Source organism: Echinicola salinicaeni (assembly GCF_014280965.1).
GTDB lineage: Bacteria > Bacteroidota > Bacteroidia > Cytophagales > Cyclobacteriaceae > Echinicola > Echinicola salinicaeni.
In genome coordinates, this window is the sequence record NZ_JACODZ010000012.1 from 1 (window position 1) to 57671 (window position 57671).

Consider the following 57671-nt stretch of genomic DNA (forward strand, 5'->3'; position numbering starts at 1 on the left):
ATCAAAATATTTTTAAGCCCTGGAAACCAAAACCTTATTCCAAATCAAGCACCTCGAAAACTCTTCCCAAATGCCCCTGTCCGTCCAACAGGATGACAAAGGTAAGAAAGGTTTTCCCCGCTGCAAGGGATTTTACCAAAAATAAAACCCGATTTAGGCTAAAACACTGAAAAGCAACATTAAAAAAATAGAACCAAAAAATAAGCCCCGTTTCCGGGGCTTAAATGATATTATAGTTTTCTCAATTTAATATTTCTCCAGGCAACTTTGATACCGCCACCATCATGAATCTGCAAACAAATTCCTCCTTCTCCTTCTCCAATCTTGGCATCAGAGAAATCAACCATTTCAGTTCCATTCAACCAGCTAATCACTCTATCTCCTTCAACACGGATTTTCATTTTATTCCATTCACCAAATTTCAAGGCTTTATCTTTTTCCGGATCTGGCTTGATTAACCAGCCTCTACCATATGACTCATAGATTCCGCCAGTTGCATGGCCTGGAGGAGCTACCTCAACCTGCCAGCCTTGCACCTTAGTTCCGTCTACTGTAGAACGGATAAAAACACCACTGTTTCCATCAGCACCTTGCTTAAATTCCAATTCCAATTCAAAATCTTTGAAATCTTCATTCGTACCCAAATAGCCATATCCTTTATCCGGGCCACTTTCACAGATCAAAAGACCATCCTCTACATACCACTTCTCCGTGCCATAAACAGTCCATCCAGATAAATCCTTACCATTGAATAATTTAATTTTCTTAGCTACCACACCAGCAGCTGTTAAAGCCACGATAATTGGTATAATCAATAAATAACGCTGAATTCTTTTCATTTTTATAGTTTTCTAATTTTAATGTTCTTATACCATGTTTTAGCACCGTGATCCTGCAAGCCAATAAAACCTGACTTTGCTTCACCATAATCAGGGTAATCTTTCCACTTACCTTCAGACTTTCTTTGCTTCCAGTCATCAGACCAAGGATCAAAAGAAACGGTTTTCTTACCATTCAAGAAATACTCAGCCTTATCTTCTGTAAAGACAATTCTAGTTGTATTCCATTCTCCAGCTGGCTTCACCGCACCTTCAAAATCCGGGGTGTACATACCGTAATCAGCACCTATTGATTGCCACATCTCTAACTTTTGAGGAAATCCAATTTGATCTATCACTTGGTATTCAGGAGCTGTGTAATAAGGTGCGTCATGCTTTTCTTCATCCACAATATGATAGAAGATCCCACTATTACCACCCTCGGCAATTTTCCATTCTAATTTTAATTCAAATTCACCAAATTCTTCAGCACCATACACCACATCTCCTCCAATATCTCCACCTTTTCCAAGCGCAACGAATAATTCGTCTTCAATTATCCAACCAGCAGGCAGCTCTTCAGCAGCATAGCCTCTCCAGCCCTCAGCGCTTTTTCCATCAAACAATAACTGCCATCCCTCAGATTTTTCTTCATCCGTAAGGGAATTTACTGCAGCAACTTCTTCAGTCGCCGCCACTTCTACAACTTCGGTTTCTGTGGAACCTTCTTTTCCACCACCACAAGCAGACATCATCGCTGCTAAGGCAAAAATACTTAGTGTTTTCTTTTTCATATTTATTGTGTTTAAACCAATTTCATATTAACGGGATCCCATTTAATAAATTTATCTTCAAAGAAACTATCATTACAAAGCAGCGCTGGAGCTGCTGCCCTGAAACCAAAAATCGGATCCTCTACTACCGTGCCACCATTTCTAATTGCTCCAAAGAAATTAGAAAAATGATCATAATGAGCTCCTTTATATCCCTTTTCCGCTTTATAAACCATTTCTCTTGGCGGAACTATTTCAGCCCTTTTCTCATCTACATCTCCGTTAAGCTTTGCCTGGGCTGCCAAAAAAGGATCATCCCCCATGTCATTACTGTTAAGCTTAACCACTACTTCCTCCCATTTTACATCCATGGAACCTTTGGTTCCTACTATTCTAAGATAGGTAGTACCACTCGTACCATCCTTGAAGTTACACCTTAATGAAAGATTAAAACCAGGATGTTGCTCTGACTCCGGATAATCGAAAGTCCCCAATAATACATCTGGCACTTCACGACCATCCTTCCAATACCTTAATCCTCCCATTGATGAAATCTTGGTTGGACCGAGGGAGTTGGTTATAAAATGTAAACTTGAGAAGAGGTGAACAAACAAATCTCCTGACATACCCGTACCATAATCCCTATAGTTTCTCCATCTAAAGAATCTTAACGGATCCCAATCTCTCTTTTTGGTATTGGAAACAAACTTGTCCCAATCTACAGTTGATTCATCTCCATCTTTAGGTACATTATACTGCCAAGCTCCAGCAGCTGAATTTCTAGCCCAGAAGCCTTCTGCATATATTAAATCACCAATAACACCAGCAGCCAACAATTCACGGGCCTTTTCATTACCTAAAGATGATAATCCTTGGCTACCAACCATGAATACTTTGCCTGACTTTTTCCATGCATCAATTACCTCGTGGCCTTCCTCAACAGAATGAACCATAGGTTTTTCACAATATACATGTTTCCCTGCTTTTAGGGCATCCACGCTGATCTGCTTATGCCAATGATCTGGAGTTCCGATAATAACAGCCTCCACATCTTCTCTCTTTAAAATATCCTTATAATCCATGGTGGTGAAAAGATGATCACCCCATTTCTTTTTTGCACTGTCCAACCTGCCTTGATAAAGGTCACAAACTGCAACCATTTTTACATTTGGAGTTTCAAGGGCAGTATTCATATCTTGAGTCCCCATACCACCTGCACCAATCAACGCAACATTAATTGTTTTTCCTGCAATATCCTCTCCTAGCCTCTTAATCGTATCAAAATTTTTACTTTCCTCGGCAAAAACCATAGGTGCCACCGCTGCAGAAGCCCCTGCCAATCCCAGCTTTTTTAGAAAAAACCTTCTATTATTCTTCATGAAACATATTATTTAAAATCTTGAAGCATAAATATAATATTTTCACATATATAATCGAAGTTTTATTATTTTTTTTATTAATATATCTTTCCAATGGTTACATTCAGTGATAACCATAGGTGTTTTTTTAAAGAAGTGCTTAGAATTTATGTGGAATTAGCTTCTTATTAAATTAACCGCTGTGTCATTTAATCAAGAATTAATATTTTTTGAAAAATAGCTATAAAATAAGTTTAATCGCTTAAATGCCTAACATTAAATAATCTGTATATCCGCTATTGCACCAATATCTTTTACTCTTCATAATATTCTCTCAAAAAACAGCAGATCCCACAGAAATGATTAATTAAACCTGTCTACCGCCAGCTAGGGCCGTGGAATCTCCGCCGATGGCGAATAGGCTGTGGGAAATAAAGTTAATGGAGTGAAAACGGTCCACATTAATGAATGTAACATTTTTAACCTTCCTCCTTTAACCCGTATTTAACCCCTGGTTAAGCCGTGTTTATCCCGTGTTTTAGCTGTGTTTCTTTTATCAGAAACTTAGGCTAGTCTACACCTTAAGTTCTCAAAAAGAAAGGGAACATACCTTTCAATTTATTATTTACAAGGATCATCAAAATCCATATTTCCACCATCGCGATAAGTCAATTTTTCCTCAAATATTAAGGAGTCAAATGGATGATCTGATTATTTGAATTATTAGGATTCAGATAAGATATTCTTTCTAGTAACAGATTTCAATTAACAAAAAGGTTTCGACCCTAACCTGTTCAAATAGTACTGATGGGCTATAATAGATGCATTCTGAAGAAACAGTTAGATTGTAAATGCTTGAATTAATCCATTCAAAAGTTAATTTATTTGGCTAACGATACAATTACAGATTTACATATTTGATAATCTGTATATCCGCAAAGACACCAGTAGCTTTTTGTAATTAAGATATTCTTTCAGCAAGAACACAAAAGTCCATAAAAACGATTTTTTATTCCGTGCAAACCTGTCTTCCACCAGGTAGATCTGTGGAATCTCCCGATAAATCTGGACAGGCTGTGAGAAACAAGTTTACTCGTGAAATAACGGATAATCATATTAGATAATCTGAAAAATCCTCCCAACAATACCTCAACACAATTAATTTTAAAAAAACAAAAAGATCCTAACAGCTCAAACCTGAGATCCTTTTATAATCATAAACTTACAACTAGCTTTTGAAATATCAAATGGCTTTATTTACTTGGTAAAATAGTCTGTTTCAAATCAGCAATCATGGCAGCTATATCTTCCAGTGAAGTTGCTTTGGACTTGTCCTTCGGATTAGGAAAATCAGTGCTAATAAATGCCTTAGCCTCCCAAACTTCTTTCACATCCTCCCCTAGAATCTCATAGGGTTTATAAAAATCGTTATCAGAAACCAAGAATAGCTTACCATTCTCTTCTAAATAGTTAAAAACTCTTTTATAAACAACTCCTTCCGTGTCAGTGACCAATATATAAGTATTACCACTCTTAATATGTGTAAGTTGTTCTACATATGCTCCGATAACCACTGTTCCAGAAGGCAAGGGAAGCATACTATCTCCCTTTATCTCAAAAGCCCTATAAGTAATATTCTTGCTCAAATTAGGTAAATGGAACTGTGGTAATTGTTGCATATACTCAGGATCGGCATATCCATTTAAATAACCGGCAGATGCCTTTTGAGGAACCATGGTAATATTCTCATTTTCCTCTTGGTCTAGAGATACAGTCAGAATCTTTATTTCCCTTTTCTGGGTGGCCTTCCTGCCTTTCTCCTCAATATCATGGTATAATAATTCATCCAGGGAAACAGAAAAAATATCACCTATTAGTTTTAAAGTAGCCAGCTTAGGTTCAGACCTTCCATCCTCATAGGCTGAAATCATTGTCCGTTTAATACCCAATTGATCAGAAAGATTTTCTTGAGTCATCTGCTTTGACTTCCTAAGGTATTTTAAATTTTTCCCTAAAATCATTGTCTAATATATTATGCGCTGTAAAGATAAAAATTATGATCATCCCTCCAGTTACTTTTGAAGGAAAAACGATTCAGGTCCATCCTTGATCTTTCCATCATCTCAATCCTTTCTCTGATCTCCTGGACCACATCAGCTACTGCCCTATCACCGCTAACCAACAAATAACCGTATTTTGGATGTACCTCATCATCTACATAAAATTTCACTTGATGATTTCCTGAAGCCAATTGTTTGCTTACAATCCTGATTTTTGCTGAAGTTGTCATATCCTATTGCTTTAATTTACTTTCACTAAAGTAGTATATGTTTATTAAACAAACAACATACAGTTATTAATAACAACCTTTTCACGACACTAAATGTCGTGAAAATGAGATTTTCATTTATTCACAGTATTTATGAATGATCCAATGCTTTACACTCTTCCTCCCCCTACAATATTTAGCCGAAAATCAGTTTATTCTTCCATTAATCTAAAATCCCGATTTAAACCCAACACTATTAGGTCTATATCAGTTGATATACTATAAACCAAAGAACCTAATGAACCTATCTAAATCAATTTTTACAATTTTACTTTTTGCAATTACTTTGGCCACACAGGCGCAAGTGAGCCTTAAAGGAAGAATTGTGGATCAAAACAGCGAAGAACCATTGCTCTTTGCTCAAGTGGCGCTATTTGAAGCAGGCACGGATAATAACATTACCCATACCCAATCTGATGAAAATGGCCACTTCCAGCTGGCAACCGAAAAGGGGAATTATGATGTTAAGATATTCCTAATTGGTTTTGAAGATAAAATTCTGGATGGCTTAGATCTCCAATCAAACAAGGATTTGGGAGAAATAACGCTTGTATCTGAAAACCAGCAATTAAATGAGGTGGTCGTTAAATCGAGCTCAATCCCCATGCGAACTGATGTAGAAGGAATCGTCATTACGCCCGAAAACAACTTGGCGAATATTGGTGGCACCTTATTGGACCTTCTTAGAAATACACCTTCGGTAAGTGTATCTGAAGATGGATCAATTTCACTCAGGGGAAGCTCCGCCACCAATGTACTCATCAATGGCAGAAACTCCTCTCTGACCAAAAACTTGGACCAAATTCCCGCTAGCGCCATAGATCAAGTGAAAATCATCAATAACCCCAACGCAAGATATGATGCAGAAGCAGAGGGCGGTGTGATCAATATCATCCTGAAAAAGGGAGAAAGCATGGGAACACACGGAGGAGCTGAAATCACCTATGGAACCAGAAATCGCTTCAATACAGGCGCTAGAATCAACCATACAACTGCCAAACTTAATGTTTACGCAGGCTATAATTATCGAAACTGGAAAGGCGTAAGTAACCGGTCTGTTTTCAGGGAAATCTATGAAGACAATGAATTGCTTAATCAAAATACACAATCCAGTAATAAGCGTATAAACCACAATCTTAATTACGGGGCTGATTATTATTTTGGCAAAAATTCCTTAAGCTATCAAGGGGTTTATTTCACTGGTGATGATTATGATAAAAGAACCTTATACTCTGAATTGACTGATAAGCTTTCAGGAGATCCAATATTGGAATACATTAGAAAAAACAATGAATCGGAAGCAGATGATGGCTATGACAATGCTTTAATCTATGAAAGGACTTTTGAGGATAAAAATAGAGAATTCAAGGTCAGTGTAAATAATTCTTACCAAAACCAGTATAAAACTCAAAATATAGACATCTACAGAGACGCTTCAGAAGCCATTCCTGAAAATCTCAATGGGAGACAAATGGCCCTAACAGATGAAAAACGATATACAACAGTGGCTCAAGCTGATTATGTTCATCCAATCAACGATAAGGTGAAACTGGAAATGGGACTTAAATCAACTTTTAGAAAATTTGACAATGACTATAAGTTTTATGAGTTCTCAGAAAGTGAAAATGACTTTGTGGAAAATCCTGATGTGAGTAATCACTTCCTCTACAAGGATAGAATACAGGCAGCCTATTTTATATATGCAAGAAGCTCAGAGAAATTTGACTATACCCTAGGCACTAGGGCTGAGCATACACATGTAGAGGGATTATTATATAATACAAACGAACTGAATAAGCAGGACTACCTCAACCTCTTTCCTAGTATTCAAACCTTATATAAACTGGATGATAAAAACTCTTTTAAATTCACCTATAGTCGCCGAATTGATCGACCAACAGCTTGGAGATTAAACCCTTTCCCAGATATCACCGACTCCCTCAGCGTCCGAAGAGGAAATCCTGACTTAGAACCTGAAATGATTGATTCGTTTGAAATTGGACATATGGTCAATTTCGAAAACTCCAGTCTTACTACCAATATGTTCTATAGACACACCAATGGTGTCTTGGATTATATCACTGTCATTGAAGATGGTATTTCATATATGCAGCCTGAGAACTTAAATTCTGGAGAAGCTTACGGAATCGAATTTATAGGTATAGCTGATATCACAGAATGGTGGAATGTCAATGGAAGTGTTTCAGCATATTACAGCAAAGTCGACGGTTCCAATATCGGGGAAGAATTTGTTAGTGATGGTTTTATGCTTGTATCCAAAATCACTACTAGTTTTAAATTGCCCTATGGTTTAAACCTTCAACTGGTAGGAGACTATGAATCACCTGAAGTTGAAGCTCAAGGAAGGGATTATGCCCGCTATAGTGTAGATGCCACACTGCTAAAAAATTTCTTTGAGGAAAAAGGCAGTCTTTCTATGAGTGTTAGGGATATTTTCAACACCTCTAATTTTGGAGGCTACAATCGATCAAATCAGTTTTACCAAGAATTTAGAAACAATTGGGAAAGTAGGATCTTATTAATCAGTGCCAGGTATAATTTTTAAATATAAAAGCCGGTCATTTTTGACCGGCTTTTATTTGTTTTACTTTCCGAATTTACCTTTGAGCATAGCCAATTTAGCTGCCAAATCCCCTTCCGGCTCTTTTTCACGCTCCCTTCTTCTCTCTCTGTTTCCTCCGCCAGATTTACTTTTTCCTCTTTCGGCAAAAGGATCAGATTTCATACTCAAACCAATACGTTTTCTGTTCAGGTCAATCTCCACTACAGTTACTTCCACTTTCTGGTTTACTGTAACCACCTCATTGGGATCAGAAACATAACGGTCAGCCAAATGACTCAAATGCACCAATCCATCCTGATGGACTCCAACATCCACAAAAGCACCAAAATTGGTGATATTGGTAATAATACCAGGAAGCTTCATACCAACCTTAAGGTCCTTCATCTCATTTACCCCCTCTTGGAAACTAAATACCTCAAAAGTTTCCCTTGGATCCCTTCCTGGCTTAGCCAATTCATCAATAATATCCTGAAGCGTTGGTAAACCAACCGTATCAGTTACATAATTTTTTAAGTTTACTTTTGAACGTAAGTCGCCGTTATTGATCAAGTCACTCAGATTAGCACCTATATCTGCAGCCATTTTACTGACCAATTCATATCTCTCTGGGTGAACGGCGCTTCTGTCCAAAGGATTTTCTGCATTACGGATTCTCAAGAAACCAGCTGCCTGCTCATAAGCTTTATCCCCTAACCTAGGTACCTTTTTGATCTCCTCTCGGCTCTTGAAAGGTCCATTTTCATTCCTATAATTCACAATATTTTGGGCCAATGAAGGACCAAGGCCCGACACATAAGTCAATAACTGCTTTGATGCTGTGTTGACCTCCACACCTACGCCATTTACACAACTCATCACGGTATCATCTAGTGAATTCTTCAAGGCGTTTTGATCTACATCATGTTGATATTGCCCAACACCTATAGACTTTGGATCAATTTTCACCAACTCAGCCAATGGATCCATTAACCTTCTACCAATAGAAACCGCTCCTCTTACAGTTAGATCATGATCTGGGAATTCATCCCTCGCCACTTCTGAGGCAGAATAAATAGAAGCACCGCTTTCATTTACCATTACCACTAACACATGATTTGGAAGTCCTAAAGACTTGATAAACTGCTCGGTCTCTCTTCCTGCAGTGCCATTTCCAATAGCAATAGCTTGGACTTGATGCTTTTCAACCAAATGCTTTACCAATGCCCCAGATTCAGCCACTTTTCTTTGTGGCTCATGAGGGAAAATAGCATCATAATGCAACAACTGCCCTTGGGGACCTAAACACACTAATTTACATCCAGTTCTAAAACCAGGATCAATCGCCATCACTGACTTCTCTCCCAAAGGAGCCCCTAGCAGTAACTGACGAAGGTTCTCAGTGAATACCTTGATCGCCTCTTCATCTGCTTTTTTCTTTGTAAACAGGCGAACCTCAGTTTCCATGGAAGGCTTCATCAAACGCTTATAGCAGTCTTTAATGGCCAACTTCACTTGCTCAGCACTGGTGTTATTAGCTGTAACCACCATTTTCTCCATTAACGCCAATGCATCGAATTCTTCAGGAGAAGAATCCAACATTAAGAATAATTCCTTTTCACCTCTTCTCATGGCCAGCACCCTATGGGAAGGAGCTGTTTTGATCGGTTCTGCCCAATCAAAATAATCTTTATACTTGATCGCTTCGTTTTCCTTTCCGGGGATCACTTTGGAAACAAATTGCCCTTCATTGATGAAAAGATCACGCATTTTCTTTCTCAACTCTGCATTCTCATTCACCCATTCGGCAATGATATCACGGGCTCCCTGCAAGGCTTCCTCCACATTGGCCACCTCTTTTTCTTCATCTATATAGGCACTGGCCTCACCTTCCAAATCAATTGACTCCTGTTCGAAAACCTTTGTCGCCAATGGCTCCAATCCCTTTTCCTTGGCAATGGTAGCTTTGGTTCTTCTCTTTGGCTTATATGGAAGGTAAAGATCTTCCAAGGCTGACATGGTTTCTGCTGCATTGATCTTTTCCTCCAATTCAGGAGTTAGTTTTTCCTGCTCCTTGATGGATTTCAGGATAGCCTCTCTCCTTTTATCTAAGTCACGAAGTTGTTGTACCCTATCCCTGATGGCTGCTACCTGCACCTCATCCAAGGAACCGGTTACTTCCTTTCGGTACCTGGAAATAAACGGTACCGTAGCCCCCTCGTCCAACAATTCAATGGTATCAGACACTTGCTTGTGTTTGATATTAAGCTCTTCGGCTATCTTTAGATAATGATTGATATTCATATATAATTGGATAAATAAATGTCCTGTTTAATGCCTGCAATTTAAAGTTTATCGTACAGTTTTCTGAACGGAAATTGGTTTTATTGTGATGCTTATCACTAAGGGATTGTAAATCAAAATATAACTTTACCACTGAAATCGAGAAAGAGGATTTTCAACTATTTAAAACTATCAATTTCTTTAAGCTTACCTTTGCTGCTTAAGGACATTGGAATTATGATCGATTATTTATGAATTGGAAAAAAGAAATAAAAAGCTGGGCCATCATTCTAGGAGTATTTGGATTTCTTTACTTGATGAACTGGCATACTCCTGTAATAGGAAAAATTCAGTCTGTAGTGCTGTCCACCGGCTTGTTCACCCCAAATGTGGACAAGGAGGAAAAACTGATCCAGGATTTTAACTATGCCGCCCAATTCAAAGATCTAAATGGTAATCCTGTAAATATGGAATCTCTTCGCGGCAAAACAGTATTTATCAACCTTTGGGCTACCTGGTGCCCTCCCTGTAGGGCAGAAATGCCACATATAGCCTCCCTTCATGAAAAATTAAAAGATGAAAAAAATATTGCCTTTTTAATGGTTAGTCTTGACCAAGAAATAGAAAAAGCAAAAAAATTCATTGAGGACAAGTCTTTCAATTTTCCTGTGGTACATGCCAGTTATGGTCTCAATAGTTCCTTTAAACACGAGTCAATTCCAACTACCATGGTGATAAGCCCAGAAGGAAAAATGGTTTTCCGTCACGAAGGCATGAGCAATTTTGATAACGAAGAATTCAGAAACTTTCTTTTAAGTCTATAAACAACTTGGTAGATTTTAATCCAAGCTACTCATATAATCATATATCATTTTGGAAACTTCGGCCATGGCTGCAACGCCTTGGTCCGGATTTTCCATATTTTTTGATAATAACACTAAAATATATTCTCTTCCATCAGGTAACATAACAATTCCAGAATCATGCCTTACCCCTGTAATGGAACCCGTTTTATGAGCTACTATCACATCTTTAGGTAATTTGGCAGGAATTAGCTCCTTGAAATGCTGATCTTCCAACACCTTTATCATTTCCAAACTGGCTTCTTGACTCACTGCCTCCCCTTTTGCAATGGCCTCCATGATCAACATTAAATCATAAGCAGTGGTTGTATTGCTCATCCCCTGCTCATAGGCTTTCAAATCCTCTACCCCCCTCAGCACCTGAATATCCATTGCTCCCAAATCACGCATGGATTGATTGACTTTTTTTGCATCCAAATGATCAATCAAAATATTTGTCGCCAAATTGCTGCTCTTGGTAATCATCTCATAATTGAGATTCCTATAAGTGGTTCTTTGACCAATTTGCCCATAAAGCCCCTCCTGACTATCTACAGAGATATCCATACTGAAAGGACTTCCGTCCACAATACTTTTAAATTCATTGATCACCATTACTGAATCATCCAAACTTATAGCTCCACTTTCTACCTGCTTATAAAGCTCAATCATAACTGGAGTTTTCATAGTACTTGCAGCATGAAAGTCAGTCTTTTCATTGATGAACAAGCTTATAGAATCATTTCCTACCATCCTAAAGGCTACTGCAAAATCCCCTTGAACAGCATTCAAAGAATCTTGAACACTCCTTTTTAGCATTTTCAAATCCTCTATATCACTTTTCTCTTCTTTTGGGCCATTGCAGGAAATGATGGTCAATAAAAAGATGAAAATTAAGGGTAACAATTTTGTCATGATCTTTGAAATTTGGCAGTTGAAATTAAATGATTAATTGTGATATTAATATTTCGAATGTATATGATACAGGATCTTTTCCATTTCTTTTTTAAGCTCACTGGAACTGATCAGGTAATTATTGTGCATAAAGCTAAAATAAAGCGTCTTACCACTTTTGGTCAGTAAATAGCCACTAAGACAATGTACCCCGCTCAATGTTCCCGTCTTAGCATAAACATAGGGATTTTCATCATCAGACTTATACCAAGACCTTATCGTACCTGACTCTCCTCCTGACGGAAAATAGGCATATATTTTATCCTCTGGAATCTCTGCCCTGATCTTTTCCAAAAGTTTGATAATGCTCCTAGGTGTAAACTTATTATGACTGGAAAGCCCAGAACCATCCACCCACTGGGGTGCATCAGGCAAATCCATCAAATATTCCTTTTTCACATAATCAATAGCCTCTCCCATATCCAATGAATCAAAAAGTTCATCAGAGACCAAGACCATCAATTGTTCGGCCAGGAAATTATCACTGATCTTCAGCATCTGCTTATATAGGGAATCGACTGCAATCCCCTTTAACTTTTCATGTGGCCGATCCTTAAATGGAGAATAGTCAATTAAGTGAATATTTTTATTCAGCGTATCCCCCAACATTTCAGCAGCTAGCTCAGGGGAAGTCATAAACGGCTTATCAGTTTCAAATTCCGCCATCCTGTTTTTCAAGTTAAAGCTGAATTCATTTCTGTACCTATCCCGAACAATACTATAATCCCGGGCCGGCAAGGCTCCGTTCTCTATGATATGCGGGGTAAAAAAACCAGGAGTATAAGCCATTTCTTTTTCCTCAGTGGCTTTCATAAAACGAATGATATTCCCATATATGGGCATTGCAGACCTTTCTGGACCATAATAATAGTTGTACCAATTCCATGACCACCCAGAACCGTAAGCGGTTACCTCATCAAAATTATTGGCCATGAACAGCTTTTTATCAGTCCCACCTAAAAGACTTAGTACTGAATTATCTTTAAAATCAGGATGCAATAAAGAAGGATCTCCCGTACCCCAAAACACCAAAGAATCCCCGCTGGTCAAATAATTCAAACTATTCACTTGCTCTCCCAAAATCTTATAGGCAGCATAGAAAGTAAACATTTTGGTATTTGATGCTGGCGTAAAATACTTGTCCTCATTCATTGCATAAAGCACCTTATCCTTAGCAGGATCATATAGCATAAATCCAGTATACCCCTGATCAAAGACTTCCGAATCCCTTACAGATTTCTTGACTTGGTGCACTGTACATGAAGTACAAAAAATAATAACCGCAATAAGTATATTCCTCATAGAAACTAAATTATGGTATAAATAAAAATCTCCTGCATGCCACAGGAGATTTTTTATCAATGGATTAATAAATAATTAATTAGCGTCCCAGAAAATTCTATCCAGCAGACTTACATCAGGCACATTATTTCCATTTCTACTTTTTTCACTGTCAGGATAAGCCAATCTTCGGATAAACTGTCCATTCAAATCAGGATTCAAATTTTCAGGCACGCTCATATTCCGATAGGCATAATCAAATCTTCTGGCATCATTCCAGGTTTCAGGATGGAGAAATAAGGCCACATATTTTTCCTTGAAAATATCTGCCATGGTAAATGCTCCTACTCCCATACTAACACTTGGATCAGCCATATAAGCGTCCATTTCGACCTGCGGAACACTCAGCATGGTCATATGAGCTGTAATTCCGTCCAAATATGCCTGATAGGCCCTTCCCTTATCTGTATCAAAAGCTGCCTCTGCCTCAATAAACTTTTGCTCAGCAAATGTACCTATCAGCAAAGGAGAAGTAATCGTGGTATAGTACTGGTCTTCCACTAATGTAGATCTTGCTCCCTGCTCAGGCGCATTCCCCCTACCTGCTCCATTTACCGTACCTATAAACTCGCCATCATCTGTTGTTCCCACCATCAATTTTAACCTAGGGTCAACGGTTGGGTAAGAAGTTCCATCCAAAGCCTGAATAAACTGCTCGGAAATCCAGCCTCCCAAAAACAGATTGGCATTATCTATGGCTACATCAGCCCAGGGGTTAAAGCTTTGTTCAAAAAAGAAAACCTGCGCATTATCAGCATTTGACTGAAAAGCATTGTCCACAGCTGTTAATACCTCACTTGCATTATAACCAGCACCTCCTTTCATATGAATCATATACCTTGACTTCAGCATATATGCGAAGGCCATCCATTTATCTATATCCCCATTATAGATAAAATCATCTGCGCCAATAGAAATAGTAGTTTCGCCCTGAAGATTTTGAATTCCTTCATCCAGATAATCTATCACGCTACCATATAATTGCTCATCACTGTCATAAACAGGTGTCACCGTTTCAAAACTAAAACTTTCTGAAAATGGAATATCACCAAAAATATCAACAGCCATCCCTAAATTCAAGGCCATCAAAATTTGCGAAGCGCCTAAATAATGCCCTGCTCCAGACTCCTCTGCCTTGCCTATCATCACATATAAATCCGTCATCACATTATAGAGATCAAACCAAGTTCCACTATAACTTACGGGTTCCATAGTATCAGATGAACTTGCTGGATTGGGAGAAGCCAAATATTGAACATAATTCGATGTAATATCACCTACTGCAAATACATTCAGGGCAGATTGATAGGTCACATTTGTCATCAGTCCTGATATAGGAGCATCCTGGGGATTATTTGGATTTTCATTTACATCTAAATAATCCTCGCATGAGCTGGCAAGAAGTACTAAAACAGCTCCAAGTATAGATTTTAATTTATAGCTAAATTTCATAATTCCTGTCATTTCTTTAGAATCCTAAATTCAATGTAAAATAGAAGCTTTGTACACCCGGATATCCTAAACCGGTGAAACCAATGGCATTACCACCTGCTCCTGCAGAAAATGACTCAGGGTCAAAACCATCCCATGGGGTATAGAGGATAATATTATTAGCCGCTATAGACGCCCTTATTGAAGACAATGGTATATTCTCCAATAACCTTGGACTCACATTATAACCCAAGGTGACATTTCGAAGCTTAATAAAGCTGGCATCTTGGACGAAGTTTTCACTTATGGTCCTATAGCTGTTCCTCCAATATCCGGCTCCATAATCCCTGCCATCTGGCCCTTCTCCCTGCCCCAACCATACCTCTTGGGTATTGGGTGAACCATCCGAGAGAACACCATCAAAAACAATAACATCATTCCTCGCTTCGGTATACTCGTTTTTACCAAAGGCCGCCAAAAAGTTATCAAACTGATTATACTGTTCTACATCAGCCCTAAAATCAATCAAAAAGCTTAAATCAAAGTTTTTATAATTAAACTCATTACGCAAGCCTCCTATCCATTTTGGAACTGCATTTCCCAAAATAAGCTGATTAGCATTCCTGGCTGGAAAACCATTGTCTCCAATGATCATGGGCAGGTCCTTTTGGGCAAATTGACTTTCTGGATCAGCACCAAACCTCTGGTAGCTGGTACCATAAATATTGCCATAAGCCTCCCCTACAATTAATTTCATGGTAACAGAGCTTCCGCCATATCCAAACTGACTCCCTACAATAATTTCCTCTATCCCTTCTCTAATACTTTTAATCTCATTATTGTTCAAAGCCGCATTTGCTGATGCCCGCCATGTAAAATTATCAGACTTAATTATATCAGCGCCAATCACAAACTCCACACCTGAATTTTGGATCTCACCAGCATTGGTGATATAAGAACTAAAGCCCGTGGCATCGGAAATAGGAACTGGAATAATCTGATCCTTGGCATTGGATTTATAATAAGTAACATCCAAATCTAACCTGCCATCAATAAAAGCTAGTTGTGTTCCAAACTCAATGGAAGAGGTCAATTCCGGCTTTAACAGAGGATCTCCGAAGGTACTGTTCCTGCTAAACCCAACCTGCCCGTTAAGTGGGAAAACACTTGGAGATACAAATGTCGCTCCTAGGATATGTGGATTCGTATCTTTTCCCACCTCAGCCCAGGAAGCGCGTATTTTACCAAAGGTAAACCAGGTAGGAAGCGACATGGTCTCACTAAATACATAACTCAGATTAACAGAAGGATAGAAAAAGGAATTATTATCCTTGGGCAAAGTGGAAGAAATATCATTTCTTCCTGTTACATTAAGAAACAAGAAATTTTTATAGTCAAGGGTTAAATCACCATAAAAACCCACCAATCTTCTGACGCTACTTGACTGATTGGCAAAAACTTGCGAAGTATTATTGACATTATAAAAGCCAGGAATAACAAAATCAGAACCACTCAAGGCTACTCTATCAAATTTTCTTTCAAAAACATCATTTCCCAGCCTTAAATTCACATTCCAATCTGCGGAAAACTGCCTTTTCAGTGTCACATAGAAATTGGAAGTAAGATCTCGGCTGTTGATCCTGGTTTCTTCCATAAATCCTAAGGAACTCAATGGATTCTCTCCATCAATTCCCATGGGGCCAGGTGTTATTTCTGTCCTGCTGTCACTATAAAAATCTGTACCCAACCGGTAAGAAAAACTCAACCATTCCAATGGACTATAGTTAAGATTAATATTTCCTATTACCCTATTTACATTATCTTCATAGGTAGCGAAGCGGGCATCATAAATTGGATTGGTATTACCATAGGTCTTCATGGTTCCGTCCGGATTGATATAATCCCTGACATCCTGGGTTTCTGCCCAATACATCATCCTTTCCATAAACCGGTCATGAGGCACTCTATCCCCTCCTGAGTTGGTATAGTTTATAGATCCGCCAAAATTAAACTTCTCACTGGCTGTAACGGTACCGGAAAGTTTTGCTGTAGTCCTCTCCCATCCGCTGAAAGGAATAATCCCATCCTGATCCAAGCGGCCAAAAGAACCATAAAAAGTAGCTTTTTCACTGCCTCCAGAAATACTTAAACTATTGTCTATTTGTACCCCTGTATCAAAAGCCCTGTTCCAGTTGTCCTGATATTTATGCCCCGGGACAGTTTGTGCCACTTCGGCAATAGGAGCTCCCCAAGAAGGCCAAAAACTGCTTGGATCATACTCTCCACTAAATCCCTGACCATACAAATCTTGTAACTTAGGCAACCTATTAAGCTCTTCAAAACCCACAGAGCTATTGATATTTACCTTGATTTCTCCTGCTTTCCCTCTTTTAGTACGGATGATTACAGCCCCATTGGCTGCTCTTACACCATACAATGCCGTTGCTGCTGCCCCTTTCAACACTGACATGGATTCAATATCATTGGGGTTTATATCTGACGCCCTATTGGACATTCCCCTGGGTGTACCGGTTGATTCCACTGTTGAATTATCAATAGGAACCCCGTCCACCACAAATAAAGGTTGATTATTGGCCCCCGGATTAAGAGAATTGACACCACGAATTACAATCCGGGCACTCTGTCCTGGCGCTCCCCCTGAGCTGGTGATCTGAACGCCTGCCACCTGACCTTGAAGTGAGTTGACCAGATTGGGCTGCCTGGTTTTGGTAATTTCATCTGCATCTACCACTTGGGCAGCATAACCTAAACTTTTGGCACTTTGATCAATATCAAATGCTGTTACTACCACCTCACCCAATTCGGAAACATCCTCCTCCATGGATATATCTATACTCGATCTACCATTGATCTCAACTAACTGAGTAACAAAGCCTAAATAGGAAAAGACCAAAGTTCCCTCTCCACTTGGAACATCTATGGAATACATTCCATCTAAATTGGTTACTGAACCAAGGTTAGTTCCCTGCAAAAGTACACTCACCCCAGGTAAAGGAGTCGAGTCATCTGCTGTAGTTACTTTACCAGTTATAGTTGTTTCCTGTGCATAAACTTGCAGCACTAAGAAGAAAACGAAAACTGTAAGCAACAATTTCGTAAACATTTTTTCCATTTGAATAACGCTTATTGATAATTAAAACCTCGTAAAAACAATATTTTTAATTAAAATAAAAAAACAGAATATTATTACAAACCACCCTGTTACCGTAAACCATTCAAAACATAATACTTCAATTTTATAAATAAATAGTTAATAAGCAAACCATTAAAATAATTGTCTTTCAAAGAAAAAACTGTAACGATCCAATACTCCCCCAAAAGCAAAAAAGCCTCGAAAGTGTTTCGAGGCTTTTCAAATACTTTTATAAACTTATTTTTTTCAGTTATACTCAGATTAGATCATTTCATTGAATTTTGATTATCCTTATTTTCCATCAAAGCAGTCATTTCAGATTTCACTTCATCCACCTGAATCACTTTTTCCTCTTGCTCAATATTTCCCATACTATGATGATCGACCTCAGAAATATGTGGCGCAATAATCAATGATACAATAGAAGTTAACTTGATCAAAATATTCATGGATGGCCCTGATGTATCTTTGAATGGATCCCCAACTGTATCTCCTGTCACTGATGCCTTATGCGGTTCTGATCCTTTATATTCCATTTGTCCATTTATTTCAACTCCTTTTTCAAATGATTTCTTGGCATTGTCCCATGCTCCACCTGCATTATTTTGGAAAATCCCCATCAGAACACCAGACACTGTTACTCCAGCCAAAACACCACCCAATACTTCTGGGCCAAAACTGAAGCCTACGATAATAGGTGCAAGCAAGGCAATTGCCCCAGGTGCAATCATTTCCCGGATAGAGGCTTTGGTGGAAATTTCCACGCATTTATCATATTCGGGTTTAGCCTTATATTCCATAATACCTGGAATCTCCCTGAACTGTCTTCTTACCTCATTGACCATATCCATTGCTGCACGCCCTACGGCAGCAATGGCCAATGAAGAAAATATAAAGGGTATCATAGCGCCCACAAAAAGTCCCGAGAGCACATCAGCTTTATAAATATCAATAGAATTGATCCCGGCCAGTCCTACATAGGCTGCAAATAAAGCTAGCGCTGTCAGTGCAGCTGAGGCAATGGCAAAGCCCTTACCGGCAGCAGCAGTAGTGTTACCTACAGCATCCAAAATATCTGTTCTTTCCCTTACTTTCTTATCACAACCTGACATTTCTGCTATTCCACCAGCATTATCTGCAATAGGCCCAAAAGCATCGATAGCCAACTGCATGGCCGTAGTGGCCATCATACCTGCAGCTGCAATGGCCACACCATATAAACCTGCACTCAAAAAGGAAGCATAAATTCCCGATGCCAATACCAAAATAGGCAGCACTGTGGACTCCATACCTACAGATAAGCCTGCTATAATATTGGTAGCATGACCTGTCGAGGACTGTTTAATGATACTATTAACAGGTCTGCGTCCCATAGCTGTATAATATTCCGTAATCATACTCATTAATGCTCCTACGATCAAGCCAATAAAAACGGCACCGAAAACACCCATTTTGGTGAAAGTCGGAGAACCTTCTCTCATCATTCTAAGATCACCTTCAGGCAATAAAAAATCTATAAGAAAATAGGAAGCAGCTACAGTCAGGATAATGGAAATCCAGTTTCCTTTATTAAGGGCAGCTTGTACACTATCATTTTCACTTTTTATTTTGACAAACAAAGTACCTATTATCGAAAATGCCAATCCAATTCCTGCAATCATCAACGGCAATAATATTGGGGCAATCCCCCCTACATTGTCATTGGATATTATCTCTCTTCCCAAGACCATGGAAGCCAATATAGTGGCCACATAGGAACCAAAAAGATCAGCACCCATACCCGCTACATCGCCAACATTATCTCCCACATTATCGGCAATAGTTGCAGGGTTTCTCACATCATCTTCTGGAATACCCGCTTCCACCTTTCCTACCAAATCAGCACCCACATCGGCCGCTTTGGTATAAATACCTCCTCCTACTCTAGCAAAAAGGGCTATCGATTCTGCTCCCAAAGAGAAACCGGCAAGCACCTCCAATGCTTTTTCCATTTCCAGGCCATTCACATCACCTCCAGTACTAACCACATATACATTATAAAAAACAATAAACAATGATCCCATTCCCAAAACTGCTAAGCCTGCTACACCCAAGCCCATTACTGAACCGCCAGTAAAGGACACTTTTAAGGCTTTTTTCAAGCTGCTCTTGGCGGCCTCGGTAGTTCTCACATTGGCCTTTGTGGCAATTTTCATTCCTATATAACCTGCAAAAGCAGATAAAAAAGCACCCAACACAAAGGAAACAGCTATTATTGGGGTAGAATTATCTACCAAGGTGCCCGACCAGGCCAAGATAATCCCAGCAATAATTACAAAGTAGAACAAAACCTTCCACTCTGCCTTTAAAAATGCCATGGCTCCCTTGGCGATATGCCCTGCTAATTCCAACATATTATCATCCCCTTTGGCCTGTTTGTTAACCCAGGAAGATTTGATGGCCATGACTATTAAACCCAAAATCCCCAATGCGGGGACTACATAGATAACTTGTTCCATATGAATTCAGTGGTTTTTTAATAAAATACAACTGAACAAAGATATTATTATTCATCAATCAAACAACTAACATTTTATCTCGTAAAAACACAGTTACTACAACATAAATAGCAAATAAATACCTCATCAATCAAAATATTATTTAATATTAAATTTTAAACAATATTTATTAATAAAAAGAAAATAATTTCCTCATTTCCTTAATAATCAAGCTTATGAATATTTTTTATGGGAACAGGCGCTTATAGCGCAATCTTCCTAACTATTCTTTTAGCCTCTATGCTTAATCACTTATATTTAATTATAGATTTAATAATCCAATATGAAAGCAGTCATCATAAGCAAACCGGGCAAACCTGAAGTACTAAAGGTACAGGAAAGAGATATTCCAAAACCAAAGGCCCATGAAGTATTGATAAAAGTCAAAGCTGCGGGAATCAACCGACCAGATATTATCCAACGAAAAGGTTTTTACCCCGCTCCACCTGATGCTCCAGCAGATATACCCGGTTTGGAAGTTTCTGGAACCATTACTGCGAAAGGTCCTGATGTGGAACATTGGCAAATTGGGGATGAGGTATGCGCGCTAATTGCTGGTGGTGGATATGCAGAGTTTGTTTGTGCACCTGCTGCTCAATGCTTACCCATCCCTGAAGGTGTATCCCTGATCGATGCGGCTTCACTTCCTGAAACATTTTTCACAGTCTGGAACAATGTTTTCGATATAGCCAACTTTGAACATGGAGAATCTGTACTGATTCATGGAGGAAGCAGTGGGATTGGTGTCGCTGCCATCCAAATGGTCAATGCACTGAAAGGAAAGGTCATCGTCACAGCTGGATCAGCAGAAAAATGCAGTATCTGTGAGTCTCTTGGGGCAACTAAAGCCATCAACTATAACGAGGAAGACTTTGAGGAAAAAGTGATGGAACTTACAGACGGAAAGGGTGTCGATATCATCTTGGATATGATCGGTGGAGACTATGGATCCAAGAACATCAATATCCTTAAAGCCAAAGGAAGACTAGTCATGATTAATGCCATGAAAGGAAAAATTGCAGAAATTGACTTGATTAAGATCATGAAAAACCAATTAACTATCACGGGCTCAACACTCCGTCCAAAATCCATTGACTATAAAGGAGAAATAGCCCAAAAGCTACTTAAACACATCTGGCCTTTATTCGGTAAAAAAATAAAACCCGTCATTTATAAAACTTTCCCACTGGAAAAAGCTGCTGAAGCACATCAACTAATGGAAAGCTCCAAACATATTGGAAAAATCTTGCTTCAGACCTCAGAAAACACTTAAAGACCCTTATTCAAAAACATTAAACAAAGTTCAAAAATTATATAACCATACTGTTTTTCAATAAGATAAAATGAAGTAGCTTTATTAGGAACAACTCAAAATCCTATGAAATGCTTTTTAAGATTATTTATGCTCCTGTTGACCTTACAAAGTCTTTCAGCCTGCCAAGGTCAAGATAAGGAACAATCTGAAACCAATAAAAATATTCAGGTAATCACCAATGTAAACCTTATAGATATCCGAACTGGGGATATTCAAAAAGCTCAAGTTATTGTAGAAAACCAAAAAATAAAAAGCATCTTAGAACCGAGTACCGAAACAGTAAAGAATGCTGTTTTGATTAATGGAGAAGGTAAATACCTAGTTCCAGGGCTTGCAGAGATGCACGCACATATTCCCTCAGTAATTTGGAATGATCCCCAAATGGAAGAAACATTATTCTTATATCTTTCAAACGGTGTCACTACTATTAGAGGCATGCTAGGCCATCCTCTTCACTTGACACTAAGGGAAAAGGCAGATAGCATGGCCATTTTAAGCCCGAGAATTTATACCTCCAGTCCCTCCCTAAACGGCAATAGCGTCACCACAGTGGAACAGGCCCAAACAATGATCACAAACTTCCAAAAAGAAGGCTATGATTTCCTTAAGCTTCATCCAGGAATCCGATTACATGTATTTGACCAGATCGTAAAAACGGCAAATGAAGTAGGAATTCCCTATGCTGGACACGTTTCTACTTTGGTAGGCATCAGGCATGCTTTGCAAAGTAAGTATGCCAGCATAGACCATGTAGATGGGTTCTTGGAAGGTTTGGTTCCAGAATCATTGGAGGTTAATCCTAGTGAAAACGGACTTTTCGGATACAATTTCACTTCTTTGGCAGATACCAGCCTTATACCAGAACTTGTCCAAATGTCCTCAGAAAATAAAGTGTGGGTAGTGCCTACCCAAAGCCTTTTCACCCGCTGGTTCTCCCCCATTCCTGCTGATTCTTTGGCTAATCAAGCAGAAATGCAGTATATGGCTCCTGAAGTGATTGAAAACTGGACCAACAGCAAAGTTAACCTTACGGAGGGCGAAGGCTATGATCCGGGACAATGGGAAGATTTCATGCACATCAGAAAGCTATTGATCAAATCCTTACATGATAATGGACATGGCTTATTATTGGGATCAGATGCTCCACAAGTATTCAACGTTCCTGGCTTTTCCATCCAACATGAACTCCAAGCCATGGTTGATGCTGGCTTAAGCCCCTTGGAAGCATTACAGATTGGTACAATCAACCCGGCACAATATTTTAACCAAGTAGGGAAATTTGGAGAAATCAAAGAAGACGCAAGTGCTGATTTGATATTATTGGACAAAAATCCCTTAGAAGATATCAAAAATATGGAACACCCCGCTGGGGTAATGGTCAGGGGACGATGGATAAACAGAGACGAAATTGACCAAAAGTTAAAATTCATATCTGATAAATTCAAAGCAGAAAAATAACTTCACAAATCACTGATTATAAAGACATAAAAAACTTAATAAAGCATCAATGAAACCTTTTTATTAAAATAAATGTATATACATTAAATTCAACTACATTAATTAATCCAGGAGGATATCATGAAGGATACAGCAATAAAAAAAATCAGACAATTAGGTTTCCAGTGGCAGACCCAAGATCCTTTCTTGTTTTGTGCCTATCATTTGGATGATTACCCTGAAGGCAACGAAAACCTAGGCCCAAAAGCTTCTTTGGAAGGAAGAAACATAGGTCAGGATTTCACTATTAAAGATGGCTGGAGAATGTACCATGGTTCTAAAGTTCCTGGATTTCCAGCGCATCCCCATAAAGGCTTTGAAACAGTTACGCTCGTAGAAAGAGGTTTGGCTGACCACTCCGACTCCTTGGGCGCTGCCGGTAGATTTGGAGAAGGAGATGTACAATGGATGACAGCTGGTAAAGGGGTAATGCACAGTGAAATGTTTCCATTGCTCAACCAAGACAAAAAGAATCCTTTGTTACTTTTCCAATTATGGTTAAATCTTCCCAAAGCCAGTAAAAATGTGCCTCCACATTTTAAAATGCTATGGGCAGACACTATTCCTTATCATAATGAAGTAGACAAAAATGGCTACAAAACAGAAATCAAAGTAATTGCTGGGCAAATTGGTAAAACCAAAGCACCTGCTCCAAACCCTGATTCTTGGGCTGCTAATCCTAAAAATCACGTAGCTATATGGACCATTAAAATGGATGCCCATGCTACTTGGACCCTTCCTGCAACAGAAGAAGGCATCAACAGGAGCTTGTTTTTCTATAAAGGAAGTCAATTGGAAACAGAGGGTTTCGAACTCCCTGAGGGACATTCTATGGATTTGTATTCTGAAAAGGAAATTACCTTTGTTAACGGAGATCAGCCAGCTGAATTACTCTTTTTACAGGGTAAGCCTATCAATGAACCTGTCGTACAACATGGTCCATTCGTAATGAACAGCAATCAGGAAATTCATCAGGCCATAAAGGATTTCCAGACTACCCAATTTGGAGGTTGGCCATGGCCGAATCATGAGCCTACCCATCCAAAAGAAAGGGGGAGATTTGCTATACATGCAGATGGCAGAGAGGAAATAAAAGATTAATGCTCAAGAGGCTGTTTCTTTAGGAAGCAGCCTCTTATTTTTTATTTTCAAATAAGGTATCCCAAGAAAATTCTTGTATTGATTTTTTTAGACTTTCTATGGCTTTATCCTCATAGTTGTCTTGATTAAAATCCAGTTCTGGTAATAACACGACCTCATCAAAACCACTTTCTACGGCCTCATCTTTTTCTCCGGAAGTAATGATTAGACATTTTTTTCCCAAAGACTTAGCCAGCTGAAGTAATTCATAGCTCCCCTTCCCTCCTGCCGATTGGCTATCATAGCGACCTTCTCCAGTGATTATCCAATCAGCAGCTTTAACCTTCTCCTCCATTTTAACCTGATCAAAAAAATATTGAGCTCCAGATTTTATCTCCACCGGAAAAAAGGCACTCAAGCCCAGTGCAATCCCACCTGCAGCTCCAAATCCCTCCCTATCCATTAAAACTCCTTTAGACTTCTTCTGTAAAAGTTGAAAAAGGCTTTTGGCTGAATCCTCAAATGCTGAAATATCATCAGAGGCGATCCCTTTCTGTGGCCCAAAAACAGGAACTGCCCCATTTAGCCCGAAAAAGGTGTTGTCCACATCACAAAGACAGGTAAAGCGAATAGATCGTCTTTTCGCTGGTCTTTGGATATGTGCTATTTGGGAAATAAAACCATGGCCAAACATGGAAATCTCCCTACCATTTTGATCAAGAAAAATAAAACCCAAGGCCCTCAAAATACCCGTTCCCATATCCACGGTGGCACTGCCTCCAAGTCCAAGAATTATTTCATCAACTCCTTCCTTAATAGCATCAATAATAAGCTCCCCAGTACCATAAGTACTGCTCAGCTGGGCATCCACTTGAAAAGGCTTCAAGCCATTCAAACCACTCACTGTGGAAACATCCATCATGGCCTTCCCTTGACTTTCATTCAAATAAAAAACGCCTTTCTTAGGTCTTCCAATAGCATTTAAAGCAGTTGATTCCCTAGCTTCCCAACCCAGCTCATTGGCCAATAAAAAGCAAGTCCCATCACCTCCATCGGCAATGGGACTTGTTTGTATATCAAGATTGGAATCAATGGCTAGAAGGCCATTTTTTATAATTTTGGCAGCCTGGTCCGCCTTAATGGTTCCTTTGAAGGCATTTGGAGCTATTAGGATGTTCATATATCCTTTTCCTTCATTCTTTTGAAATAATCCTTGGTTGCGGCAATGACCTTAGGTGAAAGATAAATTGCCGAAATCATGGTTGGAAAAGCCATGATAGCATACATCCCATCCACAAAACTCATCACCACTTTCAAGGATACCACTGCCCCGCCTACTATAGTAACCAAATAGAAATAATTATAATAATCTGCCTTGTCTGCACCAAAAAGGTAATTGAAGCACTTGTGACCATAATAGCTATAGGTAAACATCGTAGATAATGCAAATACCAACACTGCAGCCATTAAGAAGTATTTGCCTAGACCCGGAATACCACTTTCAAACGCAGAAAGGGTCATCAACACACCGTCCTTTTCTCCAGATTCCCAAACGCCTGTAACCATAATGGTCAGGGCAGTCAAAGTACATACTATTATCGTATCAATAAATGGACCCAACATGGCAATCAAGCCCTCTCTCACTGGTTCCTCATTTTTGGAGGCTCCATGCACCATCGGTGCCGTACCAATTCCTGCTTCATTGGAAAAAGCAGCTCTTCTAGCCCCTGTAATAATCACAGCCCCTACTGATCCTCCTAGAACAGCCTTACCGGAGAAGGCATCCTCCACAATAAACAATAATGAAGATATAATCTGGTCATTGAACCGCACCAAGATCAGCACAACGCTGATAAAATACAGACTGACCATAAAAGGGACAAGTTTTGAGGCCACATTGGCTATCCTTTTAATTCCTCCTAAAATAACCGTAGCAACCAAAATCATCATTGAAATACCCAAGATCCATCGTGTGATAGCACCATGGTCAAGTCCAAAGGGCTTTAACATCACTACTCTCAAAACATCCGTCAACTGGTTTGCCTGAAATATGGCCAACAGCCCCATAATCCCAGCGACACAAAATATAATAGACATAGGCTTCCATTTCTTGCCCATCCCCTCTTCTATTACGTACATTGGACCACCTTGAATATGTCCTGCACTGTCTTTTCCTCGGTACATGATCGCCAAAGTACAGGTAAAATATTTGGTAGCCATTCCCACGAAAGCAGATACCCACATCCAGAATATGGCTCCCGGTCCACCGGTACTAATAGCCAATGCTACTCCACTGATATTGCCCAAGCCTACAGTAGCAGCGATGGCGGAGCTCAAGGCTTGGAAGGAAGTGATATCCCCTTTTGCATTTGGATCATCATATTTGCCACCTACCACTTTCATGGCATGCGCAAATCCCCTGAAAGGGATCAAGCCTGAATAAAGAAATAAGAGGGTTCCCCCGCCCAATAAAAGGTAAAGCAACGGCCATCCCCAAATCCAATTACTAAAATCAATAATTAATTGCCCCATAAGATTAGGTGGTTCTTTAACGATTTAAATGACCCTATTGGCCTCCTGATAATAAAAACAAAATGAATATTAGCACCAATTTCCTATTAATCCAAACCTTGATCAAATTCTGAACTTTGGTCAAAACGTATGAATGAATGGCTTTCAATACTTAATATCTGATATGCTTTGATTTAGTATAGTAGATTTATGCTTCACACTTATTAAATCTTTCTTAGAGTCCAATAAATTGTTAGTGAATTTAATGCTCATTGATTTATCTGATTTACGGGGATTTTTTTTTGTAGGGTAATCATTAGAAAACTTTAAGTAGGTTTGTAAATAACACCTAACAGCACTTTTTACGTGATAATCCATGGAATCCGTGGGAGACATTTTTTTTCTATCTCGAAAAGTAGATTCTTTGTTTAAAATTAAGGGCTCACGAATTTCTCCGATTTACACGGACCTTTTGTAGGGTAATCATTAGAAAACCTTAATTAGGTTTATAAATAATACCTAACAGCACTTTTTCCGTGATAATCCGTGGAATCCGTGAGAGACATTTTTTTTCTTTCTCGAAAAGTAGATTCTTTCTTAGAAATTAAGGCTCACGGATTTCTCTGATTTACACGGACCTTTTGTAGGGTAATCATTAGAAAACCTTAAGTAGGTTTGTAAATAACACCTAACAGCACTTTTTCCGTGATAATCCGTGCAATCCGTGAGAGACATTTTTTTTCTTTCTCGAAAAGTAGATTCTTTCTTAGAAATTAAGGGCTCACGAATTTCTCCGATTTACACGGACCTTTTGTAGGGTAATCATTAGAAAACCTTAAGTAGGTTTGTAAATAATACCTAACAGCACTTTTTCCGTGATAATCCGTGCAATCCGTGAGAGACATTTTTTTTCTTTCTCGAAAAGTAGATTCTTTCTTAGAAATTAAGGGCTCACGAATTTCTCCGATTTACACGGATATATTTTATCTATAAAGAAAATACATTGATTTTTCTAATCGCCTAAAGCTATTTTAACCTTTCATATCAACAATTTCTCAGCAAAAATCAGTGCCATTCGTGTGGACTTCCCTCTGTCTTCATAAAGTATATACTTTTATAAAATACCACATTTCAATAATAAAAAACATAGCACTATCTGATAATCCTTATTATTTTTGGTTTCAGTTTGATAATCAGTATATGGTACAGCACAAGGGAAAAACAGTCGTTATTAAAATAGGTTCCAATGTCCTAACTCGTGCAGACGGATCCCCGGACAAATCAAGAATGGAAGCCCTTGTCCATCAAATGGTTTACCTACGCGAACAAGGAATCAAAATTGTATTGATCTCTTCTGGTGCAGTAGCCTTTGGACGAAAGTCAACGGTTTTTGAGGAAAAAACTGATCAGGTCGTTCAAAAGCAAATTCTTGCTGCTATCGGTCAGATAGAGCTGATCAATTCCTATAAATCCCTTTTTGGCAATAAAAAAACTCCCATTGCACAGATAATGGTCACCAAAAGTGATTTCAGGGATAGAAAGCATTACCTGAATATGAAAAACTGCCTGGAAGGATTAGTAAAAAACAATATCATTCCAGTTATCAATGAAAACGATACTGTAGCAGTCACTGAGCTGATGTTTACGGACAATGATGAATTAGCAGGATTAGTAGCAGCCATGATGGATGCTCAGGAAATGATCATTTTAAGTAATGTGGATGGTATTTTCAAAGGCCATCCCAATGATCCTGACTCGGAGTTAATCGAACTTGTAGACGCCAAGTCTCCATCTATGAACAGCTATATCTCCTCTAGCAAATCCTCATTTGGAAGGGGTGGGATGCTAACCAAAATGAATATGGCCAAAAAATCCGCCGATTTAGGGATTGGAGTGATAATAGCCAATGGCAAAAGAGAAAATGTATTGATTGACTATTATCATCAGACGCTTCGTTGTACCTACTTTGAGCCTTCCAAGGCCAAGCTTAACCCCAAAAAGTGGATTGCCCATAGTGAACATTATTCAAAGGGTGAATTGATCATTAGCAGTGGAGCAGAAAGTGCCCTAAAATCCAGTAAGATTACCAGCTTACTCCCTATCGGAGTTGTAAAGGTGAAAGGAGACTTTATAAAAGGTGAAATTATAAGAATAATCAGTGAAGATGGCAGGAAAATTGGTTTAGGTAAGGCCGCTTATGGCGCTAAAGTAGCTGTCGAAAAAATAGGTTTAAGTAATCAGAAACCCATAATCCATTATGATTACCTCTACCTCCACCACAACAATCAATAATTATGAATTTACAAGATACATTCGCTAAGGTAAACAAAGCCAGTAGGTCTCTGGCATTGCTCACAGAAGATAAAATCAATAAGACATTAGATGATCTTGCCCAATTAACTTGGGAAAACATTCCTGAAATATTAGTAGCCAATGAAAAGGATCTGGCAAGAATGGATCCGGAAGATCCAAAATATGACCGACTCAAACTTACCAAGCCAAGGATAGAAGCGATTGCCGAAGATATCTTAAATGTGGTCAAACTCCCTTCTCCCCTAAACAGGACCTTATCAGAAAAATCCTTAGAAAACGGGCTAAGATTAACAAAGTTATCCGTTCCCCTAGGTGTAATTGGTATTATATATGAAGCTAGGCCAAATGTAACCTTTGATGTGTTCAGCCTTTGTTTGAAATCAGGAAATGCCTTGGTGCTAAAAGGAGGTAGTGACGCCCATGATTCCAATACAGCCATTGTCAAACTGATCCACCAAGTACTGGAGAAAAACGGTATTGATCCTGATATAGTAGCCCTGCTACCACCTGACAGAGAGGCCACCGCCGAGATGCTGCAAGCGGTAGAATATATTGACATCATCATCCCAAGGGGAAGCCAGGGACTAATCAATTTTGTAAGGAATAATTCAAAAGTTCCAGTCATTGAAACTGGGGCGGGTATAGTTCATACCTATCTGGACAAATCCGGTGACATTGGAAAAGCAGCAAAAATCGTTACCAATGCCAAAACCCGAAGAGTAAGTGTCTGCAACGCATTGGACTGTTTGGTGATCCATCAGGATAAGCTAAAAGATTTACCAAAAATCGCCCAACCATTGGGAGAAAAGAAGGTAAAAATCTTTGCAGACAAAGCCGCATATGAGATTCTAAAAGAAAACTATCCTAAAGCACTATTATTTGAAGCCGAGGATGAACATTTTGGAACTGAGTTTCTGGCCATGACTATGTCCATTAAAACTGTTCCCTCAATGGAATCTGCTTTGGAACACATTGCCAAACACAGCTCCAAACACAGTGAAGCGATCGTAGCTGAAGATCAGGCTGCTTTAGATCTATTCCTTAAATCTGTCGATGCAGCAGCGGTTTACGCCAATACCTCCACGGCCTTTACAGATGGTGCCCAATTTGGACTTGGAGCTGAAATAGGTATCTCCACCCAAAAGCTACACGCCAGAGGCCCTATGGCCTTGGAAGAACTTACTTCTTATAAGTGGATCATTCGTGGAGATGGCCATATTAGGGATTAAGCTAAATTCGCCCTTAACATCCAAGATTATATTTTAAAAGCCGGGTTTCGAACCCGGCTTTACTTTTTTCTAAATCCCCCATCACCGTCTTAATTTCAAAAAAGTTGCATGGATCTATTTTATTAATTATGAGTACTCACCTAGCCTTGAAACCAAAAATATCCCATAACAGATTTAATAAAATCAATATGCTCTATTGGCTTAACCAGAAACATGGGCTTTCTTGTAACTTTATAAGCCATTAACTAGAAAAGCTTTGAAAGCAATTACCCGAAACCAATATGGAGACAGCAAAGTCCTCCAAATAAGCAAGCTTGAAAAACCTGTCCCCTCCTCTAAGGAGTTATTGATAAGTGTTCATTTCACCACTGTTAACAGGACGGATTGTGGAATTTTAACAGGAAAGCCCTTTGCCATTCGATTTTTTACGGACCTATTAAAACCCACTTCAAAGGTCACAGGGACTGATTTTGCGGGTGAGGTGGTGGGCATTGGTCAAAACGTAAAAAACTTTAAAGTTGGAGATCGGGTTTGGGGATTGAATGATGAAGGGCTAGCTTCACAGGCTGAGTTTATGACAATAAATGAAAACAAAGCAATTTGTTTAATACCAGAAAATATAAGCTATCAAGAAGCTGTTGCTTCTGCAGAAGGAGCTCATTATGCCTATAATTTTGTGAATAAAGTTCATCTAGAAAAGGGAAATAAAGTCTTAGTAAATGGCGCTACAGGAGCCATTGGTTCTGCGGCTCTCCAGATTCTAAAAAGTCAAGGACTCTATGTTACTGCAGTGGGAAACGGCAAAAATATAGATTTGCTAAAGTCCCTTGGTGCGGACAAAATCTATAATTTTGAAAAAGAGGATTTCACAGAAATAGATAAGGAAAAATACGACTTTATTTTTGACGCTGTTGGGAAGAGTTCTTTCGGGAAATGCAAAAAGCTGCTTGTGGAAAATGGTATATATATTTCCTCAGAACTTGGTCCAAATGCAGAAAACCTCTACCTGCCTTTGATCACAAAGTTTAAAAATGGAAAAAGAGTGATCTTTCCGTTTCCACAAAATTGTAAAAGAAGCTTATTATTTATCAAACAACTTATGGAGAAAGGCAAGTTCAAAGCAATCATAGACAGGTATTATCAGCCTGGGGAAATTAAAGAGGCTTATAATTATGTTATGAGTGGGCAAAAGACCGGAAATGTGCTTATCAATTTCTCATCAGATCAAAATCCATTATCCTAATTTACAGCTTTTCCATCAATTGATAGATCAACTAATTATTACCATTAAATCGAAAACAATTTGAAACTTATAACTAAGCCTGAAGTCGCTGCAGTATTTGCTGAATACCCTGACTTTGTTAGGCATAAAATGCAGGATTTGAGAGAACTGGTCATCAAAACTGCCAAAGAAATAGAAGGAATTGATGAACTGGAAGAAACCCTGAGATGGGGAGAGCCCAGCTATATCTGTAAAAAGGGTAGCACACTTAGGATGGACTGGAAAGCCAAATCCCCTGACCAATATGCCATGTATTTTAAATGCACCAGTAGATTAGTTGAAACTTTTAAGTTGGTTTTCGAAGACAAATTTCAATTTGAGGGTAAAAGGGCCATAGTTTTTCAATTAGACCAAAAAATCCCAGAAAAAGAACTGCAAGCATGTATCAGGGCTGCCCTTTCTTATCACAAGGTAAAGCAATTGGACGATTTAGGAATTCAGTATTAAGAACAACCTTTAATACATTGAACAAAAGTCAATACTTTAAGTAGATTAAAATAGAACATTTCACAAAAATGTTAAACTACTTATAAACAACAAGGTATCTTATTGAACTTAATTCAATAATAACTCTTTCATTCATACTTCAAAAAAGGTCCAACCAATAGGTCGGACCTTCTTCTTATTCTCAAGTTATTAACCATTGTAATGGCTATAACTGTGTCATTTTACTTTCTCAAAGCTTTGTAGGCATTGATCAGGCCATTGGTAGAAGCATCATGAGTGCTTACTTTTTCATCCCCCTCCAATTCTGGAAGGATATTCTTGGCCAATACCTTACCCAATTCCACACCCCACTGGTCAAAGCTGAAAATGTTCCAGATAGCACCTTGAACAAAGATCTTATGTTCATACATCGCTACCAAAGCTCCCAAAGTATAAGGGTCAACCCGTTTCACCAAAATGGAATTTGTAGGTCTGTTACCTTCAAATACTTTATGAGGTGCCAATTTTGCAATCTCCTCCTCAGATTTTCCAGCTGCTTTAAGCTCTGCCTTCACCTCTTCCAAAGACTTGCCATTCATCAAGGCCTCAGTTTGGGCAAAGAAATTGGACAATAACTTCACGTGATGGTCTCCAACTGGGTTATGAGAAATGGCTGGCGCAATAAAGTCACAAGGAATCAAATGTGTGCCTTGGTGGATCAACTGATAGAAAGCATGCTGGCCATTGGTACCTGGCTCTCCCCAGATGATCGGACCAGTAGTATAATCCACTTTCTCTCCACTTCTGGAAACATATTTACCATTACTTTCCATATTTCCCTGTTGGAAATATGCCGCAAATCTGTGTAAATACTGGTCATAAGGAAGGATAGCCTCAGAAGATGCTCCAAGGAAATTGGTATTCCAAATACCAATCAAAGCCAATATTACAGGGATATTTGACTTCAATTCAGTTCCCTTAAAGTGATTATCCATGGCATGAGCTCCCTCCAATAATTTCTCAAAGTTGTCAAAGCCAATCGCACAGGCAATTGGCAGTCCAATAGCCGACCATAGAGAGTATCTTCCTCCTACCCAGTCCCAAAAAGCAAACATGTTTTTGGTATCTATTCCAAAGGCAGCCACAGCATCAGCATTGGTAGACAAAGCCACAAAATGCTTGGCAATAGCTGATTCATCCTTTGCAGCCTCCAAGAACCAAGATCTGGCAGAATGCGCATTGGTCATGGTCTCCTGAGTGGTGAAAGTCTTAGAAGCAATGAAGAAAAGGGTAGTTTCAGGATCCACCTTTTTCAAAGTTTCTGCGATATGCGTACCATCCACATTGGAAACAAAATGGATATCCAAGTTTTCATTTTGGTAAGGTTTCAATGCTTCTGTCACCATTACTGGCCCCAAATCACTACCGCCAATACCAATATTGACCAAAGATTTGATCGGTTTACCCGTGAAGCCTTTCCATTCTCCTGCATTGATTTTATCGGCAAATTCCTTCATTTGCGCCAATACCCCATTAACATCAGGCATAACGTCCTTGCCATCCACTTTAATAGGACTGTTCGAACGGTTTCTCAAAGCAGTATGTAATACCGCACGGTCTTCTGTTTGGTTGATATGCTCACCGGCAAACATGGCCTCAATGGCAGATGGTAAGTCCGTCTCCTTGGCCAATTCAAAAAGTGCAGACATCACTTGATCGTCTACCCTGTTCTTAGAGTAATCAAGTAAAATATCCTCAAATTTGGTTGAATATTGATCAAATCGTGATGCATCTGCAAAAAGTGATTTGATGCTTTGCCCTTTTTGTACTTCAGAAAGGCTGCTGAGTTTCTTCCAGGCTCCTGTTTGGGTTGGATTGATGTTTTTCATGTGTTGGTTTATGATTTAATTGGTCACATGGAACCCCTGCCAATGATGGACAGGTTTACTGAATAAAAAATCACAAGTCGGATTAATTACCCATTTTGGTTTCATTAATTAAGGTCTAGGGAGCAAAAATAAGATTTATATTGGACCAATAAAATTATCATTCAATTAACCAAAATTTAAGAAAATCCCGATTGACTTATACCCCCTCCTACATTTCTGATAATGCTGGTCAATTTTTTCTGACTATCCATCACTTTGCAAGTAGAACAAGAAAGGCATAATATTATCCATAACTCTGTTAGTCGGCTTTTGGAGCATTCGGTTTTGGGACAGTTGATGGTGGCGTTAAGAAAATGAGTTAGCTCGCGTAGTGAACAAGCGAGATCCACTTATTTTTAGCCAGTAGCGACTGGCACAAAATCAAATTGAGGAGCGATAATCGTATTCGAATCTTTATTTGATCAATTTGAAGAATACTACACAGCCTAGATTTTTTGCCTGCTGGCAGGCAAGGTTTGCCTACTTTTTCATCAATGGAAATGCGGAGCATTCATGATGACCATTAAGAATAAAACATTACCTGAATAAAAAGTAGGAAAGATCATTTAAGTAAAAAAACAGTATTAAATTTCCCTACGTGTAAAATTGCATATACACATATAATATTTATCCAAACAGGATTTTTTGCATGTGCTGGTAATTGTTCAGGAAATCCTTGGTCACCCTAAAAGTATCTGTTTCTTCATAGTTGATTTTTCGAATTCCCTTATTAGAAAACTCATAAATATCCGCATGAGGATAAGACAAAAGAATGGGAGAATGCGTCGAAATGATAAATTGGGAATTGTTTTTCACTAATCTATGAATATGGACCAATGCCTCCATTTGTTTGGATGGACTAATTCCAGATTCAATTTCATCAAAAAGGTAGAAGCCCTTTCCCAGTAGTCTTTTTTCTAATAAGGTCATGAAGGATTCACCATGAGACCTCGTATGCAGAGATCGATTTCCGTAAGCCAAGTGAATATCATCCCCTATCCGGTCTATCTCAGAAGCTACATTGTAAAAAGATTCGGCCCGTAAAAAGTAACTATCCTTGGGCCTTGTAATCCCTCTTATCATTTTTAAATCCTCAAAAAGGAGGCTATGCGTCTCTTCGGTGGCAAAGTGAAAGTGCCTGCTTCCGCCTTCCGGTTAAGCCCCATCCCAATAGCGATCGCTTCCAATAAAGTGGATTTTCCGCTACCGTTTTCTCCAACAAAGAAAGTTACAGGACAATCAAAAGACAGTTCCTTTAATGAGGACAAAGAAGGAATATCATTAGGATATCCCCTCTTATTGGTCTTTTTCTTTCGAATTGACTGCAAATAGTTCGGATTGTCATACATTATATTAGCCCCTTTCCAATAAGTAATTCATTAGGGTTACCATAGTAGATATAGTACTTTAATAACTATTCTCCTCTTTCATAAATTCTATATAGCTCTAATACAGCTTCAGTAACCTTGATACTTTCAGGAAGTTGTACTTCCATTTCATGTGCTATATTCTCAATAAGTCCTTTATACTTGTCCAGCCCTTCTTCATCCTCCTCTGCTAAGATCTTCAGTAAATATAGTGTACCTGACCATTCGATTTGGTATTTGTCCAAAGTGCTCCGAGCAATACTAACAGCTTCTTGATTTCTTTCGGTCAAATCCAGGTATTTAGCTAGGGTAAATGAAGTCCCAGAAGCTTGGACTAAATCAGTAGTAGAGGAATGTAAAAGTTCATATAATAAGTCTATTGCTTCCTCTTCCCTTTGGGTTTCAAACATAAAAGTGGCCATAAAATTCTGGCATGTTTGCTGAATAGCAGCGTAATCTACTTTTTCAATATTGGCCTCATGGAACGCTGTAAATAATTTCAGGTTTTCTTCATCAGTTCTTTTTGTTATAGAAATCAATAAATCACGAAAACTACTTTGTACAGGACTTCTTTGTTTCATTTTTTTAATTCTATTTAATTTCCATCATGTCAAAATTTACTTTGCTATATTTTTCAAAATGAAAAGCTAACTAAGATGGATACTTAAAAAACTGTTCATAAAAATTGAAATCAGGATAAAATATTCCTAGAATAAATTTAGCTACCCAATAATGTCTTACAAAAACTCATAGGATAATTATTCATTTAGCCTAAAGCTCCCTATTTATCCAATTGGCTACTTCCAAAAATGATTCCCTTGAATAAGACCTTTCTTTAATTTTTGGCTTTTTATCATTTTTTCCCATCAGGAATTTCAAACTATCCGAAGGCTGAGCCTGCTTATATGAATGGTTGATGCTGTCCAACAATATCACTTGGTAATTGCTTTTTGAACTCCTTTTAAACAAATTTTCAATGCCAGTTATATTCTCCTCCCACTCTAGCTTCTCATCCATCTTTCCATAGACCACCAATGCGGGACAGCTTATTTTTGGATAATATAATCCAGGTTCATATTGAATATAAGCGATCCTATGCGGATTCAGCCATTGGATAGAATCCATCTTGTAGGTCTTATCAAGGTTTCCGAAAAGCTTTGGGTCTTTATCCGCATACTTCTCATAATAATACCGCTTGCTTTCCTTAAGTAGACAATGCATGGTAGCTATATCCTCATTCTTATTTATTATTTTGATGGTCTCCCTAACGGACGAAAGCATCGCCTCTTTAATTTCTTCATTCCCTCTGTAGATTTTCTCCAAAGCCCCTGAAAACTGAGAATAACTAAGCCGATCACCTGCAATTCCCTGAGTTGACATCAAAACCACAAAATCAATCTCAGTGTTTCTTGATGCAGCAATAGCTACTGCGGCTCCTCCTTCACTATGTCCCACCAGTCCAATCTTGGCATGGGTAAATCGTGGGTCATCATGCAATGCCATAAAGGCCTTTTCTGCATCTGCGGCCTGTCCGTACATGGTATAGTCTTTTTTTCTAGCTAAAGCAGGATCAATAAATGATCGGTTATCATACCTCAGCACCGCAATGCCATTTCTTAGTAGAATATCTGCCAGCTCGCTGTATAAGCCACCATAATCCCTTGAAATAGGAAGTGGTGGAGAAACTAAAATAACCGCTTTCTCAATAGCATTATTGTTGACATTATTCGGAACACTTAGCGTCCCGGTTAAAATCAAATTATCAGCAGCCCTAAATAAAAAAGACTCTTCATGAATTTGTAGTTCCTTTCCCAACACAACGCTTCCCTTTCCTCCCCAGAGGAAAGTCCAAAAGTTGATGATTAGAAAGAAGGTAACTTTTATCATAGCTTCAATATAATATATAACCACAGATAAGAAGGATATAAATAACTCGTATTATCCCTTGTCTATTTGTGGTCAGATCATCAGAAGTTTTAGAACATGGAAATCAATCCTGCTTTAAAAATTGCCTGAGGACATAATGTAGAATCCCACCGTTTTTATAATAGGCCACCTCTATATCTGAGTCCAACCTACATACCACCTCAAAATTGATTTTGGCACCACTATCCTTTTCAGCCTCCACCTGTAATTTTTTCAAAGGCCTAAGCTCATCACTGATTCCTTTAATACTGATTTTTTCCTTGCCATCCAGCCCCAATTCTTCGGCAGATTGACCTTCAGCATACTGTAAAGGCAATACACCCATTCCCACCAAATTAGACCTGTGAATTCTTTCATAGCTTTCTGCAATAACCGCCTTGATTCCTAAAAGATTGGTTCCCTTTGCTGCCCAGTCCCTTGAAGAACCACTACCATATTCCTTGCCAGCCAAAACCACCAAAGGTGTATTCGCTGAAATATATTTTTCCGCACCTTCGAAAACAGTCATTTCTTCACCAGAAGGAATATGGGTCGTATAACCTCCTTCTTGACTAGCTAATTGATTTTTTATCCTGACATTGGCAAAGGTTCCCCTGACCATAACTTCATCATTCCCTCTTCTAGAACCATAAGAATTAAAATCCTTCTTCTCCACTCCTCTACCAACAAGATACTCTCCTGCTGGGGAAGTGGCTGCAAAGGCACCTGCTGGAGAAATATGATCTGTGGTAATAGAATCACCCAATTTCAATAGTACATGACTATTTTCAATATCCTTGGGTGCTGGCACTTCACTGGAAATTCCTTTAAAGAATGGGGCTTCCTTGATATAAGTTGATTTATTTGACCACTGGTAAACCTGGTCATCAGGTGCTTCAAGGGCCTTCCATTGCTCATTTCCTTCAAAGATTTCCCCGTAATTTTTCTCAAAGTCCCCAGGGCTGAGCACCTTGCCCATCACCTCAAAAATTTCGTCATTACTAGGCCAGATATCCTTCAGGTAAACAGGCTCTAAATTAGGGTCATAGCCAAGTGGTTCATTATTTAAATCTACATCCACCCTACCTGCAAGCGCATAGGCCACGACCAGCATAGGGGACATCAGATAATTCATTTTAACCTGTGGATGTACCCTAGCTTCGAAATTCCTGTTACCAGATAGTACTGAAGCCACTACCAAATCATTTTCTTCCACAGCATGGGCAATATGCCTGGGCAAAGGACCTGAATTACCAATACAGGAAGTACAGCCATAACCTACCACATGAAATCTTAGCGCTTCCAAATCATCCAAAAGTCCTGATGTTTTTAAATAGTCGGTCACCACCTTGGAGCCTGGTGCAAGTGAAGTCTTGACCCAAGGCTTTACATCCAGGCCTCGCTCCCTGGCCTTTTGAGCGACCAGACCGGCACCTATCATCACACTTGGATTGGAAGTATTCGTACAAGAAGTAATCGCAGCAATCACTATACTACCATCAGATAAAGCAAATTCTTCATTATTGATCTTTACCTCCACAGTTTTGAGGCCATTTTTGGTTTTGGTTGCTATTTCTACATCTTCCGGTAGATCTCCAGCCTTATGGGCAGGTTGACTGCCTCCTTCCCCAAACCAACGGCTTTTATCCCTCTTGTCAATTGGGATATATTCCCTTCCATGGACCTCCTCAAGCAACTCCCCAAACTTCTGCTTAAAATTCCTCACTAATATTTTGTCCTGTGGCCGCTTTGGACCTGAAACGGTAGGTTCAACCGTACTTAAATCCAATTCTACCAGGCTACTGTAGTGAATAAGTTCTTCATTCTCCCGCCAAAGCATATTGGCCTTGGCATAGTCTTCCACCAATTGTATTTGATCTTTTGGGCGGTTAGTCTTGGACATATAATCCAAGGTGCGGTCATCGATCGGGAAATAGGTCACCGTACAGCCAAACTCAGGAGACATATTGGAAATAGTGGCCCTATCTGGGACAGTTAGGTGATCCAATCCTGGCCCAAATACCTCCACAAACTTCCCTACCACACCATGCTTTCTCAACAGCTCGGTGATGGTCAATACCATATCAGTAGCAGTTGTCCCTAGGGGCAATTTTCCTGTAAGCTTCAATCCTACCACCTCAGGCATAATAAAATAAATAGGCTGGCCCAGTATGGCTGCCTCAGCTTCAATTCCTCCTACCCCCCATCCAACTACTCCTATTCCGTTTACCATCGGGGTATGGGAGTCTGTTCCCACCAATGTATCAGGGAAAACCTGACCATCTCTGGCTATTACACCTTGTGCCAGGTATTCAAGGTTTACCTGATGGCAAATCCCCATTCCTGGGGGAACTACCGAAAAATTGTCAAAAGACTTTTGTGCCCATTTCAAAAACTCATACCGCTCTCCATTTCTTTCATACTCTACGTCCACATTTTTCTTATAGGAATAATTGGTTCCGAAGTAATCCACTTGAACCGAATGGTCGACTACGAGATCCACGGGAATAAGGGGGTTGATTTTGTTGGGATCCTTACCTTTTCTAACTGCCTCAGCCCTTAGTGAAGCAATATCCACAACTGCAGGTACTCCTGTAAAATCCTGCATTAATACCCTTGCAGGTTTGTAAGGAACATCTTTATCACTCGCCTCAGGCTTCCAGCCCAATAAGGTTTCTGTATGTTCCTTCGTAATAGCAAAATCATCAAAATTCCTTAGGGCATTCTCCAAAAGAATTCTAATAGAGAATGGAAGTTGATTAATCTTAAAACCTTGCTCTTGAAGTTTCTCTAGACTCCAGTAGGTCAAGTTCCCTTTTGCTGATTCAAGTTTACTTTTGATTTTATATGGGTCTAATGGCATATGTTTGAAGATTATTGGTTAAAAAGACTTACTTATAGATAACTACCTCAAAAACAGATTGATTCCTTAATTTAAGTTTTTTTCGTTAATTGTAATTCCATTAATCAAGGGAAATTTCCTGACAAAAGGCCTAAAGAATCACCTGATCCTAAAATTAAATGAAAGTAGTTTTATATATTTTTTCGATAATAATAATTTGCGCAAGTCTCATGCCATTAGTAAAAAAAGACTATTGGACTTTTAGGGTTTTTGACTATCCGCGCTTCCAAAAGCTTATATTGATATTAACCTTAATAGTATTCTGGTTTTTTGAGGATTACAATAAATTAACACAAGTGGATTTTGGTATTTTAACTGTGCTTATCCTACTCTTTTTTTACCTATTGAAGCAAATAATTCCCTATTCTCCTTTCAGTACCAAAATGGTGAACTCTGCCAAAAAAGATGAAAAAACAACACTGTCACTACTTACGGCCAATGTCTACCAATACAATAAGAATTTTACAAAATGCATGAAACTGATCAAAAAACAGTCTCCTGATGTATTTATGTTGGTAGAAACGGACCAAGCTTGGGCCGATGCCATGGCAAGCCTTAAAACAGATTACCCTCACTATATAGAACTACCCAAAAACAATACCTATGGATTGCTTTTTTATTCTAAAATCCCCTTAAAAAACACTTCTATTAATTATTTAATCGATAATGAGGTCCCCTCCATTTTTACGGACTTGGACTTAGGTCATCAGATGATCAGAATTTATGGCATTCACCCTACGCCACCAGTTCCCGGAGAAAACACCCATAGTACCGAACGTGATGCTGAAATTCTATTGGTTGGCAAAAAAGCCAAAGCCTATAACAAACCATGTATTATAATGGGAGATTTGAATGATGTGGCTTGGAGCTACACTACAGAACTATTTCTCAAAATAAGTGGTTTGGGCGATCCGAGAATAGGTCGTGGGATGTTCAATACATTTCATGCCAATTATCCTATGCTGAGATGGCCACTGGATCATATCTTTGTCAGTAAACACTTCAAAGTAAAAAAACTGAAAGTTCAGCCGTCCATAGGTTCAGATCATTTTCCTATCAGTGTCGAACTGGTATTGGATAAATCAATGGAAAATGAGCAATTAAAAGCCGACCAAGAAGACAAAATTGAAGCCCAAGAAAAAATAATTAGCGGGATTGAATTCTAATCTAAACAAGCAAAAAAACACATCAACTGACACCTAAATCACTTGAACCGTATTCAGGCCTCAGACCTTATTTCAAAACATCTTAAAATAAAAATAGGGTGACCATGTATCTGGACACCCTATTTTGTTCTATTTTTTCCTTATACCCTTATTCTTGGGCTGCAGCTTCAGCTTCTTTGGCCTCGGCTTTTTCTTTTCTTTTATGCGCTTTTCTCATGATCCAAGCATATTTCAAGGCTTCAAGATTTTCATTCAATAATTCTGTGGTTACCTCTGCATTGGCAAGGCTTTCTTTTATATAGGCTGCAAACTCCTCATCGTTCAAAAGCATCCCAAGGGCATTATCTGTGGAATTCAATTTTCCGGTAGCCTCATTGATATTGGAAGCTGCTAAAGACGCCTCATCGGTGGTTTTTTCCAATTTGGAGGCAGTGCTTTTCAAGCTGGCAAAGATGCTGGTATCATTGGCCAGCTCATACATTAATGTACCTTCTTTTTCTAAGCTTGAAGAAAACTTTTTAAGATCTGCAGTAAGTTGATTACTATTTACGGCAGTTTGCTCTAAGTTGGCCATCATTTGTCTGAAGTTCTCAGCCAATAAACTATCTGTCAAAACTGCTCCTACTATGCCTTCTCCTTTGGCGATCTTTCCTGTAAGCACTTTCAAGTCATTAGTTATGGAAACTAAGTTTTCATTATTTTCTTGAAGGGTTTCCATCATACTATCTGTATCCAAAGGCATTATTGCCTCTAGCCGGTCCCCATCTTCAATTGCTGGCGCCTGGGTAGTTCCTCCATAAATGACAATGATTTTATTACCGATCAAACCATCTGAACTAATGGTAGCCTTGGAATCTTTTCGGATAAAGTCCTGGGTATTGGCATCCACATTCATTTCGATTTCCACTTGGGAATCTCCATAAAATCTAATTTTCGACACTGTACCGATTTTCACCCCAGAAAACCAAATATTATTCCCAGTCTGCAAACCTTCGACATCATCAAATACGGCCTTCAGTTTGTAACTTTTTACAAAAACCTTTTGCTGGGCACCCAAGGTCAATATTCCAGTTACCATAATAATGATCCCAATCAATACGAAGATCCCAACAATAACTGATTTTTTATTATCATTTCTCATTACACAATGAAATTATAGTCATAAAATGATTTCACTCTTTGATCTTGAGGATTATTGAAAACTTCCTCAAACTTTCCTTCAGCGCCAAACACGCCGTCCAATAATACTGCCACCCGGTCTCCTGTATCCTTTGCACAGGTCAAATCATGGGTAATGATGATAGAGGAAGTATTGAAATTTTCCCTAACCTCATTTATCAAGTTATTGATATCACTACAAGTAATTGGATCCAAGCCAGCGGTAGGCTCATCATAAAGCATGATTTCAGGCTTCAAGATCAAGGTCCTCGCAATACCTATCCGCTTTCTTTGGCCCCCAGAAAGTTCAGAAGGCATTTGGTTGATGGTTTGTAAAAGTCCTACTGCATCCAGCACTTCTTCAACCATCTTATTCTTTTCAGCTTTACTAAGTCCTTTCACATTTCTCACCAAAGGAAATTCAAGATTCTCCCTTACGGTCATACTATCATACAAGGCACTTGCTTGGAAGGAAAAACCAATTTTTAATCTCAGGTCATTCAATTGTTTTGCTGTAAGGTTAGACACCTCATCTCCCAAAACATTCATAATTCCCTCATCTTGGGTCAGCAACCCTACCATTATCTTGATCAATACAGATTTTCCTGTACCTGATTTTCCCAAAACCACCACGTTCTCACCCTTGTACAAATCAAGGTCCACTCCTGTCAATACATCCAAATCTCCGAATGATTTCTTAAGTCCTCTTACCTCAACTACTTTTTCCCTCATAACTTATGACATTCTCAAAAAGTTAACGATCTGCAATGCCAACAATTCCTCGATAAATATCAAGAACATGGCCAAAACCACTGCTGCGTTCGCAGCCTTTCCTACTCCCTCAGTACCTTTGGAAGAGTGGTATCCTTTATAACAGCCCACGATTCCGATAGTAAAACCAAAAACAAGGGACTTGATGATGGAGGAAAATATATCAAGAAAGGAAATTGCTTCAAATACCTGTACAAAAAAGGTGTTAATACTTACCATTTCCTTGCTATGCACGGATAAAAATGCACCCATCAATGCTACAAAATCCGTATACATCACCAAAATTGGAATCATGAATGTCGAAGCTAGCACACGAGTCACCACCAAAAACTTAAAAGGGTTAGTAGCAGATACCTCCATAGCGTCTATCTGTTCGGTAACTTTCATCGAACCAATTTCAGCACCTATGCTTGAACCTACTTTTCCGGCAGCAATCAAAGCTGTCACCAAAGGTCCCATAGCTCTTACAATGGCAATGGAAATCAATGCTGGCAACCAAGATGTTGCCCCAAACTCCGATAGTGAGGGCCTAGATTGATTGGTAAATACTATCCCAACGATAAAACCTGTCAAAGAAATCAAGGCCAAAGAATTATAACCTATCTTATAACACTGTCGGATTACTTCTTTAAATTCATATGGAGGTAACCAAACCTCCACAAAGAACCTTTTGACAAAAGCAAAGGCATCCGTCAGTGCCAACAACGTTTTATCTATCTTGGGACTTATGATATTTTCGTTTTTAGTTGATTTATCAGCCATAGACAATTAATGAAAGTGCGAAACTAATAATTTTAGATAGATTAGGCTTTATATAATTCCGATAATTTAATCCTAAAGTATATCATTCAAGATCTCTTTCTTTAAAGGTTTCGTCAAAAAACCACTTATCATATCATATTGTTTACTTTTTTCTTCATCTCTAGGATCTATGGAAGAAGAAAGCATTTTTACATCTACATATATGCCCAAATCAACAAGATGATCCAAAAACTCCCAACCCTTCATTTCAGGCATATTAATATCCAAAAAAAGTTGGTCAACCGGATTATTCTTGATCCACTCTAAAGCTTCTACTGGATTATCAAAAAAGTACAATTCTAAATCAGGATTGCACTTAAGAAGAATCCTCTTATTGATCATATGTTGAACCTTATCATCATCCACTACAAGGACCGACTTAACCTGATTCCTTTTGATTTTATCTGACATTTCTACTTGTAGCTTTTCACCATTTAAAATCTCATTCATCTTTCTTACTTCAATATCCAATTGCTCAGAAGATTGTTTGAGAAGACCTATTACATCCACCGACTTTTTTTCATTTGAATCAATCAAATTGATTATCCCAAGTATATTTGAAAGAGGTCGTCTAAGGTTATGAGAATTAATATATGAGTACTTTTTTAAGAGTTCATTTTGTTTCCGAAGATCTGTATTAAGCTGTGTCTTTTCTCTTAAGGTTTTCCTCAGGTCTGTATTATCCACAGCAGTGACAACTATGAATTCTTGACCATCAACTTTGAGAGAAATTGTATATAGATCAAGGACCCTTAAACCACCATTTATATCCCTCACTTTTACATCTTGGATAAGGCAATTATCCCCTTCAAAAATCTTTTCATTATCCTCATCAGTTAATGCTATAACCTCATTAAACTTTAGGTTTTTTTTACCACTTCTCTCAGATTCAAAATATTGCTCTGCGACATGGTTCACAGCGTAGATAGTCTGCCCATCTTTTCTTACTAACCACTTATATATTGGACTATGCATAAACATGGAAAAATAACTACTCCACAAATTACGCTCTCGCTCCAAAGCCCGGTCCACAAGAAAGTAAATCAGAATACCTGAAACAATAACAAAAAAGACTGCCTTAAAAACTTCTATCCAAATATACCTGGCAACTCCTATCTCTTCTAAAATTTCCCCTAAGTAAAGAGATGAAAAAGCCACCCATGTGCTTCCTATCAATATATATATTAAGGGGATTCTATAACTAGATTTCATTCCTGTTTTTAGTAAGGAACTAAGATAAAAAAATATCTCCAAAAATGGACCACCCAATGGCCCTTAACAAAGGCTTATTTTGATTTAGCTTCAACTAATTTTTTTAGCCTAGACTTATTTAGACTTAACTAAAATTATTTTAAATAACTATTTTTCAATAACTTAAACAACACTTATTAAACCACATTATAATCATTAATCTTCGTACTAAAACAATTCTTCCTTTGGTATTTATCATCTTTTATAGAAGCCTCTTTTATGGATATTCTCCCTATTTAGCGGACCTATAACTGCCTTCCCGACCCGATATCCGCTCTAGCAAAGCCTCCTTTCCCTAGGTGGCTATAAGCATTACTCTAGGCACTACTCACAGTTTTTGATCAAGAATAGACCTTCACCATCTTCAGTAACTATCTACCTCTTCTCCCCCTCTTTCAATTCAATGCTCACATTTTTAATTGGTCCCCCATTTACAAAATCCATCCTACACCCATCATATAGCTGTGCTAAAAAATGCAAGACGTTTGCCTTCATTTTATTAAAACTATTAGGTATTTTCCATGAGATGATTCTAAGTAATCAATTACCACATTTTAAAAGACTGGTATAAAACTGGAAAAATTCGTAAAGATGGTTCAAAAGAAAAAAAACAAAACAGGTAATTTTAACCATATAAACCAGTTAAATTTCACCAGTAAATAATCAACAGATCATAAAAACTAACCCTTACCAATCATGAGAAAATTAGCAATATTGATTCCCCTTTTCCTAGTCTTAAGTTTAGCAGGATTCGGTCAGGACAAATACGATCCAGGGCTTGCTGAAAAATACAAAGCAGATGATTATGGAATGAAGAAATACGTCATGGCATTCCTAAAAAGAGGACCAGAAGTAGCGAACTATTCTAAGGAAGAAAGAGACAAAATCCAGCAAGGTCATATGGCTCATATTGGAAAAATGGCAGAGGCAAAAAAACTGGTCTTGGCAGGGCCATTTTTTGGTGAGGGAGAACTCCGTGGAATCTTCCTTTTCGATGTAGACAATCTGGAAGAAGCAGAAAAACTGACCAGTGAAGATCCAGCGGTAAAGGCTGGAGTTTTGACCTTGGAATTACTAGAATGGTACGGATCAGCAGCTGTCATGGCTATACCGGAAATTCATGAAAAGATTCAAAAAATTGAGATTTAAAAATTGAAACCTTAGCAAAAAAAAACATGGCTGGGAAATTATTTCCCCAGCCAATAACTATTCAATTTTTTCTTGGAATATTACCTTCCGCAAATCTCCTTATAAGGACAATATTTACATTTTTCCCACTCTTCTGTTTGACTAAATGGAATATCCTTATCAAAAATCTCTTGGAGCAAGCCTTTAAGCCCCTCCTCAAATTCTTCCTGGTAATCACGATAATCATCTATTTCCTTAGCCTTACCCCTACCCTCCTTTAATTGTAAATAAGGGTTAAAATCCTTGCTAAATATCTCCCTTAAATTGTAGATAGCAGGCTTAAGAGCAAGTCGGTTTCCAGGAAATTTCTCCTGATATAACATACCATATATCATAGTTTGCATAGCCGCTTTATTTCGCTTGGGATGCTCCCTGTCAAATAAGGATGATACAGATGGAAAATCTTTTTGGTCTTTACCTGACTTATAATCAATCAAGCGGACTACAGCTCCTTGCTTATCTACCCTGTCAATAATCCCCCTAATAGCAATTTCATAAGAACGCCCATTTACCTCGATAGGCACTTCTGCTTGATAGCGCATGTCCTTCTCCAAGCTCACTAGTTCGAATGGTGCTCCGGCTTTATCCAAGTCCAGCAAGGCTACGATATACTTTTGCAGTACATCCCTTACAATAGCCATTTGCCCCGTCAATTTGGTGTCTGCCGCTGCATCTAGGTGGTAAAAATCTCGAATAGCCTTTTCTATTGCAGGAAAGATATATTTGGACAATTGATCAAAATCATCCTTTTCTACCAACTTTCTTTTCTTTCTTTCTATAAAACCTTTATACAAGAATTCAAGGCTATAATGCGCCAAATTACCAAATACAGAGGCACTGACCTCTTCTTCCACTTTTTCCTTTTCCTTGATATTGGCCAGGTACTGGAAATAAAACTTGAGTTTACAGTCCAACCAGACACTAAATGCGGAAGGTGAAAAAGCCGTAAGTGATTGACCGTTTTCCTGCAGCACATACTTCTCCAAAAGCGCAATGACTTCGGGAGTCTTTGGAATACTTATCTCTTTTAACTGCTGCAGGTCTACAGGAACAAACACCACTTCCTCCTCTATTTCAATGGGCATTTCTGCCATCAGTTGCTGAATATAACGGCTTTTTTCTCCTACTTTACCTTGATCTGCAGCCGTAGAATAAATCATATGTACTTCCTCAGCCTTATGAAGCAACCTATAGAATGTATAGGCATAAATAGCATCATTCTGCTCCTGTACAGGCAAACCAAAGGCCCTCCGGAGATTAAAAGGTACCAAAGAGTTTAGCGCTGTAGACGGAGGGAAACTCCCTTCATTCATATTGGCAATAATCACCCTTCTAAAATCAAGGTTCCTGGACTCAAGAACTCCCATAACCTGAAGGCCTGCCAATGGTTCCCCGTCAAATGGCAACCTGACTTCCTTGAATATTTGCCTGAATAACCTAATAAAGAAATTGAGGTTAAAATCTATCTCCGACTGGGACTCAAATATCTCCTTAAGCCTTATTAGCTGCTTATAGCATTGGTAAAGGTAACTACCCTGTAAGGTATCTTCCTTGAGCTGATTGGCCAAACTAATCATTAAAGACTCCAAATAATCAAAAAGCTGATCTGGGCCCAAGCGCTGGAACACAAGCGCATAAAATTCTCCTCCCTCCGCTAAATCCTCTTGACTGATATAAAGTTGATTTTGCTTCTGGATTCTTTCCAATAACTGTTTGACGAATACTTCCTTTCCTGTTTTTAAATAACTTGAAGACAGCAAATCTTTTACCACCTGATGATAAAAATACACCTTGGAACCCTCCAGCTTGACATACCGCTGCAAATCCAATAAAGATTCCAAAAAAGCATACACTGGCGCATTTCTCACAGGATAACCCATGGTGACATTGACAAGGTCTATATGTGAAGGAAGCTGGTGCATCACCGGAAACAACAATTGTTCATCCGGAAGTATCACTACAGTTTCTTCCAGGTTTTCACCGGGCACAACCTCATCCAGTATCCTCCCTATCAAATTGGCCTGATTAACCTTTAGGGGGGTAACATACACTTTAACCTTGGCTGATTTGGAGCTAATATTTTCCGGTATTTCTTTCGGAAAGGTCGGCCCTAGGATTTTATCCTTTCGATAATCCCTAAAAAACAGCCCCGCCTCTTGTTGTGGATTTAAAGTATAGTAAGCATCCAAATCCCAATAAATCTCTGCACCGAATTTAGCCACAAAATGCTTAACTAGCTTTTCTTCCGTACCGGTAAAAGCATTGAAACCCACAAAAACAAATTGCTTAGATGGCACCTCTAAACTGTCCAACTCTTCCGCTACCTTCCTATACACCTTACCGGAATAAGCATATCCTAAAACGTTCAATTCCTCTTGAAACCTTTCATATAAACGAGTCAAAAGCTGCCAAAACCGTAAAAACTTATCCTGATGCCCCCTGCCTTCTCTTTCAAAAGATTTCCAAAATTGTTTGATTAAATCGATTTGATCATTAGTCAGGAAACTTAAATCTGATTCAATGGATTTAATATCTGAAAGTAGGCTGTATATTTTTTTATGATCTACCAAAAACTGGTCGATATCATTGAAATCCTTAAGAATCATTTCCCCCCAATAATAAAACCTATCAAATGGCTCGGGGTCTGACTGTAATTCCTTATATACCTTATATAGCTCAAAAATTAGACTGAGTTGATCGGTGGGTCTTTGTCCAGCCAATTCGTAAAACAAGTCCTCTATGGTTCTTACAGCAGGCACCCACATCGGTTGGCTAATTAATTGGCCAAGATATTTGGTAAAAAACAAGCCAGCCCTCCTGTTGGGAAGAATGACCGTTACTTCTTTTAAATCCGGATATTTATCCAGCAAATCCTTAGCGGTATCTTTTAGAAATCCCTGCATATCACTTTACTTCAATTATTTTGCCCGTTTCCAGATAACACAAATAGCCCTTTACCATTTCATGCCCCAAGTCTCCAAGGAGTTCTATATAACCTTTCACCTGCTTGGAATATTGTTTCTTTTCCTCTCCAGTTTTGAAATCAACTACAATGGCACCATTCTCAAGCAAAATCACCCTATCAGGCCTTTTCTGTTTACCACCAGGTAAAATAATACCTTGCTCAGTGAGCATTTCACCTGGACCTTCAAACCAGTCATTGAAAGTTTTATTGGAAAATAGCTTTTCCAACTGTTCCTCCACAATCAACTTTTCATCCATATCCAGCCTCCCTTCAAAATAATAGGACTGTAAAAAGCTGAAGGCATCTTTTTTATTTCGAGACTGTTCTAATAATTCATGGATCAATAGACCAAAATTCCGCTTTTGTCTTTGGTTTAACCCCTCTTCACTAAAATCAACAGCATTGGTCTTTACCTTAAGCAAATCTGTCCAGCCCCTATAATTCCAAGTGAACTGCTCAATTGGTGATTTCACTAAACCTCCTCCCTCATTGCTATCGTCTGGCCATTCTCCCCAGTCAAACACTTTTTCTTCTTGGTCATAAAACGCTGTTAAATCCTCATTTTCGCTCTTCAGTTGACCATTTTCAAAGATGAGTTTAATATTATTTTCTATCGGATTTAGTGATGGAGCAGTTTTCAAAATCTTAAATGGACTTAATGTCCAAAGCACCTCTTCAGCTCTGGTTAAGGCCACATAAATCATATTTAAAGTGTCCAGGTAGGCCATAGTCACCTCTTCTTCGTGGATAGGCTGGAAGACAGATTCTGCTAATTCTTTCCTCAAAGTTAAAGGAATGATAGCTTGCATATTATGCGCTGCATCTTTAAATGGAGACCAGATGATATTGTCTTTTTTAAAGTCCACTATTTCCCAACTCAAAAACGGCATAAGCACTACTTTGAACTGTAGTCCCTTGGATTTATGAATAGTCATAATGGACATAGCATTATGGCCTTCAGGGATTTTGACGGTACGCTTGGATCTGTTTTCCTCCCACCAAGCAAGAAAACCTACTAAATCTGCTCGACTATTGAGCACATAATCATATACTGCTTCTTTAAAACCAGAAATATAGGCCAGCTCTTCTTTTAAATCATAAAAATCCAATAATACGATGAGCTCCTCTACCATTTCAAACAATGGAAGTTGGCGAAGATCCGATTGTCTTGATGTAAAAGCCTGTATTTTCTTTTCTAACCAAGCAGGATGTGCTTCATCTCCAAAAACATCATGACCTATTTCCCGCTGATGCAAACTGCACCAGTAAAACCACATGGTTTGAAAAGGCACCTTATCATCTGGATCCATTAAAAACTGTAAGCCCGCAATCAATGCCTTGACGGTCGCTGCCTTATCCAAAAACATGGACTCATCTGAAACCACCTCAAAATTATACCCTAGTTCAGGGTTTTCTGATTTATATGCCATAAGTGCATCAGCAATCATAGCCCCTTCACTTTTCCGCCTGACCAAAAAAGCAATATCCTTTGGTTCATAGCCTTTATCCTGAAGTTTCATAACCATTTCAGGAAGCCTTTCTACCACTTTATCCTTGAATTTGACTTCTTCTTGCCGAGTTTCTTCCAAGAATTCCATGCGTACTTTTCCCTTATAAGCAACACTTGATTTTCTCCCTGATACCTTTTGAGCCACATCTTCATAGGCTTTATTCAAGATATCTCCCCCATCCAAACCTATTTGTTTGTAAAAACTCTGCTGTAGTTGCTCAGGCAATAACTTAAATAACGCATTATTGAAATCAACAATATTCGGTAAACTCCGGTAATTGGTATCCAGATTTTTAACTGCTATTTGCCTGGCCCCAATATCTTCCTCCACTTTTTCCAACAATAATTTCATATCTCCTCCTCTCCATCTGTATATTGACTGCTTTACATCTCCAACCAAGAGGTTTTTATTTCCTTGCGCAAGTGAATTCTCTAATAGTGGTTTAAAGCTTTCCCACTGAAAGCCTGAAGTATCCTGGAATTCATCTATCAAAAAATGGCGATATTTATTCCCAACTTTCTCATAAATAAATGGTGCATCATTCTCTTTGGTGATCTCCTTTAGAAAATCATTGGCATCGGATATCATCAAAAGATTTTCCTCATCCTTGAATTCTCTCAATTCATCCAAAAGGTTTCTGAATAAGCCGTATGCATAAAAGTTTTTATTGATTGCCTCAAAGGTCAGCCATTCAGCCCGCATGGGGATCAATTGACCCCACATTTCCCCCAACCCAGCATGATAGGCAGAAAATATAGCCTCCCTCTGCTTACTGCTCTTGGTAGCCCATTTGGATTCATCATGTACCATCTCCTTCTGAGGCCCTGTGAGTTCAGGAACAGGCTCCTCTTTTATTCCCAATTTGTCAAATTTACTGGCAAATCCTCTCGAAAAATCAGCCCACTCCAAGCCGAATTGCTGCCTGATTTCATTTGCCTTTTTCCGTACCTCCAAGGAATTATTAATAATTTCCTTTTTCCTTTCCTCCAAATACTCCTTAAAAGCTACTAAATTCTCCTCTTCCGACAGGAACTCCCTAATAAACTGTTGGTATTGTTTGAAATTTTCAGTGAAAATTTCCCTGCCCAAGGATTTGATATTGGACCTAATATCCCAAGATTTACCATTTTGAATCTGGGTCAAGGCATAATCTACTAACCATTTATGCAAATATTGGTCTTCTAGCACATTTTGGACTACCCGATCCACTACCTGCTCCAAAACGGCCTCTTGATCAAGCGCCACATCAAACTTGGCCTGCAAATCTATTTCCCTCGCAAAAGCCCGAACCACCTTCTGGAAAAAACTATCAATGGTACTGACTGAAAACTGCGCATAATCATGCAGAATTGCACTTAGAACTTTAGCTGATCTATCTTGGAGCTCCGGGACATCCATCTCCAAGTGCTTCATCAGCTCTTGATCCAAAAACTCATTAGGATTTACCTCCCCTTTTAAACGGGCAAGTTCTTCTAAAATCCTACTTTTCATTTCTTGGGTAGCCTTATTGGTAAAGGTAACAGCCAAAATAGATTTAAAGGCTGTTTCATTTGCTAAAGCTAGCTTCAAATATTCCAAGGTAAGTGTATAGGTTTTACCTGAGCCAGCAGAAGACTTATAAATAATAAATGGCTTATCATCCATGGGCATTCAAACAATTTAGACAAAACAAGAGTATTTTTTCGGATTATAAAAATGGAGGACATAGACTGTCATAATTAATTAATGAAATAGCTTTAAATTAATATTAAACCTTAATTTCATGTTTTGAAAACTCCAAGACGAATCTATAATCATATGTTCTTTTACCTTGCCCAATTCCTCACATTTTTAGCAATGCCTCTTACCATTGTCATAAGCCTATTTATCCTTGCTTATATTCTTAGAAAAAAGAAATTAGGCAAAACATGCCTAATATTGGGAATATCTCTGATGCTTTTCTTTTCTAATCAATTTATTTCCAACGCAGTAATGAATGCTTGGGAACCTGATTTTGAACTTATTGCCGACTTACCTGAATACGAACTCGGAATTGTACTTACAGGTGTAACTAATCTGGACAAAACAGTTAATGATAGGACTTTTTTCAATAAGGGAGCAGATAGGGCAACCCAAGCCATGCAACTTTATAAATTGGGAAAAATAAAGCACATACTCATTACTGGAGGGCAAGGCCTTAACCCTACCAATCCCAATACAGAAGCACAACTTTTAGCGGATTTCATGATAATTGCTGGAGTTCCTGCAGAAGATATCATTGTGGAGAACAAGGCTGTTAACACACGGCAAAACGCATTATTTACAAAAGAAATGCTGACTGATTCAGATTTTGATATTGAAAATGATAACTTATTGATCACCTCTGCTTTTCACATGAATAGGGCTAAAGCATGCTTTGATAAAGTTGGCCTTAAAACAAAAATCTTTCCTGTGGACTATTATTCCCATGATATGAAAGTAACTTTTAAATCCCTCTTTACTCCAGCTCCTGAAGGATTTATTATTTGGCATAAGCTATTTAAAGAGTGGATTGGTCTGACGGTTTATAAACTGGTAGGCTATATATAAAAAAGTAGTTTACTTTAAAGTAAACTACCAAGTTGTGGATTTAAGCTTGGGTATAGCCCTGATAATATCACTCAGGCTGATTTGTCCCGTCAGCTTCCCATCCTTTAAGACAGGGAACCTTCTGATTTTAAGCTCTAAAAACTTGTGGGCAGCATCAAAAATGGTTAGCTCTGGGTCCATAGTAATTACATCTTTACTCATGTGTTCCCTGACCTTCCCTGCTATCCTTGGTGTGTTATTGTACTTACCTTTTATGATCTCCTTTAAGCAATCCACCTCGGATATCATTCCAACAAGATTTTGAAAATCATCTACCACTGGTGCTCCTGATATCTTCTTTTGGGTGAGGACTTCAATCACATAATCAATTGGATCATCAGGATGAAAGGTAACAAGATTTGTACTCATATGATCTTGAACCAATACAGCCTGTTCGGGGGATTTCTTTGGCTCGGCAAGCCTGACTCCTTGAAAGCTTTTTACCATAATTTCTGGGTTTAGTGTATCCAATAATATAGTAACAAATCACCTATAATCAAAATATAAAAACACAATTACTAAAATAAACAATATTAAAAACTAGTAATTAAACAACATACACCACATACAATAAATCGATTATAACAAGGTTTTTAGCACTAAAAATATGATCAGACAGAAGTTTAATATTAGCAAAACAAAAAATTAAACAGCAATAGCACAGGAAGAAATAGTGCTTGACAAACAAAGGTTTCACCAACCTTTTGCTAGTGAAACCTTTTATATGCATTATTACTTTTATTTACTAAAGCCACCACCAACGGGTGTTCATTTTATCACCTTCAGGAATTTTTCAACTTCTTCTTTACTTACAGACAACACTTTATCCTGATACGCTGGCACAGAACTTAAGAGCAAGTCCTTATTCCAATACTCGCTAAAAGAGTTCCTCCACACCTTGCAGCTAGCATGGATTTCCTTAAGGTTTCCAGAAACTGAGAGCGGAGTAACCAAATCAGGGTTCATCCCTCCTCCTGGCATAATCACGATTCGGTTTCCTGCCTTCTCTAGGAGCCTATTTATCATATCCATACCTTCTGTAACTGTATTTTTTCCGCCAGAAGTCAAGATTCTTCTAAATCCGCATTCAATTACTGCTTCCAAAGATTTTTCCAAGTTTCTTGATGCATCGAATGCCCGGTGAAAGGTACATGGCAATCCACCACTCGCCTCTATCAATTGTTCACAAGCACCAATATTAACTTCCCCCATCGGAGTCAGCACCCCAAAAACAAATCCATCAGCACCAAGCCCCTTCAAGACCTTAATATCTTCTTTCATTACCTCAAGCTCCTCATTGGTATAAACAAAGTCTCCTCCTCGGGGCCTGATCATAACGAAAACAGGTATATCTACCTTTTCCTTAATAAGTTTTAGTGTTCCAGCGCTGGGTGTCTCACCTCCTTCCAGAAAGTCAGCACATAGCTCCAACCTATCAATACCATATTCGGCAGCTTTCAATGCTGCCTCTACAGTAAAAACCGGAGCTTCTAAAATCAACGAAGACATATCTATTAAAATTTACTTTTTGAATCAATCAATGATTTTCCTCCTTTATGGTGCATGGCATAATTAAATCCAGGATGAACAGCATAAGCACCATGCTCTCCTTCTTTGTTAATTGCTAAGAAACCAGCCTGTATCCCTTCTATTCCTTTATTCTTTTTGATCAATCTTCTAACGGCTTCTTCACAAGCTTCCTGTGGAGTCCTTCCTTGGCGCATCAATTCCACAATAAGAAAACTACCACAAATCTTAATGATAGATTCTCCCAATCCCGTGGCAGTGGCAGCCCCTACTTCATTATCCACATACAATCCCGCACCAATAATAGGACTATCGCCTACCCTTCCATGCATCTTATATGCAAGTCCACTGGTAGTGCATGACCCGGCCAAGTTACCATCTTTATCCATTCCGATCATCCCAATGGTATCATGGTTCTCAATATTAATAATCGGTTTGTATTCAGATTTCTCCTTCCATTTTTCATAAGCCTTCTTGGCCGCTGGACTCATTTCTTCCTTTTCAATGGGCATACCCAGTTCCATGGCATACTGACGTGCACCTTCACCCGCTAGCATTACATGTGGAGTATCTTCCATTACCTTTCTAGCTAGTGTAATAGGATGCTTCACCTGCCTCACAAAACACACAGAACCACAAGAACCGTCCCCCTTCATAATCGAAGCATCTAATGTGACAATCCCTTCCCTGTCGGGCAGACCTTGCAAACCAACAGATAAATTCGTCAGGTCTGATTCTGTCACCATTACCCCCTGCTCCACAGCATCCACTATATTTCCAGTATTCCCTAATACTTCCCACGCCTTATCATTAGCAGCCATTCCATGATTCCAAGTTGAAAGAATCAATGGCTTATGCTTATCTTTTTTTCTGCTTGCTCCAAATGATAATTCAGGACGCATGGTTCCTGGAAGAATAAGCGCAGATGACAATAATGTATTTTTGAGGAATTTTCTTCTATTAGACATATTTAACTTAACTATAAAGTGATCTTCGTGACGAAAATTAGAAAATTTTAAACAGAAATAACATTTTTCATTATACTATTTTTTCGAATAACTAAATCGATATATCAATATTTTTTCCTTAAGTACCAAAACAAAAAAGCACTTCATCTGACTTGAAGTGCTTTTCGTAGATTACCTATTTTATCATCTTATCGCTTCCCTAAACTCTGGTTTTGAAAAATAGTCTTCAAATTCCATATCCGTGGCAGCCCTTCTTTTCAGATAAGGACTTCTTTGAACGGCCTTTTTGAGATTTTCGTACAATCTCTCTTCATCGTTATTCTCAGCAGCAACCATGGCCAATCCATAGAAAGCATACCCAAACTCCATATTTTGCAAGGCACTCTCTTCAAAAGCCACCCCGGCCTCAGCATATTCTTGGGCCAAATAATACGCCAACCCTTTGTTAAACAGATTGGTAGCAGTCTCTGGTGCCTTGTCCAAACGAATTGTAGCCAATTTATAATCTCCCCTTATAATATCAATCGCCCCTCTTTTTCCTTCATTAAAACTATTGAATAACGAATCTTCTCTAGAAAGGGCATTGGCTCTGGATATCTCCAAATAAGCTGCACCATAATCCTCCCACATCAGATAGGCCTGCCCCATATTATGGGTGGCATGGGCAGTCTCTCTAATATCATTGGCCATCCTAAAAAGCTTCATCGCTTCATTCACCTTCCTATTCTTATCGCTTACCTTTATCATTCTATGGGCTTGATTGAGGTAAACTACCCCGAGATTATTATATGCCAAAGCTGATGCTCTCTTGTCTAACATGGCTTCATAAATTATCTGCTTTTCATTCAATCCAGGGTTAAATTCAGCAGCTCTGGCTAACTCAGCCTCTGTCAACTCATCTCCTACTGCAGTTCCGTTAATATATTTATTGGCCAAGGCTGAAATTTCCGGGTCATCTCGTGGTTCTTTATCCATTGTAAAAGCAATCTGTGCCATTTGCATTTCTTGGAACTTCTCCCTTGAGAACTGTGTGTAGGAGGGCAATTCTTTCATCGCCATTACCTTGGTACTATATGAATCATCAGCATAAATGATATCAAAATATTTATCCCTCTCATTCATATCAATTTTATCAAAAGTTCTCAACAGATACCTGAACATTAACCAGTCAGGTTCTTTTTTGATCAATTCAAATGCAATATCATTCGTCTCAAAACCATATCCAGCTTTCTCCAAAGCTTCTTTAATATAAACCTCCAGCGCTTGAGCACGTTTTGCAGCCAACAAATCGTAGTTAGATTCATCAGGAGAAGCCATTCCACTAATCAGGATCTGGTTGATTTCTTCATCCATAGCCACGAGCTTTTCCAATTCCTCTTCAAACACATTATTATTGATGGAAGGATTTATATCAGTTCCTTCTTTTTCAAAGAAAAATGAAGTTTCATGAGAAGACATATTTCCAAACTCCCCTTCATAACTCATATATGCCCCCACATCAGGAATATTCTCTCCGGGAGCAAACTGCCCGACCCTACTTAACTTTGGCGTACTGATGATTCCTTCTGCCAAATCGATATACGGTGTGGTAAAACTATTTCCGGATTCCACCTCTTCCATCAA

Annotated in this window: 41 protein-coding genes (1 of these 41 running past the window's edge); 12 read left to right on the forward strand and 29 right to left on the reverse strand. The window is 38.7% G+C overall.

The annotated features are described in order from the left end of the window. Window positions 1–230 precede the first annotated feature (230 nt). From H7U17_RS19240 to H7U17_RS19260, 5 genes are all read right to left on the reverse strand, one after another. Window positions 231–839 carry a 3-keto-disaccharide hydrolase gene (locus tag H7U17_RS19240; RefSeq protein WP_186758480.1) on the reverse strand — a complete coding sequence of 203 codons (609 nt, stop codon included), beginning with the start codon at window positions 837–839 and terminating at the stop codon, window positions 231–233. 2 nt (window positions 840–841) lie between these two features. Then, window positions 842–1612, reverse strand: a complete 771-nt coding sequence (locus H7U17_RS19245) for a 3-keto-disaccharide hydrolase (protein ID WP_186758481.1) — start codon at window positions 1610–1612, stop codon at window positions 842–844. A gap of 11 nt (window positions 1613–1623) precedes the next feature. Next, a complete protein-coding gene (locus tag H7U17_RS19250; RefSeq protein ID WP_186758482.1) occupies window positions 1624–2970 on the reverse strand; it encodes a Gfo/Idh/MocA family protein in 1347 nt (448 codons plus the stop codon). A gap of 1232 nt (window positions 2971–4202) precedes the next feature. After that, on the reverse strand, window positions 4203–4970 hold the full coding sequence (locus H7U17_RS19255; protein WP_186758483.1) for an XRE family transcriptional regulator: 768 nt from the start codon (window positions 4968–4970) through the stop codon (window positions 4203–4205). An 11-nt stretch (window positions 4971–4981) separates the two neighbouring features. Then, entirely contained in the window at window positions 4982–5239 is a 258-nt protein-coding gene (locus H7U17_RS19260) for a hypothetical protein (protein WP_186758484.1), read from the reverse strand. Window positions 5240–5516: 277 nt separating this feature from the next. Between H7U17_RS19260 and H7U17_RS19265 the strand changes: the two genes are divergently transcribed. Continuing rightward, window positions 5517–7844, forward strand: a complete 2328-nt coding sequence (locus tag H7U17_RS19265; RefSeq protein ID WP_186758485.1) for an outer membrane beta-barrel family protein — start codon at window positions 5517–5519, stop codon at window positions 7842–7844. A 39-nt stretch (window positions 7845–7883) separates the two neighbouring features. Here H7U17_RS19265 and H7U17_RS19270 read toward each other — a convergent pair whose 3' ends face one another. Then, window positions 7884–10142: a Tex family protein gene (locus tag H7U17_RS19270; RefSeq protein WP_186758486.1), complete on the reverse strand. Its 2259-nt coding sequence runs from the start codon at window positions 10140–10142 to the stop codon at window positions 7884–7886. Between the two features lie 230 nt (window positions 10143–10372). On the opposite strand from H7U17_RS19270, the gene H7U17_RS19275 reads away from it, so the two are divergent. Then, window positions 10373–10945, forward strand: a complete 573-nt coding sequence (locus H7U17_RS19275) for a TlpA family protein disulfide reductase (protein ID WP_186758487.1) — start codon at window positions 10373–10375, stop codon at window positions 10943–10945. 15 nt (window positions 10946–10960) lie between these two features. On the opposite strand, the gene H7U17_RS19280 is transcribed toward H7U17_RS19275, so the two are convergent. The 5 genes from H7U17_RS19280 to H7U17_RS19300 all read right to left on the reverse strand — a co-directional run bounded on the left by H7U17_RS19280 (window position 10961) and on the right by H7U17_RS19300 (window position 20341). After that, window positions 10961–11878 carry a serine hydrolase gene (locus H7U17_RS19280; protein ID WP_186758488.1) on the reverse strand — a complete coding sequence of 306 codons (918 nt, stop codon included), beginning with the start codon at window positions 11876–11878 and terminating at the stop codon, window positions 10961–10963. A 45-nt stretch (window positions 11879–11923) separates the two neighbouring features. Further along, window positions 11924–13219, reverse strand: coding sequence for a D-alanyl-D-alanine carboxypeptidase (locus H7U17_RS19285; RefSeq protein ID WP_186758489.1), 1296 nt, complete (start codon window positions 13217–13219; stop codon window positions 11924–11926). A 75-nt stretch (window positions 13220–13294) separates the two neighbouring features. Next, window positions 13295–14710: a SusD/RagB family nutrient-binding outer membrane lipoprotein gene (locus H7U17_RS19290; RefSeq protein ID WP_186758490.1), complete on the reverse strand. Its 1416-nt coding sequence runs from the start codon at window positions 14708–14710 to the stop codon at window positions 13295–13297. Window positions 14711–14726: 16 nt separating this feature from the next. Beyond that, window positions 14727–17813 (reverse strand): SusC/RagA family TonB-linked outer membrane protein, encoded by a 3087-nt coding sequence (locus tag H7U17_RS19295; RefSeq protein WP_230981500.1) that lies wholly within the window; start codon window positions 17811–17813, stop codon window positions 14727–14729. Window positions 17814–18109: 296 nt separating this feature from the next. Then, complete coding sequence (locus H7U17_RS19300) at window positions 18110–20341, reverse strand: sodium-translocating pyrophosphatase (protein WP_186758492.1); 2232 nt, start codon at window positions 20339–20341, stop codon at window positions 18110–18112. 322 nt (window positions 20342–20663) lie between these two features. Here H7U17_RS19300 and H7U17_RS19305 point away from each other — a divergent pair, with 322 nt between their 5' ends. The 3 genes from H7U17_RS19305 (at window position 20664) to H7U17_RS19315 (ending at window position 24293) form a co-directional block, all read left to right on the forward strand. Beyond that, window positions 20664–21653 (forward strand): NAD(P)H-quinone oxidoreductase, encoded by a 990-nt coding sequence (locus H7U17_RS19305; RefSeq protein WP_186758493.1) that lies wholly within the window; start codon window positions 20664–20666, stop codon window positions 21651–21653. A gap of 105 nt (window positions 21654–21758) precedes the next feature. Continuing rightward, on the forward strand, window positions 21759–23153 hold the full coding sequence (locus tag H7U17_RS19310) for an amidohydrolase family protein (RefSeq protein ID WP_186758494.1): 1395 nt from the start codon (window positions 21759–21761) through the stop codon (window positions 23151–23153). Between the two features lie 120 nt (window positions 23154–23273). Next, window positions 23274–24293 carry a pirin family protein gene (locus H7U17_RS19315; protein WP_186758495.1) on the forward strand — a complete coding sequence of 340 codons (1020 nt, stop codon included), beginning with the start codon at window positions 23274–23276 and terminating at the stop codon, window positions 24291–24293. A 34-nt stretch (window positions 24294–24327) separates the two neighbouring features. Here H7U17_RS19315 and H7U17_RS19320 read toward each other — a convergent pair whose 3' ends face one another. Together H7U17_RS19320 and H7U17_RS19325 are read right to left on the reverse strand one after the other, a co-directional pair. After that, entirely contained in the window at window positions 24328–25452 is a 1125-nt protein-coding gene (locus H7U17_RS19320; protein ID WP_186758496.1) for a glycerate kinase family protein, read from the reverse strand. After that, a complete protein-coding gene (locus H7U17_RS19325; RefSeq protein WP_186758497.1) occupies window positions 25449–26804 on the reverse strand; it encodes an alanine/glycine:cation symporter family protein in 1356 nt (451 codons plus the stop codon). The genes H7U17_RS19320 and H7U17_RS19325 overlap by 4 nt, the downstream gene beginning before the upstream one ends. 1179 nt (window positions 26805–27983) lie before the next feature. Between H7U17_RS19325 and proB the strand changes: the two genes are divergently transcribed. The 4 genes from proB to H7U17_RS19345 all read left to right on the forward strand — a co-directional run bounded on the left by proB (window position 27984) and on the right by H7U17_RS19345 (window position 32054). Next, the gene (proB, locus tag H7U17_RS19330; protein ID WP_186758498.1) at window positions 27984–29075 is read left to right on the forward strand and encodes a glutamate 5-kinase; all 1092 of its coding nucleotides are present in this window, start codon (window positions 27984–27986) and stop codon (window positions 29073–29075) included. A gap of 2 nt (window positions 29076–29077) precedes the next feature. Beyond that, a complete protein-coding gene (locus H7U17_RS19335) occupies window positions 29078–30325 on the forward strand; it encodes a glutamate-5-semialdehyde dehydrogenase (protein ID WP_186758499.1) in 1248 nt (415 codons plus the stop codon). Window positions 30326–30581: 256 nt separating this feature from the next. Continuing rightward, window positions 30582–31568 carry an NAD(P)-dependent alcohol dehydrogenase gene (locus tag H7U17_RS19340; RefSeq protein ID WP_186758500.1) on the forward strand — a complete coding sequence of 329 codons (987 nt, stop codon included), beginning with the start codon at window positions 30582–30584 and terminating at the stop codon, window positions 31566–31568. A gap of 60 nt (window positions 31569–31628) precedes the next feature. Continuing rightward, entirely contained in the window at window positions 31629–32054 is a 426-nt protein-coding gene (locus tag H7U17_RS19345) for a DUF1801 domain-containing protein (protein WP_230981501.1), read from the forward strand. Window positions 32055–32275: 221 nt separating this feature from the next. Here H7U17_RS19345 and pgi read toward each other — a convergent pair whose 3' ends face one another. The 6 genes from pgi to acnA form a co-directional block, all read right to left on the reverse strand. Continuing rightward, a complete protein-coding gene (gene pgi / locus H7U17_RS19350; protein WP_186758501.1) occupies window positions 32276–33922 on the reverse strand; it encodes a glucose-6-phosphate isomerase in 1647 nt (548 codons plus the stop codon). Between the two features lie 666 nt (window positions 33923–34588). Beyond that, a complete protein-coding gene (locus H7U17_RS20580; RefSeq protein ID WP_222439248.1) occupies window positions 34589–35044 on the reverse strand; it encodes an AAA family ATPase in 456 nt (151 codons plus the stop codon). A gap of 2 nt (window positions 35045–35046) precedes the next feature. Further along, window positions 35047–35289, reverse strand: a complete 243-nt coding sequence (locus tag H7U17_RS20585; RefSeq protein ID WP_222439249.1) for an AAA family ATPase — start codon at window positions 35287–35289, stop codon at window positions 35047–35049. A gap of 86 nt (window positions 35290–35375) precedes the next feature. Continuing rightward, on the reverse strand, window positions 35376–35909 hold the full coding sequence (locus H7U17_RS19360; RefSeq protein WP_186758502.1) for a hypothetical protein: 534 nt from the start codon (window positions 35907–35909) through the stop codon (window positions 35376–35378). 190 nt (window positions 35910–36099) lie between these two features. Further along, entirely contained in the window at window positions 36100–37215 is a 1116-nt protein-coding gene (locus tag H7U17_RS19365; RefSeq protein ID WP_186758503.1) for an alpha/beta hydrolase family protein, read from the reverse strand. Between the two features lie 103 nt (window positions 37216–37318). Continuing rightward, window positions 37319–40096, reverse strand: a complete 2778-nt coding sequence (gene acnA, locus H7U17_RS19370) for an aconitate hydratase AcnA (protein WP_186758504.1) — start codon at window positions 40094–40096, stop codon at window positions 37319–37321. A gap of 209 nt (window positions 40097–40305) precedes the next feature. On the opposite strand from acnA, the gene H7U17_RS19375 reads away from it, so the two are divergent. Then, window positions 40306–41301: an endonuclease/exonuclease/phosphatase family protein gene (locus H7U17_RS19375; RefSeq protein WP_230981502.1), complete on the forward strand. Its 996-nt coding sequence runs from the start codon at window positions 40306–40308 to the stop codon at window positions 41299–41301. Window positions 41302–41449: 148 nt separating this feature from the next. Here the strand turns inward: H7U17_RS19375 and H7U17_RS19380 are convergent, their stop codons facing one another. The 4 genes from H7U17_RS19380 to H7U17_RS20680 all read right to left on the reverse strand — a co-directional run bounded on the left by H7U17_RS19380 (window position 41450) and on the right by H7U17_RS20680 (window position 45243). Beyond that, window positions 41450–42442 carry an MlaD family protein gene (locus H7U17_RS19380; protein WP_186758506.1) on the reverse strand — a complete coding sequence of 331 codons (993 nt, stop codon included), beginning with the start codon at window positions 42440–42442 and terminating at the stop codon, window positions 41450–41452. Beyond that, the gene (locus tag H7U17_RS19385; RefSeq protein ID WP_186758507.1) at window positions 42442–43191 is read right to left on the reverse strand and encodes an ABC transporter ATP-binding protein; all 750 of its coding nucleotides are present in this window, start codon (window positions 43189–43191) and stop codon (window positions 42442–42444) included. The genes H7U17_RS19380 and H7U17_RS19385 overlap by 1 nt, the downstream gene beginning before the upstream one ends. A 3-nt stretch (window positions 43192–43194) precedes the next feature. Then, window positions 43195–43992: an MlaE family ABC transporter permease gene (locus H7U17_RS19390; protein ID WP_186758508.1), complete on the reverse strand. Its 798-nt coding sequence runs from the start codon at window positions 43990–43992 to the stop codon at window positions 43195–43197. A 72-nt stretch (window positions 43993–44064) separates the two neighbouring features. Then, on the reverse strand, window positions 44065–45243 hold the full coding sequence (locus H7U17_RS20680) for a response regulator (RefSeq protein WP_230981504.1): 1179 nt from the start codon (window positions 45241–45243) through the stop codon (window positions 44065–44067). Between the two features lie 735 nt (window positions 45244–45978). Here H7U17_RS20680 and H7U17_RS19400 point away from each other — a divergent pair. Beyond that, entirely contained in the window at window positions 45979–46431 is a 453-nt protein-coding gene (locus H7U17_RS19400; RefSeq protein WP_186758509.1) for a YciI family protein, read from the forward strand. 80 nt (window positions 46432–46511) lie between these two features. Here the strand turns inward: H7U17_RS19400 and H7U17_RS19405 are convergent, their stop codons facing one another. Together H7U17_RS19405 and H7U17_RS19410 are read right to left on the reverse strand one after the other, a co-directional pair. Continuing rightward, window positions 46512–49373, reverse strand: a complete 2862-nt coding sequence (locus tag H7U17_RS19405; protein WP_186758510.1) for a PD-(D/E)XK nuclease family protein — start codon at window positions 49371–49373, stop codon at window positions 46512–46514. Between the two features lies 1 nt (window position 49374). Continuing rightward, window positions 49375–52590: a UvrD-helicase domain-containing protein gene (locus H7U17_RS19410; protein WP_186758511.1), complete on the reverse strand. Its 3216-nt coding sequence runs from the start codon at window positions 52588–52590 to the stop codon at window positions 49375–49377. Between the two features lie 123 nt (window positions 52591–52713). On the opposite strand from H7U17_RS19410, the gene H7U17_RS19415 reads away from it, so the two are divergent. After that, a complete protein-coding gene (locus H7U17_RS19415; RefSeq protein WP_317172778.1) occupies window positions 52714–53514 on the forward strand; it encodes a YdcF family protein in 801 nt (266 codons plus the stop codon). A 24-nt stretch (window positions 53515–53538) separates the two neighbouring features. Here the strand turns inward: H7U17_RS19415 and H7U17_RS19420 are convergent, their stop codons facing one another. The 4 genes from H7U17_RS19420 to H7U17_RS19435 form a co-directional block, all read right to left on the reverse strand. After that, window positions 53539–54000: a CBS domain-containing protein gene (locus H7U17_RS19420; protein ID WP_186758512.1), complete on the reverse strand. Its 462-nt coding sequence runs from the start codon at window positions 53998–54000 to the stop codon at window positions 53539–53541. 321 nt (window positions 54001–54321) lie between these two features. Continuing rightward, entirely contained in the window at window positions 54322–55062 is a 741-nt protein-coding gene (locus tag H7U17_RS19425) for a copper homeostasis protein CutC (protein ID WP_186758513.1), read from the reverse strand. A gap of 5 nt (window positions 55063–55067) precedes the next feature. Continuing rightward, on the reverse strand, window positions 55068–56048 hold the full coding sequence (locus H7U17_RS19430) for an isoaspartyl peptidase/L-asparaginase family protein (RefSeq protein ID WP_186758514.1): 981 nt from the start codon (window positions 56046–56048) through the stop codon (window positions 55068–55070). Window positions 56049–56231: 183 nt separating this feature from the next. Next, window positions 56232–57671: the 3' portion of a tetratricopeptide repeat protein gene (locus H7U17_RS19435; protein ID WP_186758515.1), read on the reverse strand. It continues 402 nt past the right edge of the window; the window shows 1440 of its 1842 coding nt (coding positions 403–1842); its start codon lies off the right edge, out of view; the stop codon is at window positions 56232–56234.

What these genes read in the sequence shown, in the direction of transcription:
- H7U17_RS19240 (WP_186758480.1), bottom strand. Translation starts at nt 839, where the DNA reads ATGAAAAGAATTCAGCGTTATTTATTGATTATACCAATTATCGTGGCT.
- H7U17_RS19245 (WP_186758481.1), bottom strand. Translation starts at nt 1,612, where the DNA reads ATGAAAAAGAAAACACTAAGTATTTTTGCCTTAGCAGCGATGATGTCT.
- H7U17_RS19250 (WP_186758482.1), bottom strand. Translation starts at nt 2,970, where the DNA reads ATGAAGAATAATAGAAGGTTTTTTCTAAAAAAGCTGGGATTGGCAGGG.
- H7U17_RS19255 (WP_186758483.1), bottom strand. Translation starts at nt 4,970, where the DNA reads ATGATTTTAGGGAAAAATTTAAAATACCTTAGGAAGTCAAAGCAGATG.
- H7U17_RS19260 (WP_186758484.1), bottom strand. Translation starts at nt 5,239, where the DNA reads ATGACAACTTCAGCAAAAATCAGGATTGTAAGCAAACAATTGGCTTCA.
- H7U17_RS19265 (WP_186758485.1), top strand. Translation starts at nt 5,517, where the DNA reads ATGAACCTATCTAAATCAATTTTTACAATTTTACTTTTTGCAATTACT.
- H7U17_RS19270 (WP_186758486.1), bottom strand. Translation starts at nt 10,142, where the DNA reads ATGAATATCAATCATTATCTAAAGATAGCCGAAGAGCTTAATATCAAA.
- H7U17_RS19275 (WP_186758487.1), top strand. Translation starts at nt 10,373, where the DNA reads ATGAATTGGAAAAAAGAAATAAAAAGCTGGGCCATCATTCTAGGAGTA.
- H7U17_RS19280 (WP_186758488.1), bottom strand. Translation starts at nt 11,878, where the DNA reads ATGACAAAATTGTTACCCTTAATTTTCATCTTTTTATTGACCATCATT.
- H7U17_RS19285 (WP_186758489.1), bottom strand. Translation starts at nt 13,219, where the DNA reads ATGAGGAATATACTTATTGCGGTTATTATTTTTTGTACTTCATGTACA.
- H7U17_RS19290 (WP_186758490.1), bottom strand. Translation starts at nt 14,710, where the DNA reads ATGAAATTTAGCTATAAATTAAAATCTATACTTGGAGCTGTTTTAGTA.
- H7U17_RS19295 (WP_230981500.1), bottom strand. Translation starts at nt 17,813, where the DNA reads ATGTTTACGAAATTGTTGCTTACAGTTTTCGTTTTCTTCTTAGTGCTG.
- H7U17_RS19300 (WP_186758492.1), bottom strand. Translation starts at nt 20,341, where the DNA reads ATGGAACAAGTTATCTATGTAGTCCCCGCATTGGGGATTTTGGGTTTA.
- H7U17_RS19305 (WP_186758493.1), top strand. Translation starts at nt 20,664, where the DNA reads ATGAAAGCAGTCATCATAAGCAAACCGGGCAAACCTGAAGTACTAAAG.
- H7U17_RS19310 (WP_186758494.1), top strand. Translation starts at nt 21,759, where the DNA reads ATGAAATGCTTTTTAAGATTATTTATGCTCCTGTTGACCTTACAAAGT.
- H7U17_RS19315 (WP_186758495.1), top strand. Translation starts at nt 23,274, where the DNA reads ATGAAGGATACAGCAATAAAAAAAATCAGACAATTAGGTTTCCAGTGG.
- H7U17_RS19320 (WP_186758496.1), bottom strand. Translation starts at nt 25,452, where the DNA reads ATGAACATCCTAATAGCTCCAAATGCCTTCAAAGGAACCATTAAGGCG.
- H7U17_RS19325 (WP_186758497.1), bottom strand. Translation starts at nt 26,804, where the DNA reads ATGGGGCAATTAATTATTGATTTTAGTAATTGGATTTGGGGATGGCCG.
- proB (WP_186758498.1), top strand. Translation starts at nt 27,984, where the DNA reads ATGGTACAGCACAAGGGAAAAACAGTCGTTATTAAAATAGGTTCCAAT.
- H7U17_RS19335 (WP_186758499.1), top strand. Translation starts at nt 29,078, where the DNA reads ATGAATTTACAAGATACATTCGCTAAGGTAAACAAAGCCAGTAGGTCT.
- pgi (WP_186758501.1), bottom strand. Translation starts at nt 33,922, where the DNA reads ATGAAAAACATCAATCCAACCCAAACAGGAGCCTGGAAGAAACTCAGC.
- H7U17_RS20580 (WP_222439248.1), bottom strand. Translation starts at nt 35,044, where the DNA reads ATGATAAGAGGGATTACAAGGCCCAAGGATAGTTACTTTTTACGGGCC.
- H7U17_RS19360 (WP_186758502.1), bottom strand. Translation starts at nt 35,909, where the DNA reads ATGAAACAAAGAAGTCCTGTACAAAGTAGTTTTCGTGATTTATTGATT.
- H7U17_RS19365 (WP_186758503.1), bottom strand. Translation starts at nt 37,215, where the DNA reads ATGATAAAAGTTACCTTCTTTCTAATCATCAACTTTTGGACTTTCCTC.
- acnA (WP_186758504.1), bottom strand. Translation starts at nt 40,096, where the DNA reads ATGCCATTAGACCCATATAAAATCAAAAGTAAACTTGAATCAGCAAAA.
- H7U17_RS19375 (WP_230981502.1), top strand. Translation starts at nt 40,306, where the DNA reads ATGCCATTAGTAAAAAAAGACTATTGGACTTTTAGGGTTTTTGACTAT.
- H7U17_RS19380 (WP_186758506.1), bottom strand. Translation starts at nt 42,442, where the DNA reads ATGAGAAATGATAATAAAAAATCAGTTATTGTTGGGATCTTCGTATTG.
- H7U17_RS19385 (WP_186758507.1), bottom strand. Translation starts at nt 43,191, where the DNA reads ATGAGGGAAAAAGTAGTTGAGGTAAGAGGACTTAAGAAATCATTCGGA.
- H7U17_RS19390 (WP_186758508.1), bottom strand. Translation starts at nt 43,992, where the DNA reads ATGGCTGATAAATCAACTAAAAACGAAAATATCATAAGTCCCAAGATA.
- H7U17_RS20680 (WP_230981504.1), bottom strand. Translation starts at nt 45,243, where the DNA reads ATGAAATCTAGTTATAGAATCCCCTTAATATATATATTGATAGGAAGC.
- H7U17_RS19400 (WP_186758509.1), top strand. Translation starts at nt 45,979, where the DNA reads ATGAGAAAATTAGCAATATTGATTCCCCTTTTCCTAGTCTTAAGTTTA.
- H7U17_RS19405 (WP_186758510.1), bottom strand. Translation starts at nt 49,373, where the DNA reads ATGCAGGGATTTCTAAAAGATACCGCTAAGGATTTGCTGGATAAATAT.
- H7U17_RS19410 (WP_186758511.1), bottom strand. Translation starts at nt 52,590, where the DNA reads ATGGATGATAAGCCATTTATTATTTATAAGTCTTCTGCTGGCTCAGGT.
- H7U17_RS19420 (WP_186758512.1), bottom strand. Translation starts at nt 54,000, where the DNA reads ATGGTAAAAAGCTTTCAAGGAGTCAGGCTTGCCGAGCCAAAGAAATCC.
- H7U17_RS19425 (WP_186758513.1), bottom strand. Translation starts at nt 55,062, where the DNA reads ATGTCTTCGTTGATTTTAGAAGCTCCGGTTTTTACTGTAGAGGCAGCA.
- H7U17_RS19430 (WP_186758514.1), bottom strand. Translation starts at nt 56,048, where the DNA reads ATGTCTAATAGAAGAAAATTCCTCAAAAATACATTATTGTCATCTGCG.